This window comes from Streptomyces sp. NPDC033131, from assembly GCF_055578365.1.
In genome coordinates this window covers 55,906-112,489 of the sequence record NZ_JBVIPA010000013.1, presented here as the reverse complement: position 1 = coordinate 112,489, position 56,584 = coordinate 55,906, and the positions used below count along the sequence as shown (strand labels likewise).

The window sequence follows — 56,584 nt, the reverse complement described above, 5'->3', positions numbered from 1 at the left end:
CACCACCAATCTGCGGACCATCGCCGAACTGACCGCCGGCCGCACGCCGGGCGCGCAGGTCACCACCGCGAAGCTGTACGCGTCGACCCGGCACCAGCAACTCGGTGCGCTGGCAACGGAGTTGGCGGGACCCGCCGGGCAGATCGTCGGCGAGGACTACGGCCTGGACACCCGGCAGCGCTCCTTCCTGCTGTCCCTCGCGGAGACGATCTACGGCGGGTCGAGCGAGATCCAGCGCAACATCATCGGGGAGCAGGTCCTCGGCCTGCCGAAGGAGCCGCGCCCGTGACGTCGATCGAGGACCGTGTCGACCGCATCGAGTCGCAGCTCGCCATCCAGCAGCTGCCCATCCGCTACGCGCTCGCCGTGGACGGCCGCGACCTGGACGCCTGGGTCGGCTGCTTCCGGCCCGACGTGGACATGGGGCGCCACGGCCGCGGGAGGGCTGTCCTGCGGCAGCACATCGACCCCCAGGTGCGCGGCTTTCACCGGTCGGTCCACCAGATCTGCGGCCACCGCGTCGAGTTCACCGGCCGCGACACGGCGACCGGGGCTGTGTACTGCCGGGCCGAGCACGAGGTGGGGGACCGGTGGATCGTGATGGCGATCTGCTACGCGGACGACTACGCCCGCGTGGACGGCGAGTGGTACTTCTCCCGGCGCCGTGAGCGGCACTGGTACGCGGCCGACGTGACCGAGCGCCCCCAGGCGGTGGGCTTCAGCGGCTGGGAGGGCGCCGGAGAGCCGGCGCTGCCCGAGGCCTTCCCCTCCTGGGCGACTTTCTGGAAGGAGACGTGATGGCACGGTTGTCAGGGAAGACAGCGCTGGTCACCGGTGGAGGACAGGGCGTGGGCCGCGGCATCGCGCTCGCACTGGCCGCCGAGGGAGCGGCCGTGGTGATCACCGGTCGCACCGAGAGCAAGCTGAAGGACACGGCCGGGGAGATCGCCGAGCGTGGGGGGCGAGCCTGCACCGTCGTCGGGGACGTGGGGGAGCGGGACGACGTCGACCGCATGGTGGCGGAGACGGTACGTGAGTTCGGTGGCCTCGACGTGCTCGTCAACAACGCGCAGTCCTCGGTGCAGCGCCGGCTGGCGGAGACGTCGTACGACGATGTCGAACTCACCTACCGCAGCGGACCGTTGGCCGCCTTCCACGCGATGCAGGCCGCCCTGCCCCATCTCAAGAAGAGCCGTGGCAGCGTGGTGAACCTCGGTTCCTCGGCCGCGGTGCAGGGCGAGGCGACCTTCGCGGCGTACGCGATGGCCAAGGAGGCGATTCGCGGCCTGAGCCGGGTCGCCGCGCGGGAGTGGGGCGCGTACGGGATCCGTGTGAACGTCATCTGTCCGGCAGCGTTGAGCCCGGCGGCGGAGGACTACCTCGCCGCGCACCCGCAGAAGGCGGACGAGCTCGCCCGGCAGATCCCGTTGGGCCGGCTGGGGGACCCGGAGGCCGACATCGGCCGGGCGGTGGCCGCGCTCGTCAGCGACGACATGGCCTATCTGACCGGTGCGACGCTGATGCTGGAGGGCGGCCGGACCCTCATCGGGTGACGCCGCTACACCACTCCTCGGGCCCGCAGGCCCGCCAGCTCCTCCTCCGTCAGCCCCGCAAGGCCGGTGAGTACTTCGGCGGTGTGCTCACCCAGCGCCGGCGGCGGGGCGTACCCCTCGACCGGCGTCGCCGTGAACCGGATGGGGTTGGCGAGCATCGGCAGGTGCCCGGAGGCCGGGTCCGCGACCTCGATCAGCATCCCCCGGTGCTGTACCTGCGGGTCGGCGAAGACCTCGGGCAGCTCGTTGTACGGGCCTGCGGGCACGTCGTGTTCGTCGAGTACGGTCAGCCACTCGTCCCGGGTGCGGGTGCGCAGGACCGCCTCCAGCACGGGCAGGATCTCCTCGCGGTGGGCGATCCGGGCGGAGGTCGTGGCGAACCGTTCGTCCTGGAGGAGGTCGGTGCGGTCGGCGGCGGCGCAGAACGCGGCGAACTGCTTGTCGTTGCCCGCGACCAGGAAGATCGGCTTGTCCTTGCAGGGGAAGGCCTGCGAGGGGATTCCGCCGTACCCGCCGTTGCCGCGACGCTGCGGAACCTCGCCGGAGACCAGGTAGTTCATCGCGAAGTGGGACAGCGAGGCCAGGCCGCAGTCCAGCAGGGACAGGTCGATGAACTGGCCCTCGCCGGTGGCGTCCCGGTGGCGCAGGGCCGCGAGGACGGCAGTGGAGGCGTAGAGCCCCGTGAGGATGTCGATCATGCTGACACCGACCTTCATCGGCTCCTCGGGGTGCCCGGAGACGCTCATCATCCCGGACATGGCCTGGAAGATGCCGTCGTAGCCGGGCCGGTCGGCGTACGGGCCGGTCTGGCCGAAGCCGGTGACCGAGAGGTAGACGAGGCGCGGGTTGAGCTCGCGCAGGCTCTCGTGGTCGAGGCCGTACTTCGCCAGCGTGCCCGTCCGGAAATTCTCGACCAGGACGTCCGACCGGGCGGCGAGGGCGCGGATCAGCTCCTGCCCCTCGGCGGTGGCGTGGTTGACGGTGACCGACCGCTTGTTGCGGTTGCAGGAGAGGTAGAAGGCGGCGGTGTCGGTCCGGTCGCCTTCGGGCCCGGTCGCGAAGGGAGGGCCGTACGTCCGCGAGTCGTCCCCCGATCCGGGCCGCTCCACCTTGATCACCTCGGCGCCCAGGTCCGCCAGCATCTGGGTGGCCAGGGGCGCGGCGAGGATGCGCGACAGATCGAGCACGCGGATCCCGGCCAGGGCGGTCGACGGCATCTGGGTCTCCCTCTGTTCACAGACAGCGAATCAGTTATATAAATAATACATCTGGACCCACGAAGAGCTCCGCTTGATTGCTTCAACTATCCAATTCATGTAACTATATGGATGCCGACAGGCCAGACCGGAGGGCGTGCTGATGACCGTCGCGGCGAGGACCCTCACCGAACAGGAACAGCGCGAACGCCGGGCGTGGTTCCGGACCCGCTGGGAGCGCGGGGTCGCCTTCAACCGCCGCTGCCGCATCCGGGTGACGCGCTGGGACCCGGACGGGGTCGAGATCGTGCTCCCCTACGCCGAGTCCCTCTCCGCCCACGAAGACGTCTTCCACGGCGGAGTCATCTCCGCGCTCATCGACACCGCCGGCGCCGGAGCCGTGATCGCCGGGCACGACTTCACCAAGGGAAGCCGGCTCAGCACGGTGTCCATGTCGGTGCAGTACCTCGCCCCCGCCCGTGGCCGTGAGGCGGTCGCGTACGCGCGCTGTGTGCGGCGGGGCGGCCGAGTGCACTTCGCCGACGTCGACGTGATGGCCGACGGACGCATCTGCGCCCGCGGGCAGGTGGTGGTGACCATCTCCGGGGAGCGGCCCGGCGTCGGCGACCCGATCGAACCGCTCGACGAGGAGTGACGTGATGCCCGAGGAACCCGTGGTGTCCGGCGAGGACATGGATCTGGTGCTGTACGAGGTGGACGAGGACGGCGTCGCCACCGTCACCCTCAACCGGCCCGAGCGCAAGAACGCGTGGAGCATCCCCATGGAGCGCCGCTTCTTCGCGCTTCTCGACGAGGCCGCGACCGACCCCGCCGTCAGGGTGGTGCTCATCACCGGAGCGGGCAGGGCCTTCTGTCCCGGGATGGACATGCAGCGCCTGGAGCAGAACTCGCAGCCGGGCGAGTCCCTCAACCTCCAGGCCCGCGTTCCCATGTACAGCAGGCGGACCATGCCGAAGCCGATGATCGCCGCCGTCAACGGGGCCTGCGCGGGCATCGGTCTGGTCCAGGCGCTCATCTGCGACGTCCGCTTCGCCTCCCGCGGGGCACGCTTCACCACGGCGTTCACCCGTCGCGGCCTGGCCGGCGAGTACAACCTGCCGTATGTGCTGCCGCGCGTCATAGGCCTGGAGAACGCGCTCGACCTGCTGCTGTCCGGCCGCGTCTTCGACGCCGACGAGGCGAAGGACCTCGGCCTGGTCAGCCGCGTCGTGGAACCCGAAGACCTGCTCGACGCGGCCCGCGCCTACGCCCGGGACATCGCCCGCAACTGCTCGCCGCGAGCCATGGCCGTCGTCCGCCACCAGGTGTACGGCGACCTTGACCGCACCTTCACCGACGCCCTCGCCCGCTCCTACTCCGCCATGGAGTTCTTCGCGGGCTCACCGGACTTCCGCGAGGGCGTGACCAGCTTCGTGGAGAAACGGGAGCCCAAGTTCGAGGGACTGCCGCCGGACTTCGACCCGGACGAGGCCACGCGCGACGCGTTTCTGCCGTACTGATGTGCCGTACGGATGTGCCGTACCGATGTGAGGAGCACACGCAGATGACAGGGCAACCGTTTCCCGTCGAGGCCGGGCACATCATGATGTTCGCCCGTGCCATCGGCGACGAGAACCCGGCGTACCGGGGCGAGTCAGCACTCGCACCGCCCACCTTCACCATGGCGAGCGCCCACCACGACCCCGACTCCCACCTGCGTCCCAAGCCGGACGAGGAGTGGTTCGGGTCGGGGCGTGACGCCGGGGTCATGGCCGAGGGCGGTGGCGGGCTCCACGCCGAGCAGCACTTCGAGTACCACCGCCCGGTGCGCGCCGGCGAGACCCTCTACGCGCACAACAGCACCGGACGCAGCTGGGAGAAGCAGGGCCGCACCGGCCGCCTGCTCTTCAGCGAGCGCCTCACCGAGTACCGGGACGCCGACGGCGAGCCGGTCGTCAGCGCCGTGACCGTGGCCGTCGTTCCCGAGGGCCCGGCAACCCCGAAGGACGCCCGATGAGCCTGAGCCCCAACGACATCAAGGCCGGCGAGACCCGCGAGAGCGTCCTCGTCGACGACCTCAAGCGCACCCGCATCGTGCAGTACGCGGGCGCCTCCGGAGACTTCAACCCGCTGCACACCGACGAGCGGTTCGCCGTCGAGGCCGCGGGCTATCCCGGCGTGTTCGCCCACGGCATGCTGACGATGGGCATGACCGGCCGGGTACTGACCGACTGGGTCGGCACCGAGGCACTGCTGCGCTACGGCGTGCGCTTCAAGGCGCAGGTCTGGCCCGGCGACACCCTGACGGCCACGGTCACCGTCGAGTCGATCGAGGACACACCGACCGGCCCGGTCGCCCACTTCGTCCTGCGGACCGTCAACCAGGACGGCGCCGAGGTGGTCACCGGCACCGCGGCGGCCCGCCTGGAGCGCTGACCCGGTGGGCGCCGCTCAGGAGGCCGGGACGACAGCCACCTGGACCGCCATGGTGAGCCGCGCCCACGACCATGCCCGCCCCGCCGTCCGTTTCCATGACCTGACCTGGACCGGACGCGAACTCCTCGACCGAGCGGCCGGCGCGGCCGACTGGCTGGACACCCTTGGCCTGCAGCCCGGCGAACCGGTGCCCGCACTCGTCGCCACCTCGGCCGACGCCCTCGCGCTGGTGATCGGCGGCGCCGGATCCGGCCACCCGCTCGCACCGCTCGGCGTGCGTATGACGGCGTACGAGCTCGCCGCCGTGGTCAAGGGAACCCGGGCCCAAGTCCTGCTGGCGCAGCCCGAGTTCGCCGACCTCGGCAGGCAGGTCGCCGAACTGTCCGGCCGACGGATCGCCGTCGTGCCCGAACTGCCCACCAGCGCGAGGGCGTTGACCGCCGAACCCGACGACCTCGCTGCCGTCCTGCACACCTCCGGGACGACGGGTCTGCCCAAAGCCGTCCCCATGAGCCAGCGGCGGCTGGCCGCCCGAGCCCGCGTGAACGGGCGGCTGTGCGGTCTCGACCCCGACAGCTTCTACGGCGGCAGCGCTCCCTTCCATCACATCGCGGGCCTGGGCAACATCGCCGTCGCGCTCGCCGCGGGCGCGCTCATCACCGGACTGCCCCGCTTCACGGTCGAGGGCTGGGCCCTGCTGCGGGACCTCGGCACCACACACACCAGCATGGTCCCCGCGATGCTGGAGACCCTGCTGGCGGCCGGAGAGGCCCGCCACGAGACGCTGCGGACCCTCCAGTACGGCGGCGCCCCCGTCCGCCCCGGCACCCTGCGCCGGACGTACGAGGCGATGCCCGGCGTCCGCATGCTCAACATGTTCGGCCAGACCGAGGGCTCGCCGATCAGCGTGCTCACCCCGGAGGACCACCGGGAGGCGGTCGCGGGACGCACCGAGCTGCTGCGGTCGGTGGGGCGGCCCGCCCCCGGCGTCGAGGTCAGGGTCCACGGCGCCGGCCCGGACGGCGTCGGAGAGATCCACGCCCGCGCCGACCACCTCTTCCGGATCGACGCCGAAGGCTGGCTGCACAGCGGCGACCTGGGCCGCGTGGCCGAGGACGGCTATCTCTACCTGCTCGGCCGACGCACCGACATGATCATCCGAGGTGGCGAGAACGTCCACCCGCTGGAGGTGGAGACGGTCCTGTCCGCGCATCCCGGCGTGGCGGACGTCGCGGTCACCGGCGTCCCCGACGAGCGGCTCGGTCAGACCGTCGTCGCCTTCGTCGTACCGGCCGATCCCGACGCCCCGCCGCAGCCGGCGGCACTCAGAAGCCACACCCGCGCCCGGCTGTCCGGGTTCAAGGTCCCCGTCCGCTGGTGGTTCGTGGACGACCTGCCGCGCAACGCGAACGGCAAGGTCGTACGCCGCCGCCTGCGTGAGCCGTGCCAGGGAGGAACACATGACGCTTGACCACGCTGTCGTCGGCCCGGAGACCGCGGGTGTCGACCCGCACCGGCTGGACGTGCTCCTGCGCCGGATCCGTCTGGAGGTCGAACACGGACCGCTGCCCTCCGCGCAGGTCGCCGTGGCCCGAGGCGGGCGGCTGGTGGCCTTCGAGACGTGGGGAGACGCCGAACCGGACACCCGGTACGTCCTGCAGTCCGTCGGGCGGTCCGTCGTCGCCGGTGTCGTGTGGAAGCTGATCGGCGAGGGACTCCTGGACGTGGGCGAGCCCGTCGCCGCGATCATCCCCGAGTTCGCGCCCAACGGGAAGGAGACGGTGACGGTCGGGCAGGTGCTCACCCACACCGCCGGCTTCCCCTTCGCACCGCTCGGGTACCCGAAGATGCTCGACCGCGACCAGCGCCTCGCCGCCTTCGGCCGCTGGCGGCTGGACTGTCCGCCGGGCAGCCGCTTCCAGTTCCATCTCACCTCGGCCGCCTGGCTGATCGCCGAGATCGTCGAACGGCGTACCGGCCTGGCCTTCGCCGACTACCTGCGCGAGAAGATCGTCCAGCCGCTCGGCCTGCTCTCGATGGAACTCGGCGTGCCGGTCGACCGGCAGCCCGGCACCGTCGCCCCCATGACCGCCACCGACCGCACGAGCGACGACCAGGAGCCCGACCCCTGGGGACCCTGGTACCTGTCCGACCCGCGAGTGCTCGCCGCCGGGGAGCCCAGTCACGCACTGGTCGCCACGGCCGCCGACGTCGCCCTGTACTTCCAGGCGCTGGAACACTCCGGCCTGTGGAAGCCGGAGGCCGTGGCGGAGGGCACCCGGATCCGGCTGACGGACCACCCGTACGGGGAGCAGATCTACGGAGGTGGCTCGGACCGCCGTACCAGCATGGGCCTGTTCGTCACGGTGGCCGGACCGGACGCGGGCAGCAACCTGCCGTCCACCGGTTCGCCCGCCCTCTTCGGCAGCGCCGGAGCCGCCTACCAACTCGGCTTCATGGACCCGGAGACCGGCCTGTCCTTCGTCTGCCTGAGCAACGGCTACCCCCTCGCCGGCTACGACCACTCCCGCCGCGGCACGGCACTGCTCACCAACATCGCGAACCTCGCGGCGGATCTCACGGAATAGAACGGCCCGGACAGCCCTGAGCCCGGTACCGAATGCCGGTACCGGGCTCCGCACTTGTCCCCCGCGACACTCAGCGGCTGATCAGCTGCTGAGCGTTGTTGTACATGATGTCGTCCTGCGCGGACTCGTCCAGCCCCGCGAGGAGCTTGCGGAAGTCGGCAGGGTTGGCCAGGCCCTCCGCATGAGGGAAGTCGGAGCCCATGACGATGGACTCGTGGTAGCCGAGGCGCTTGACGAGGCTCACGGTGTCGTCCTCGGGGTAGGGCACCACACGGACGTGCTTGCGGAAGACCTGGCTGGGACGCTCGGCCAACTGCCCGCCGACCCAAGGGCCGTTGCGGCCCATGCCCCGGCTCTTGTCCATGTGCCGCACGAAGTGCGGCACCCACTCGGCGCCGAACTCGGACACCAGGACGTTGATGTCGGGGAAGCGGCCGAAGAGGTTGTCGAAGATCAGCGCGGACAGCGTCTCCTCGATGGGGCGCTGGCCGTAGGTGTTCTGCCACTGCCAGGCCGACATCCGGAAGTGGATGGGGTGGGGGTCGTAGCCCCAGGAGGGCGCCACCTGCGAGTTGTAGTAGAACTCACTGATGTGGTAGCAGACGCTCGCCTTGGCCTCGTTGACCAGCTTCCAGAACGGGTCGAAGTACGGGTCGCCGGGCGAGCGGCCGTACACGGGCCCGGTGGGCAGCAGGATGAAGCGGGCGCCCTGGTTCAGGACGAACTCCAGCTCCTTGACGGCGCTGGGCAGGTCCCGCAGCGACAGCAGCGCGGGGGCGTAGATGCGGCCCTGGTGGTTGAAGCCCCAGACCTCGTTCATGTACCGGTTGAAGGAGTGGTAGTTGGCGTAGAGCGGCTCCACGCCCTTCACGTACTCCTCGGCGACCAGTGCCCAGCCGCCCGGATAGATGATCGTCTGGTCCAGACCCTGCTCGTCCATGACGCGCAGCCGGGCCTCGCGGTTCTGGTACGACTCGTGCATCGGCTCGAACTGGTACGTCTCCTCGGGATTGCCCGAGGCCATCGCCTTGAGCATCTCCTTCAGCGAACCGGGACGGTAGACCTGCCCGAACTCCGGTTCCAGGCATACGACGATCCGGTCTCCGGCGAGGATCACCTCTCGGCCGTCCGGCAGGGTCACCGGCGCGACCGCCGCACCGAGGAACTCCTTCGGAAGGTAGCGGGTGAAAGAGTCCCGCTCCTCGTACATGTGCTGGTCGCAGTCGAAGATGCGCTTGCGCTGTCCGGCCATGGCGTCGCCTCCGGGCCCCAGGAACTATTCAGTACGCCTTCTATAATTATCTAACTGATTAAAGAGCGCAAGGGGGAATGGGGACACGGGGCCGCCGGGCGGCGGGGCCGGTCAGTCGAGGAGCTCGAGCACCGTCTTGGGTCCCGCGGCGTTCACGACGTCGTCCGCGCTGGAGATGTGCCGCTGCCACAGCTTCTCGGCCTCGTCCGCCTTGCCGGACTCGATCAGGCCGACCATCCGCACATGGGCCCTGTGTCCCTTGAGGGCCTGCGCCTTCTGTGCCTCGGCGTCAACCGCGCCCGCGGTGTACGAGGCGTTGGCCCGGTCGATGATGTTGCGGAGCATGCCGCACAGCAGGATCAGAGTCTGGTTGCCGGTGAGTTCGACCAGCAGGGCGTGGAAGGAGTCCTGCGCCTCGACCAGGGCGAGCGGGTCGTCCATGACGGCCTTCTCGGCCGCGACCGCGTCGCGCAGGCGCTGGATGTCGTCCGCCGTGTGCTTGGTCGCGAGCTGGCGGGCGCAGGGCGGCTCGATGAGGGCCGCGGCACGGTAGATGTCCCCCAGGGTGGCACCGCGGTACTCGAGGATCAGGCCGGCGAAGCGGGCGGCGACATCCGAGTCCGGCGCGCTCACCCGGGCGCCGCCGTGGGCGCCGCGGCGCACGGTGATCAAGGACTCCGACTCCAGCACGCGGAACGCCTCGCGCAAGGTGGGCCGGGAGATGCCGAACTGCTCCATCAGCCCCGACTCCGGCGGCAGCGCGTCGTCGGGCTTCAGCTCGCCCCGTACGATCTGGCGACGCAGATGCGCGGCGACCAGCTCGGCGGTCTTCGGCACCCGCACCTGGCGTCCGACGCGGGTGCGAGCGGGGACCGGCACGGTCGCCGATTCTGCGGTGCGGGCTGCCTCGGCCACGGTGGGCTCCTCGTATAGCTAAATGAATCGTCTTAGTGCATCGAGGGTACCAGGTCAAGGCATGGGTGATCCTCTCTTTGCGTGACCGGGCCTGGTGCCCGAGGCGGCTGGTGGTATATAGATGATTCATCTATCTATTAAGCCGAGCCCAGCCGACGGACCCCGTGGGAGTGACCTCGATGACCGAGAACCCGGCCCCGGTGATCCTCACCGAACTCACCGACGACGGGGTCATGCTGCTCACCCTGAACCGGCCCGAACGGCACAACGCCTGGACGCTGGAGATGGAACTGCTCTACAACGAGCTGTTCGACCGGGCGGAGCACGATCCCGCCGTGCGGGCCGTGGTGCTCACCGGTGCGGGGCGAAGCTTCTGCCCGGGCATGGACATGAGCGTGCTCGATGCGGCCTCGTCGGGAGCCCGCCCGTGGCCCACGGACCAGCTGCCCCCGCGCTCCCGCCCGATGTCCTGCCCGAAGCCCGTGGTGGCGGCCGTCAACGGCGCCTGCGCGGGCATCGGGTTCAACCAGGCGCTGATGTGCGATGTCCGGTTCGCCGTACCGCACGCCAAGTTCGCCGCCGCCTTCAGCGCGCGCGGGCTGGTGGCCGAGGACGGCGTGTCCTGGATCCTGCCCCGGCTGATCGGCTACGGCAACGCCGCGGATCTGCTGCTGTCCTCGCGCCGGGTCACCGGGACGGAGGCCGTGGCGATGGGTCTGGTCAACCGCCTGGTCGAACCGCAGGACCTGCTCCCGGCGGCACTCGCGTACGCGACCGAGCTGGCCCGGTCGGCCAGCCCGTACGCGATGTCCCTCATCAAGCGGCAGCTCGCAGACGACCAGGCGGGAACCTTCACCGAGAGCCGTGACCGTGCGGCCGCCCTCCTGGCCACGGCGAAACGCGCCCCGGACTACCGCGAAGGCGTGCGCAGCTTCATCGAGCGCAGACAACCGGAGTTCCCGGGGCTGGGGGAGGCCCCGGCCCCCGTCCCGGCGCTCCCGCGGGAGGCCTCCTCGTGACGCGCTCCGAAGTTCCGCTGCACCGCCGCACGATCACCGTCACCGCGTACACGGAGGAGGACGGCGACGAGATATCGGTCGAGGCGGAACTGAGCGACGTGCGCCCCTGGGCGGAGCCGTCGGCCGGCATCGTCCACCGGATGGCGCTGGCAGTCCGCGTACGCCTCTCCGACATGGTCGTCGTCCACGCCGACGCGGACATGCGGACCTTCCCGCACGCCGAGTGTCCGTTGATCAGTCCGGTGTTCGACGGCCTGGTCGGGCTCAGCGTCGCCGCCGGATACAACCGGGCGATCCAGGAGCGGTTCCGCGGGGTGTCCGGCTGCTCGCACCTGCATGAGCTGACCCGCGCCCTGGGCCCCGCGGTCGTGCAGGCGGCCATCTCGGCGAACGCGGGGCTGCGTTACGCCGGTGAGCAGTCCCACGACCCGCGCTCCACGGCGGGCGTCCTGAACAGCTGCCACATCTGGGCGCCGGACGGCGTGGGCCTGCGCAAGCTCGACGCGGGCTGGGTCCCGGGCACCGGGCCGCGCCCGGTGCCGGAACTCGGAACCTTCACAAGCCCTGGTGAGTCCTAGATCCGTGGCTCACGCGGCAGCCCCAGCACCTTCTCCGCGAGGATGTTGCGCTGCACCTGGGACGTGCCCGCGTAGATCGTGCCCGAGCGGGCGATGAGGTAGGTCGTCGACCAGGACCCCGACGAGTTCGCCGCGCCGGGATCGTCGGTGCGGTAGGTGCGCAGGGGCGGACGGCCGACCGGCACCTGGCCGTGCAGGCCCATGATGTCCATCGCCAGGTCGGTGACCACGGTGTGGTACTCGCTCCAGTACAGCTTGGCGATCGACGTCTCGGGGCCGGGATCGGCGCCTTTGAGCCAGCCGGTGAGGATGCGGTAGCCGAGATAGCGCATGATCTCGACCTTGGACCAGCACCAGGCGATCCGCTGCCGGATGACCGGGTCCTGGTCCTTGCCGTGCAGACGGGCCAGTTCGACGAGACGTTCGACCTCCGCCTTGAAGAGGATGGGGTTGGTCGCCGCCTCCTCCCCGCGCTCCACGCCCAGCAGGCTCTGAGCGACCGTCCAGCCGTTGTCGACGCCGCCGACGACGAGATCGTCGCGGGTGCGGGCGCCGTTGAAGAAGACCTCGTTGAAGTGGAGCTGTCCGCTCATCATGCGGAAGGGCCGCACCTCGACGCCGGGCTGGTCGAGCGGGACGAGCAGGAACGAGATGCCCCGGTGCTTGGAGACGTCAGGGTTCGTGCGGGCCAGGACGAAGATCCAGTCGCAGTGATGAGCACCGGAGGTCCACACCTTCTGGCCGTCGATCACCCATTCCTCGCCGTCACGCACCGCGCGGGTCCTCAGGGAGGCGAGGTCCGAGCCCGCGTCCGGCTCCGAGTACCCCTGGCACCAGGTGTCCTCCCCGCTGAGGATGCGGGGCAGGAAGTGGCTCTTCTGCTCCTCCGTACCCCAGCGCAACAGCGTGTTCGCCAGCATCTTCACCCCGAAGGTGTCCTGCGGCAGCCCGAACGGCACACCCGCCAGGGCCAGCTCCTCCATCAGGACGACCTGGTGGAGCTTCGACAGGCCCCGGCCGCCGTACCGCTCGGGCCAGGTGAGGGAGAGGTACCGGCGTTCGGCGAGCAGGCGGCGCCAGTCGCGGGCGAAGGCCCAGGCCGTGTCCTCGTCGAGGGCACCGATGCCCTTCCAGTCCGCCGGCAGTGCCTCGGCGAGGAACGCTCTGACCTCGGAGCGGAACGTCTCGGTCTCCGGGGGATAGCTGATGTCCACCTGGCTTCTCTCCTCGTTCCGGCCCGCTCGCCCAGCCGATCGCTGTATTGATTGTTTCAGCATAATAGGTTATCTATTTGAGAGGAATAGCGTCGAGCCAGGGTGGGGCTGACATGGGACTGCTGGACGGCCGGCACGCGGTGATCACCGGCGGCGCACAGGGCATCGGCTACGAGATCGCCGGTGTGCTCGGCGCCGAGGGCGCGTCCGTCGTCCTCGGCGACATCAACGAGGACGCCGCGGCGGAAGCCGCCGAACGCCTGGCCAAGAACGGCGTGGCAGCCACCTCACTGCGTTGCGACGTCACCGACGAGGACGAGGTCGCCGCCCTCGTCGCCCACTGCGCCGACACCTTCGGGCCGGTCGGCGTCATGGTCAACAACGCCGGGATCACCCGGGACGCGACTCTGCGCAAGATGGCCCTGGCCGACTTCCGCGCGGTCGTCGACGTGCACCTGACCGGTGCCTGGAACGGCACCCGGTACGCCGCCGAGGCGATGCGCGCGCACGGACAGGGCGGCAGCATCGTCAACATCTCCTCGATCGCCGGCAAGGTCGGCAACTTCGGGCAGACCAACTACAGCGCGGCCAAGGCCGGACTCGTCGGACTCACCAAGGCATCCGCCAAGGAACTCGCGAAGGCGGGCATCCGCGTCAACGCCGTACAGCCGGGCCTGATCCGCACCGCCATGACCGAGGCGATGCCCCAGGCGGCCTGGGAGTCGAAGCTCGCGGAGATCCCCATGGGGCGTGCCGGAGAGCCGGCCGAGGTCGCCCAGGTCGTCCTTTTCCTCGCCTCCGGCCTGGCGAGCTACGTCACCGGAGCCGTGGTCGAGGTGACCGGCGGCCGGTACATGTGAGCGCCGCCCCCACGCCCGTGCCACTCACCTCTCACGAAAGGCCCACCCGATGCCCGCCCTCCTGCGTGACGCGGTGATCTGCGAACCCCTGCGTACCCCCGTCGGCGGCTACGGCGGCGCCTTCCGCGACGTGACGGCGGCCGAACTCGCCGCCACGGTCGTACGCGCCGTACTGGAACGCACCGGCATACCGCCCGCAGCCGTGGACGACGTCCTGCTGGGCCAGTGCTATCCCAACGGCGAGGCTCCGGCCATCGGCCGCGTGGCCGCCCTGGACGCCGGTCTGCCGGTGGAGGTGCCGGGACTGCAGATCGACCGCCGCTGCGGCTCCGGACTGCAGGCGATCATCACCGCGGCGATGCAGGTGCAGACCGGCGCGAGCGACCTCGTGCTGGCGGGCGGCGTCGAGTCCATGAGCCAGGCCGAGTTCTACACCACCGACGTCCGCTGGGGAGTACGCGGCGCGGGCACCACCCTGCACGACCGCCTGGCCCGCGGCCGGGTCATGTCGGGCGGCGTCAACCACCCGGTGCCGGGCGGCATGCTCGAGACCGCCGAGAACCTGCGACGCGAGTACGCCATCCCCCGCGAGGAGCAGGACCAACTCGCCCTGCGCTCCCACGAGAAGGCCGTCGCGGCCCAGCGGGAAGGCCGGTTCGCGGACGAGATCGTGCCCGTCACCGTACACACCCGGAAGGGAGCGACGGTCGTCGACACCGACGAACACCCGCGTCCCGGCTCCTCGTTGGAGAAGCTCGCGTCGCTGCGCCCCGTGCTCGGCCGCCAGGACCCCGAGGCGACCGTCACGGCCGGCAACGCCAGCGGGCAGAACGACGGCGCCGCGCTCTGCGTCGTGACCCATCCCGAGCGCGCCGCCGAACTCGGCCTGCGTCCGCTGGGCCGCCTGGTCTCCTGGGCCGTCGTCGGCGTACCGCCCGAGACCATGGGCATCGGGCCGGTACCCGCCACCGCCCGGGCCCTGGAGCGAGCCGGACTGAAGCTCGCCGACATCGACCTGATCGAGCTCAACGAGGCCTTCGCCGCCCAGGTACTGGCCTGCACCCGCTCATGGGGCCTGACCGAGACCGACTTCGAACGGTTCAACGTCAACGGCTCCGGCATCTCGCTGGGTCACCCGGTCGGCGCCACCGGCGGCCGCATCCTCGCCACCCTGCTGCGCGAACTGGACCGCCGTCAGGCCCGCTACGGCCTGGAGACCATGTGCCTCGGCGGAGGCCAGGGCCTGGCCGCCGTCTTCGAACGGCCGACCGACGCAACCCACGCTCACGGAGGACGCTGACATGGCCGGACTGATCGCATACGGCGCCTATGTGCCGTACCACCGCCTCGCGCGGACGGATGTCGCAGCCGCCCTGGGCGGCAGGGCGGGCAAGGGAACCCGCGCGGTCGCGGGCTACGACGAGGACACCACGTCCATGGCCGTCGAGGCGGCCCGCGCCGCCCTCGCCCGCGACGGCCTGAGCGGCCGCGTCAGCCAGCTCTTCCTCGCCACCGCCGCACCCGCCTACCTCGACAAGACGAACGCCACCGCCGTGCACGCCGCGCTCGGCCTCGACCAGCACGTGCTCGCCGCCGACATGGCCGGCTCCGTGCGCTCCGGCCTCGGCGCCCTGGTCACGGCCGCCCGGTCCCCGGTGCCGACCCTGACGGTCCTGTCCGACCTGCGCACCGGCCTGCCCGGCGGCAGCGACGAGGTCGCGGGCGGCGATGGAGCGGCGGCGTTCGTCTTCGGCGGACACCGCAACGGGGCCCCGGTCATCGCGGAGCTGCTCGCTCACGACACGGTCAGCGACGAGATCCTCGACCGCTGGCGGCTGCCGGGCGCGCCCGCCTCCCGGGTCTGGGAGGAGCGCTTCGCCGAGGAGATCTACGTGTCCCTCGCGGAGAAGGCACTGAACGCCGCCCTCGACCAGGCGGGCCTCGACCCCGGGGCGATCGACCACCTCGTCGTCTCCGGCCTGCACGCGCGTGCCTGCGCGGCGGTCCGGCGTACAGCCGGTGTCCGTCCCGAGGCGGTGACGCCGGATCTCACCGGGGCGGTCGGCAACCCCGGCACCGCCCAGCCCGGCCTGCTCCTCGCCGACGTCCTGGACCGGGCCCGGCCGGGCGAGATCATCGCCCTCGTGGTGCTCGGCGACGGCGCCGGAGTCCTGCTGCTGCGCACCACCGACGCCCTCCCCGCCCACCGCGCGGCCCGCCCGGTCGCCGCCCAGATCGACGCGGGCAGCGCCCCCATGCCGTACGCCACGTACCTGTCCTGGCGCGGCCTCCTGGACCGCGAACCACCCCGCCGGCCGGACCCCGAGCCGCCCTACGCCCCGCCCGCGCACCGCCGCACGAGCTGGAAGTACGGCTTCGTCGCCTCCCGGTGCGAGAAGTGCGCCACCCGGCACCTGCCGCCGGACCGGGTGTGCGTGTCGTGCCGGAGCGTCGACGCCATGACCGACGAGCCGATGCAGCACGTGCGCGGCACCGTGGCCACCTTCACCGTCGACCGCCTGGCGGCCACGCCGAGTCCGCCGATGCTCGTCGTGGTCGTCGACTACGACGGCGGCGGCCGGTTCCGCTGCCAGCTGACCGACGCGACGGAGGCCGACGCGGCCATCGGCGCCCGCGTGGAGATGACGTTCCGGCGCACGGTCACGGCGTCCGGCGTCCACAACTACTTCTGGAAGGCCCGGCCGGTGCGCACGGGCGAGACCGAGGGGACACACTGATGGGCTCGCACGGAATACGGGACCGGGTCGCGATCGTCGGCATGGGCTGCACGCCCTTCGGCGAGCATTGGACCCGCTCGGCGGACGACCTGCTGATCGACGCCGTCGGCGAGGCGGTCACCTCGGCCGGCATCACCCTCGACGACATCGACGCGTACTGGTTCGGCACCCAGGCATCCGGCGTGTCCGGGCTGACCCTGAGCCGGGCGCTCCACCTGCCCAACAAGCCGGTCACCCGCGTCGAGAACATGTGCGCCACCGGCTCCGAGGCGCTGCGCAACGCCTGCTACGCCGTCGCCTCGGGCGCGTACGACGTCGCGATGGCCGTCGGCGTGGAGAAGCTCAAGGACTCCGGCATGTCCGGGCTGTCCGGCACCGCCATCCCGGGCGCGGGCGACGACAGCCGCGGCGAGATCACCGCCCCTGCCAACTTCTCCCTTCTCGCTCCCGCCTACGCCGCCAAGTACGGCCTGGTGGAAGAGGAGATGAAGGACGTCATCACTCGCATCGCCTGGAAGAACCACGTCAACGGGGCCCGCAACCCCCGCGCGCAGTTCCGCAAGGAGGTCCCGCTGGAGCGCATCCGATCGGCCCCGATCGTCGCGGGCATGCTCGGCGTCTTCGACTGCTCCGGGGTCTCCGACGGCTCGGCCGCCGCGATCGTCGTACGCGCCGAGGACGCCTACAGGTACACCGACAAGCCGATCTTCGTGAAGGCGCTGTCCTTCGTGGCCGGCCCGGCGGACGGGCTCCTCGACCCGGAGTACGACTTCACCACCTTCCCCGAGGTCGTCGCCTCCGCCCAGGAGGCGTACCGGCAGGCGGGCATCACCGACCCGCGCGCCGAGCTCGCCCTCGCCGAGGTCCACGACTGCTTCACGCCCACCGAGTTGGTGCTGATGGAGGACCTGGGCTTCTCCGAGCGCGGTCAGGGATGGAAGGACGTGAACAGCGGGGCGTTCGACCTGGACGGCTCGCTGCCGGTCAACCCGGACGGCGGCCTGAAGGCCTTCGGCCACCCCATCGGCGCCTCCGGCCTGCGCATGATGTTCGAGGCCTGGCTCCAACTGCGCGGCGAGGCACCGGCCGAGCGGACGGTGAAGTCCGTGGCCGAGGGACGCTCGCTCGCCCTGACCCACAACCTCGGTGGCGGCCCCGGCGAATGCGTCTCGTTCGTGTCGGTGGTCGGCAGTCAACTGTCCGCCTAGGAAAGGCAGTCCGGCCATGGCGCGACTCCAAGGAAAGATCACCATCGTCACCGGGGCCGCTTCCGGCATCGGCGCCGCCACCGCACGGCGCGTGGCGGCCGAGGGCGCGCACACGGTCGTCGCCGATCTGAACATCGAGGGAGCCAAGGCGGTCACGGAGGAGATACGTGCCGCCGGCGGTTCCGCGACAGCGGTCCCGGCCGACCTCGGTGACATCGACAGCGTACGGGCCATGGTGGCCGCGGCGGTCGAGACGTACGGCGGCCTGGACGTCCTGCACAACAACGCGGCGGCCACCCACCTGGCCGCCCGCCAGGACCTCGCCGTCGTCGACGCCGACCCGGCGGTCTGGGACGACACGATGCGCATCAACCTGCGCGGGACCATGGTCGCCATCCAGGCCGCGGTCCCGCACATGGTCGCCCGCGGCGGCGGCTCCATCATCAACACCTCGTCCGGGTCCGGCCTCGCCGGCGACCTGCGCAATCCGGCGTACGGCGCCTCGAAGGCCGCCCTCATCAACCTCACGCAGTACGTCGCCACCCAGTACGGCAAGCAGAGCGTGCGGTGCAACGCCATCGCGCCGGGGTTCATCGTCACCCCGGCCAGCTCCGGTTCGGCGCACGGGGCGATCCGTGAGGCGATGCTGCGCCATCACCTCACTCCGCGCCTGGGGCGCCCGGAGGACGTCGCGTCGGCGGTCGTCTTCCTCGCCAGTGACGAGTCGGCCTTCATCACCGGGCACACCCTGCGCGTGGACGGCGGGCTGCTGTCCCATCAGCCGTATGTCGCGGATCTGCGCGACGCCTGACACGATTCCTGTCGCTGCCGCCGGAGGCGCTGAGATGAGCGCCTCCGGTTCTCGGCGTCGCCCGGGAGGCTCAGGGGTCCTTTCACTGTGCCCGTCCGGGTCGCGCGGCCTGGCACCGCACCTCGCCGCGTTGCCGAAACGCCCACGTGGTTCCTCCCCCACGCTCGAACAACCTCGCGCGGGGGGACCCCCATCGCAGCCGCTCCGGCGCTTTGCGATGCACGGCACCGGACCACGCGACCTGATCGGACGCGCATAGTGAAAGGACCCCTCAGACCAGCGTCTCCGGCTCCAGGTCGCCCAGGTAGGCCGCCCGCACCGCCGGATCGCGCCGGACCTCCTCCGGCGTACCGGCGCAGATCAGGCGTCCGAAGTCCAGGACGACGACCTGGTCGCAGACGCTCATGACCATGTCGACGTCGTGCTCGACGAGCAGCACGCCCATGCCCCAGTCCTCGGCGAGCCGCCGTACCAGGTGGGCCAACTCCCGTGTCTCGTCGTCCGACAGACCCGCGGCCGGTTCGTCGAGGAGCAGCACGGACGGCGAGGCCGCCACCGCGCGGGCGATGGCCAGCAGCCGCCGTTCTCCGTACGACAGGTCTCCCACCGGCCGGTCCAGACTGTCCTGGAGACGGAACTCCCGTACGGCGACCAGCACATGGGCGGGGAGCGGGCGGCTGCCGGGACGGATCAGGTCCGTGAAGCAGGCCCACCGGCCGGGCCGGTCGCAGGCCGCGTACAGGTTGTCCAGGACGGTCATGTCCTCGAACAGCTCCAGCGACTGGAAGGAGCGGCTCAGCCCGGCGGCGGCCCGCCGGTGGACCGGCAGCCGGGTCGCGTCCCGGTCGCCGAGCCGGACACTGCCCGACGCGGCCCGGGTGAAGCCGGTGACCGCGTCGATGGCGGAGGTCTTGCCGGCGCCGTTGGGGCCGATGAGGCCCACCACCCGGCCCGGCTCGACGTCCAGCGAGAGCCCGTCGACGGCGACGACACCGCCGTAGCGGACGGTCAGATCGCGCACGTGGAGGGGGAGCGGTGCGGCGCGGGTCACGCTCGGGGCGGCTGCCGGCTCGTCCTTCCGGACGGTCGGCACCCGCTTCGGCGACAGCCTGCGCCGGATGCCCGCGGGCTGCTTGCCGAGCCCCTTGCCGATGCCGTCCTGGTTGCCCACCAGCGTCAGCACCAGGATGATCCCGCCGATCAGCGGCATCCACTCGCTCAGCCCGGGCAGCACCAGGTCCCCGAACCGGGCACCCACCGTGCCCGCGGCGAAGGTCGCGGCGAACAGCGGGCCGACGAGGAAGCCGACACCGCCGATGACCGCGAGGCCGAGCGCGGTGATGGAGTCGAAGCTGGCGAAGTCGGACAGCACGACCGAGGTCGAGCGGAACCCGGTGAGCACTCCGGCGAGCGCGGCGATGGCCGCGGACAGGCCGAAGGCGTAGAGCTTGGCCGCGCGGACGTCGATGCCGAGGGCGGCGGCGGCCCGCTCGTTCGCCCGTACGGCGATCAGCCGGCGGCCAGTCCGGCTGCGCCGCACGTTGGCGACCACGAGCGCGGCGGCGACGAACATCACGAGCACGACGGAGGCGTACCGCTGTGGATGGTCGACCCCGGAGACGCTGATCCCGAAGAGGGTCTGCTTGCCCACCGCGATGCCGTCGCTGCCGGGGGTGGTCGACAGATCGGTGTTCTGGAAGACCATCGCCTCCAGGGTGGTACCGAGGCCGAGCGTGATGATCGCGAGATTGACCCCTCGGGTGCGGACCGCCGGGAGCGCGAAGAGCAACCCGATCGGCACCGTGCCCAACACCCCCGCGAGCAGGGCGAGTTCGAACGGCCATCCCCAGTCGGCAGCCGCGTGTCCGGCGATGAAGGCGCCGGTTCCGGCCAGCGCGTAGGCCGCGAGGGAGACCTGTCCCGCGTAGCCGGTGACGACGACGATCGACAGGATGATCAGCGACAGAACCAGGGTGGTGGTGATGGCGTCGGCCCACAGCGGCGTCGACAGACTCACCAGCGACAGGGCGACCACGACGGTGACGGCAAGCGGTACGAGGCGCACCTTCCCGGTGCCCAGGGCGGGCAGCCGGTCAAGGAGCGTGCCGCGCAACGGCAGCGCCCGGCCGCGTGCGACCAGCACCAGGGCGATGAACAGGAAGGGGACCGACGCGGCGAGTCCGGTGACCTCGGAGCCGAAACGGGTCAGTTCGGACTGCACGATCCCGATGACCAGACCGCCCGCCAGGGTGACGGGGAACGACGAGAACCTGCCGACCAGGGCGGCGGCCAGCGCGCTCAGCAGGAGTGTGGTCAGCCCGGTCACCGACAGGCCGATGACCGGCACGATCAGGATGCCCGTCAGCCCCGCGAGCGCCGAACCCAGCGCCCAGTTGCCGGTGGCGATCAGGTCCGGGGACCAGCCGAGCGAGGCGGCGGCGCCCTCGTTCTCCGCTACCGCGGTGGTGCCCAGGCCGAACAGGGTGCGCCTGTAGAGGAGATGGAGGAGCACGGTCACGAGGACCGCGATGCCGAGCAGCCAGACGCGGTCCTCGGTGACCGTCGCCCCGGCGATCGTCAGCAGCTCGGTGGGCAGCTTGCCCGGCACCAGCTGCAGGCTGTCGCCGTAGCGTTTGACGGCGATCGCGGTGAGCACGATGAAGACCGCAAGGGTGCCGACCAGACGGGCCAGCGAGGACGCCCTGCGCAGCGGGCGGAGCACCAGCAGGTGCGTGAGCACGCCCAGCAGCGCGGAGAAGAGCACGCCGCACGCGGTGGCGGGCCAGTACGCCACGCCGTGCTGGGTGGCGAGCTCCCACTGGACGTAGGCGCCGGCCATGCCGATCGCGCCGTGCGCGAAGTTCAGGACGCCGGAGCCGCGGTAGACCAGCACGATGCCGTGCGCGGTGAGCGCGTAGAGCGCTCCCAGCCCCAGGCCGAGCAGCGCGAACCGCAGGATGTCGTCCATCGCGGAACCTCCCAGAGTTAGAGGCTAGACAGCACATTCATTTAAATAATTATGCCGAGAGTACTTCACTAACTCGAAATCGCACCCCATGCTGTTCGCCATCTCGACGACGAGCCCAGCGGAGGAACCATGAACGACTCACGCCGACGCAGAACCGCCACAGCGAGCTGTCTCGCGGTGACCGGAGTCCTGCTCGCCGCAGGGTGCGGGGGAGAGACGGCCGGCAGCTCCAAGACCGAGTCCACCTCCCTGAAGGGCACGCCGGTCAAGGTGATGGTCTGGGCACCGGAGGACACCCAGGGCAGCGCCCAGCCCGGAGTCCGGCTCACCGCCCAGGCGTACGAGAAGTGGATCAACGCCCACGGCGGGATCAAGGGCGGCCCGCTGAAGGTGCTGACCTGCAACGAGAAGAACGAGCCCGACGAGGCCGAGAAGTGCGCCCAGCAGGCGGTCGCCGAGAAGGTGATCGCGGTGGTGGGGTCCTACAGCCTCGCCGGTGACCGCTACATGCCCATCCTGCAGAAGGCCGGCATCCCGTACATCGGCGGGACCGGCGTCTCGGCCGCGGAGTTCTCCAACCCGCTGTCGTTCCCGGTCAACGGCGGCACCCCGGTGGTGTTCGCCGCACACGGCCGGCAACTGGTCGAGGAAGGCTGCAAGAAGATCTCCGGCGTACGGTACGACGTCGCCGCCGCCGCGATCGTCTCGCAGTTCCTCACCGTCGGTGTGACCTCCGCCGGTGGGGCACCGCCCAAGGACCTCAAGGTGCCGGTCACCGCCACCGACCTCGCCCCGCAGGTCGCCGCCGCGACCAAGGGCAGCGACTGTGTGGACGTCATCCTGGGCACGCACTCCGACCTCTTCGTGACGTCGTACGTGCAGTCCGGCGCCAAGACGAAGCTCGGCAGCGTCGTCGGCAACCTCACCCCGCAGCTCGCCGAAAGCACAGGCGGGAGCGCCAGCCCCCTCGAGGGCTCCGCGATCACCGGCTACTACCCGCCCAGCTCCGACCCCGCCTGGAAGGACTTCCTCGAAGCCACCAAGGGCAACAAGGAGATCGACACCTCCAACGGTGCCAACGGGACGACCTGGGTGGCGTTCAAGGTCTTCACCGAGGCGGTCAAGAATCTCCCGGCGATCTCGTCCAAGGCGCTCGTGCAGGAACTCGACACCACGGCGGGCATCGACACCGGCGGCCTGACCCCGCCGCTGACCTGGAAGCCGTCGACGGCCCTGCCGATCAAGGGTCTCAACCGCATCCACAACACCACCGCCACCGAAATGACCATGCGCGACGGGAAGATCGAGTGGGCCAAGCCCGGATCGACCTTCGTCGACGTCCGCAAGATGCTGACGGCCATGTCGTCCGGCTGAGAAGAGGGCCCGTGCACGACACCGAAGTGCCCCTGATCGCGACCCACGCCCTGTCCGCCGGGTACGGCAGTCAACCCGTCGTACGCGACCTCGACATCGAGGTCCGCCCCGGCGAGGTCGTCGCCCTGCTCGGACCCAACGGCGCGGGCAAGACGACGACCCTCCGGGCGCTCTCGGGCAGCCTGGCACCGATGCACGGGGAGGTGCGCTGGCTGGGCGAGCCCGGCCGCGCACCGCTGCACCGCCGCGCCCGCCAGGGTCTGGCGTACGTCGGCGAGCGGGCGGTCTTCACCCGGCTCGACACCGCGGACAACCTGCGGGTCGGCCGGGTGAAGACCCAGCACGCACTGGAACTCTTCCCCGAGCTCGAAAAACGCCTCAGGACCGGCGCCGGCATGCTGTCGGGCGGCGAGCAGCAGATGCTGTCCCTGGCCCGCGCACTGTGCCGTGCCCCCAAGCTGCTCCTCGCGGACGAACTCTCCCTCGGTCTGGCCCCGCTCGTGGTCGACCGGCTCCTCGGCGCGGTACGCGAGGCGGCGGACCGCGGCCTGGGCGCGCTGCTGGTCGAACAGCACGTGCGCAAGGTGCTGGACATCGCGGACCGGGTCTACGTCCTGCACCGCGGCCGCGTCACCATGACCGGCACCCCGAAGGAACTGCGCGGAAACCTGGACGCGATCGAGTCGTCGTACCTCGCGGAAGGGACCACGCAACGCACCGCGGAACAGACAACGTACGCAACTGATTGAGGTGAAACGCTGTGCCAGGCGCACGCGAGCAGATCCGGTCCCTCGTCCGATCCGGCGACACCTTCGACCAACCTGCCGCAGCCGTACGCGAACTGCAGCTCGACGCCGCACGGGAGGCCTTCGCCGTTCACCGCGAACGCATCCCGCTGCTGCGGACCCGGGCCGAGGAGACCGGCGTACACGAGATCACCGGTCTCGACGACCTCGTGCCGCTGCTGTTCTCGCACACCAGCTACAAGTCGTACCCCGTCTCCCTCATCACCGCCGGCCGGTGGGACCGGCTCCTGCGCTGGTACACCACCGTGTCGGCGGTCGAAGCCGGCGACGTCGACATGGACGGCGTACGCGACATCGACGAGTGGACCGAACGCATCACCGCAGCCGGCCACCGCCCCTACATCACCAGCGGCACCTCCGGAAAGGTGTCCTTCCTCAACTGCGACGCGAGCGACCTGGGTTTCCTGCACGACATCCTGGAACACCTCACCTGCTGGCCCGATCCGCTCCCGCCGAAACCCACCCGCCGCGGTTACCTGCTCGCCCCGGCGAGCGGCCCCATGCGCTCCGTCGACGGCTTCCGGTGGCACGCGGAGGTCTTCGCGCGACCCGGACAGACCCACCTGCTCACCGAGGACCCGATGCGGGTGTCCGAGCTGATGAGCAGCGCGCTGCTGCGCCGCCGGATGGCGGAGGGCACCGCGACCCCGCAGGAGATCAGCTCCTTCGAGGCCGGGTCCACGGCCCGCGAGGAGGAGCTGGGCGCGGCGGTCGAGAGGATCGTCGAGGACATCGCCGCGCACCGCGACGAGCCGTTGCTGATCGCCGGGATGAACAACCAGCAGTTCGCGTTGGTCCAGGCCCTGCGCGCCCGCGGAGTACCCGACGGGAGCCTCCACCCGGACACCCTGGTGCTCAGCGGCGGCGGCAACAAGGGCCGCGCGCTGCCCGACGACTACCAGGCGCAGTTCGCCGCCTTCTACGACGGCGTACGACGGGTCCGCAGCTACGGCATGACGGAGCTGCAGGGCTCCTGCCTCTCCTGCGAGAAGGGCAACTACCACGTGCCGCCCTGGGCGATCCCCCTGGTGCTCGACGAGGCCGGCGAGAAGCTGCTCAACCCCTCGGAGGGCGTCGTGGAGGGGCGGTTCGCGTTCCTGGACGTCTCCCTGGAAGGCCGCTGGGGAGGGCTGATCAGCGGCGACCGGGTCTTCGTGGACTTCTCCCCGTGCGACTGCGGCAGAGCGGGACCTGCCGTCCTGCCCGACATCCGGCGCTACGGGGACCTCGGCGGCGACGACAAGATCACCTGCGCCGCGACACTCGACTCCTATGTGCGGGGGATGATCCACGGATGAGCGGCACGATCATCGACGACACCCCAGCAGGCTCCGTGGCCGTCACCCACGTGATCCGCGGCGAGGTCGACCACGGCTCGCACACCACCCACGGCCGGCCGGGCGCGGCCTTCACCGCACCGGCACTCGACCTGGACCGCCTCGTATGGCCGCGCACCGGACCCGGTCCCGCCTTCCACGTGCCCGTGGCGGAGATCGTCGACCTGCTGGTCGAGACCGGCGAAGCCCTCAGGGCGGACCGCGAGGGCCTGCTCGCCGAAGCCCTGGAGCGGATGGTCCGGGTCAGCCCACTGCCCGCCGAGGTGCTCGAACGTGCCTACGCCGTACTGTGGCGCAGCTTCCAGCGCCCCGGCCTGTACGCCCAGATCGACCACGAACTCGGTGGCGCGGACGTCCTCGACGGCTGGCGCGACGTGCGGCTGCCCGGAGACCGGCTCGCGGCCATCCGCGCGTTCCCGCCGCGCCTGGTGCACATCATCGCCGGCAACGCACCCGGCGTCGCGGCGATGTCCGTCGTGCGCGGCGCGCTCACCAAGGGCGTCAACCTTCTGAAGCTGCCCTCGAACGACCTGTTCACCGCGACCGCGATCCTGCGCACCATGGCCGCGGTGGCCCCCGGCCACCCGGTGGTCCGCTCGTTCTCCGCGGTGTACTGGCGCGGCGGCGACGAGACGGTGGAAAGCGTGCTGTTCCGCCCGCAGTTCTTCGACAAGCTGGTCGCCTGGGGCGGCGAGGCCACGATCCGCGGTGCGCTGAGGTATGTCGGCCCGGGATTCGAGCTCGTGTCCTTCGACCCCAAGACGTCCATCTCCCTGATCGGCCGGGAGGCCTTCGAATCTCCGCACGCGCTGGCCCTGGCGGCCGACGCGGGCGCCGCCGACGCCACGTTCTTCAACCAGCAGGCGTGCGTGGCCAGCCGCTTCCAGTTCGTCGAGGGGTCCTGGGACGACGCGGACCGCTACGCCGCCCTGCTGTGCGAACGCCTCGGGGTGGCACGGGAGTTCAGCTCGGCCGGCGGCCCGCGGGTCCCGGCGGAACTGCGCGAGGAGATCGACGTCCTGCGCTCCATGGCGCCCGAGTACCGGGTGTGGGGCGGATACGACGGCCGGGGCCTGGTCATCCGCTCTCCCGAACCAGTGGACTTCCACCCCGACGGAAAGATCGTCGACGTCGTTCCCGTCGGCGCGCTGTCCGAGGCGGTCGCCCACGCCGGGGTCGCCACACAGACGGTCGGCGTCTACCCCGACACCCGCAAGGCGGAACTGCGCGACGCCCTCGCCTGTGCGGGCGTTCAGCGCGTGGTCTCGCTCGGCAGAGCGGGCGGCATGCCGCCGGGCCTCTCCCACGACGGCTTCTACCCGATGCAACGACTCATGCGGTGGGTGAACGACGAGTAGCGGCTCGCGCCGCGCCGGACCCGGGCCGCGAGGTCCGTGCCGGACGGGACAGGAGGCGTACCGGCAGGAGGCGCACAGAGCCGATGCGCTCGGGCGCGTACAGACGCGTGCTCAGCCCACCTCCGTGGGGCGGGCTCGCAGCGTCCGGTCGGTGTCCGGGGCTGGTCAGCCGGTCACCGGGTCAGGCTCGCCCTGTCCTTGCACCACGCCCGGTCACTGTTCCGCCTCGTGACTGGCACCGCGCGACGGCGAGCCCTGCGGAATGCCGGGGACCGGGGTTGTGTCGTCGCGCTGGGTGGGCAGCCATGCCCGGGGCACTGCGCAGTCGTCAGGCGTCGTATTCGTCGGGGATGCGCAGGGCGGGGCCGCCGAGGTGCAGGCCGAGGGGGACCGCTCGGTCCTTCGGCTCCTCCCATGCCTCTTGGCGGCCGAGCGCGGTGAGGTCGAGGTGGGGGTAGCCGCTGTGGAACTCCTCGATGCCTCGGCCGAACGTGGAGTAGGTGTGGAACACCTCGTCCCCGACGCGCAGGAACGTGCTGATGCCCGGCCAGTCGCCACGCATGCCCTCCGACCACGGCATCCCGGCCTCGGCCATCTCTGCCTCGGTGCGGTGATAGATCTGTACCGGTGCTCTCCGTTCGTCGACGGTCGCGTGGAAGTCGTAGTTGAAGTCGCTTCCGTACGAGGAGTACCAGGGGAAGGCCCAGCCCATCCGCTCGCGGAGCGCGGCGAGCTTCTACCGGTGTCGACCTCGGGGTTGCGTTGTCCGTCGCGCTGCACGTACGGGCAGCCCCAGGGGTTGTCGGAGGTCGGCGGCTGGGAGGGCCACCAGTACGGGGCCTGGCTGAGGTAGTCGTGGACGTCGCCACTGGGTGCCGGCCTGGGTTTGTCGACGACCGTCCAGGGGCCCTGGTTCAGCCACTTGTCAGCCCGCGCGGTCAACGCCCGTGCCGTTCGGCGCAGTTGGGGGTCTCCGCCGTCCAGACGGATCTTCGCCTGCTGGAGGTGGGTGCCGTCGAGGACGCCGGTGTGCGGTGCCTTGGGCACCGGGTGCGTCACCTTCGCCGTGGCAGTGGGGACGGCTCCGGCGGTGAACGCTGCCAAGGCTGCCAGGAGGACGCCCAGGCGGGGGCGAGCGCTCATCGGTCAATTCCGATCATGTATGTGAATTGGGGAGTCGGATCGGGGGTGCGCAGAAGCGACATGGCGCACCTTGCTGTCGTCGCCGGGAGAGGCATCGGCGTCCGTGGGCGGAGGACGGCCGGCGGGAGGCGCGCTCAACACCGCGGCGGTGGAGGCTAGATGCCTCGTCCGTCGTCTTCCGGCGCGGCCTTCAGCCTGCGCTGGGCCTCGTACAGGTTCTGCGGCCGTACCGCGCCGGGGTTGCCGTACAGCTCCAGACGCGTGTGCAGGTCGCCGGTGAAGTCGGGGACGTCGATCTGGTCGAACTCCCTGACCTCGTTGATGCCGACGGTGGCGGAGTACGGGGCCAGCGCGTCGATCTTCATCAGGCCCGCCCGGTCGTTCGTGACGCGAATGTTCCAGTGCGTGAAGCGGGCACCGAAGAGGGGACCCGCGGTCGCGTCACCACCGTGACGGCCGTTGTTGTTCACGGTGATGTCGGTGCGGACGTTGGCGAAGGGCATGCCGCGGTGACTGTCGAACGTGCCCATCCGCATGTCACCCCGCGACCACACGTTGTACGAGGACAGCCCCTCGACGTTGATGCCGTGCAGCTGGGTGCCGGGCTGCCCGGAAGCGGTGGCCTCTTCGATGGTGAAGTCCTCGAAGAGGTTGTCGTGCGATCCCTCGCGGCAGAAGTACGGATGGTGGGAGCCGCGGCCCGTGACCCGTGTCCGGCGCAGCGTGCAGGCGGACGCGGACACCAGGCCGAAGCCGTTGTCGGCATGACGGACCGTCACGTCGTCCACCCAGCAGTCATAGGCGCACTGCAGGACGACGCCGTTGTACCCCTGGTCGAGAAGGTGCGGCTGCTGAGGTGTCTCCACCGCCTCCAGGTTCAGGCCCTCGACGCCCGCGCCGGTCAGCGCCGGAACGTGGGTGGTGAGCCGGGGATCCCATTCCGGTCGTACGTCGAGCGGGAGGGGCCGTTCCAGCGTGACTCTCCGGCCGTGGACACGGACGATGCGGACCGGCCACTCGTAGGGGACGTAGGAGGTCAGCTTCGTCTTGTCGTCCCAGTGGTACGCCTCGGGGCCGGGCCCGCCGCCCGCCATGTGTTCCAGCAGGGTGTGACCGGGGTCGTCGGCGAGCCGGAGGAGGACGAGCATCCCGGGGCGCAGCCGGGCGGGGTCGGTGACCGTCACCGTCCAGGAGCCTTGCCTGGCCGGGGCGACGGCGGTGAGGGGCCGCCATTCGTCGCGCCGGTTGCCGGTCCAGCCCTCGAACGGCCACGCCCTGGCCCGGATCGCGGCGACGAGGGAGTTCCAACGGGCCTCGGGCGCGAGCCAGATGAGGCCGCCCGCCCAGGACCAGGACGACTTGTCGCCGCCGTAGCGGGAGCCGTAGACGCCGATCAGCTCGGTGAGGCTGCGCGTCGCGTACAGCGTCGTGCGGCCGCTTCCGGCGCCGCGCAGGACGACGTTCGAGTGACCGACGCGGATGACGTCGTCGATCCGGAGGGTCCCGGACGGGAGGGAGACGGTGCCGCCGCCTGCCTTGCCGGCGGCGGCGATGGCACGGTTGATCGCGGGCGCGGAGTCGACGGTGCCGTCCGCCCTGGCCCCGAAGGCGCGTACGTCGAACGTGAGGGGACAGCGGGGTAATCGCACCGTGCCGCTGCGGTAGCCCGCCCGGCCGACGTAGGGGATCTGCGGGTGGGTGCAGGGCGCTTGGGTGAACTCGCGCCATAAATGGGGGACTTCGCCGTGAGCGGCGGGTGCGGCCTGCGCCGTGCCGCCCCCGGCCACGGCGTAGGCCGCTGCGACCGCGGCACCGCCCAGTAGGTCTCGTCTCGTGATGCCGGTGTGCCGGTCTTCGCTCTCGGTGCCATGCAATGCGCTCATGTCCGCTCGCTCCTCCACAAGAATTCATGTAGATGAACAACGTTCATGGCTGTGCAGTGGCGTGAGCATGCCATGTTGGCTTCGGTGCGGGAAGAGGCGTGCATGGGCAAACTCGAACGAGACCGAATGGGGGCGCACTTCGAGATCGCCTGCACGGCCGGAGGCGCCTGCGAGGGTCGGCGAAAGGCGCATGCCTCAGCGCCCGGTCACTGATGACGAGCAGTGCGGGCGCGCAGGTCTGTGCGGTGTTGTGTTTCCGCCCCGGCGGGATGACTGGTGATCAGCCGCCGGGAAGCCTCACAGCGGCGCTGACGGGGGTCGGTGCAGCGGTGCCCGGGCGGTGTCCGGCGGGTCATGTGGCCTTGAAGGCGCCACGATAGTTTTCGCGGGCCGGACCGTGCCCGGTTGCGAGGCGCTTCTGTCCCTCGGGCATGGGCAGGACCGTCAGTGCGGTGTCTGCGATGTTCCGCAGCGTCTCCGGGTCCAGACCGGCCTTGCCTACCGCCTCTATACCGCGGACCACCGTAAGCAGCAGTGCCGCCAACCGCTCCGGATCCGCAGCGCTGTCGATGTCGCCGTGGCGCTGGGCGGCGCTGATCTCCGTCCGCAGCAGGTTGAGCAGTGCCGTCATGGTCTCGGCCGACACGGCCGGGGCGGACGCCCACCGCGGGGCGGGCAGTTCGCCCCGCGGTGGGCGGAGCGCTCAGCGGTAGCAGGTGGTGAGGCCGGGGCGCCAGGGGCAGGCGATCCCGGCGAAGCCTCCGCTGTCGACGACGTCGACGCTGAGCGTGTCACCGCCGCGCAGCACCTGACGGTCCTTCACGAGCCCGTCGGCGCCGTCCCGGACCGTCTCGACCAGCCACCGACCGGGGCCGAAGGCCAGCGGCACTCCGGCCGTGCGGGCGGCGCCGGCGTACACCCCGCCCAGGAACCAGCGGTCGCCGCTGCGGCGGGCGAGGACGGCCTCCTGGCCGGGCAGGCCGGCGAGCAGCCGGGTGTCGTCCCAGGCGGCGGGGACCTGGTCGAAGAAGTCACGGGCGAGCGGCCGGGCGTCGTACGACTCGGGGGTGCCGGCGAACATCTGCTGACCCGACTCGTAGGCGACACTGAGCCCGACCTCGGCCGCGTCCGAGTTGGGGCGCAGGCCCACTCGCTGGAAGGCGCCGGGGGTGAAGTCCATGGAGCCGATGACGTTGCGGGTGAAGGGCAGGGTGGTGAGGTGGGCGGCGGTGTTGGTGCGCTTCTCCTCGCCGCTGACGCCCTCCAGGGTCATGACCTGCGGCCAGGTGCGCTGGATGCCCTTGGGGATGGTGGAGCCGTGGAAGTTGACCATGAGGTGGTGGGCGGCCGTCTCCCGGAGGATGACGTCGTACCACTGGAGCGTGGACTGTGCTTCCGAGTCCATGAAGTCGATCTTGACGCCCTTGACGCCCCACCGCTCCAGAGTGGGCAGCCACTGGGCACGTTCCTCGGGCGTGTCGAGGTCGCGCTGGTGGATCCAGACGATGATCCCGACGCCCTTGGATCGGGCGTGGTCGACGAGTTCGGGCATCCAGCTGTTGGTCTGCCAGTTCGGGTCGGTGGTGTCCCACTCGTCGGCCTTGAAGTACCAGCCGGCGTCGACGGCCTCGTAGGGCCAGTTCCGCTCGGCGGCGTAGTCGACGTACGCCTTCTGCGCCGCGAGGCTCTGACCGGCCTCGCGGCCGCCGGCGAGCCAGGTCCACAGCACCGTGCCGGGCCGGACCCACGAGGAGTCGGCGACCTGGGAGGCGGGGGCGAGATCGTCGGTGAAGGTGGACCGGGTGACGGTGGCGAGGTCGCCGGTCACCATGGCCCGCCAGGGAGTGGCGAGCGGACCGTCGGTCCGGACCCGGTCGTCGGCGAGCTTGATCCGGTAGGTGCCGGTGCCCTGGTCGTGAGCGAGCCGGGCGCCGGAGTACGCGCCGGTGAGGTCGGACTCGGCGAGCAGGGTGTATCCGCCGTCCGTCGCGAACAGCGCCTGGTGCGAGTACGCGCCGGTGGGGGCGGTCGCGGCGGTGTACTGGGCGAACCGGCCCTCGTTGTCGGCCCGGTAGGTGCCGAGCCACGCGCTCGCGTCGGGCGTCAGGTTGAACGCGGAGGTCTCGCCGAGCACGTCGCCGTACCCGGCGGGCAGGACGTACCGGTAGGCGACGCCATCGGCGGAGGCGCGGACGACGAGGTCGAGGCGGGCGCCGGAGGAGGTGGCGAACGAGAGGCGGGTTTCGTTCATGAGGGCCCGGCGTTCCAGCCGTTTGCCGGACTTGGTCCGGTACCGCTCGTCGACGAGCCGGTCCTTGCGGTGCAGGAAGCGCAGGCCCTTGGACAGGTCGGCCCGTTCGGTGACGATGCCGACGGGTGACGGCTCGATGACCGTCCGGCCGCCGCGGGACACCGACAGGCTCAGCGTGCCGGCGGTCGCGTCCAGGGACACCTGCGCGCGGGGTTCACGCGCCGCCGCGCGCTCGGGGCCGGACACCGCCCAGACGCGCCCGGCGGTACCGGCGTCCTGGTCGGCCCGCGCGGGCACGGTCGTGAAGAGTGTGGCCATCAGTCCGGCGCAGAGCGCGGCGACCGCGGTTCTGATCGGAACCGCCATGGGGCCCTCCCGGGGGATGAGGTGGGGTGTCGGTCGAGGTCGTGCCCGGCTCACCGGGGTGCGGGATGCAACGGCGGCCGGACGGGTCCCTGGATGGGTGCATGCGCTACGGCAGGCCCCAGGCCGGGCCGGGTTCGCTGACGGCGACGGGCGCGATGGTGAGGTCGGGCCGTCTGCCGGAGTGGACGAGCACCTCGCGGCCCCGGGGCAGGTCGATGGCGAGAGTGCCGTCGCCCAGGTCCTGGGTGCGGGCCGGGGTGCCGTCGTCCAGCAGCACGGTGAGGGGCCCGCTGAGGCCGTGGCGGAGTCTGAGCGGCTCGCCCGCCAGGCTCCTGACGCGGATGAACCGGGTCGCCCCCGCCTTACGGACGGCGCTGACCAGGAAAGCGCCCTGGGTACGGAAGTCGTGCAGGGTGACGTCCGCCCAGGCGGACGGGACGGCCGGGAACACGCGGATGACGCCGCCCCAGCTCTGGCAGAACATGTCGTGCAGGGACTGCGAGGCGGACAGCGGCGTCTCGATGACCGGACCGGCCTCGGTGTAGTGCGTGTTGGCCTGGCACGGGTAGCGGGTGGTGGGGTCGAAGAACTTCCGCAGGTAGGTGATCGCGGTGTCGCCGTCGCCGGTCATGGCGTACATGGAGGCGGCCCCGGTGTAGCTGTAGCCCCGGTGGGCGCCGGCCAGCGCCTGCCAGCGGACCACCGACTTCGTGATCAGGTCGCGGTTCTCGGGCTGCTCCCAGTTGACGAGGTACAGCGGGTACACCATCAGCAGGTGCGAGTAGTGGCGGTGCGACTGGGCGTACGGGGTGCCGGCGCCGATCATGAAGCCGTTGTCGTCGACCGGGTACGGCGTGAGCTTGGCCAGCACCTCCCGCCAGCGCGGGACCAACTCGTCGTCGACGCCGAGCACTTCCGCCGACTCGATGAGGGTCTGGCAGCCCCAGCGGATCAGAGCGAGGTCGTAGTTGGTGTCCTGCGGTGGCACCACCGGGTACTCGGGGGAGAGCGTGCTCGGCAGGTGGAGCTTGCCGTCGCTGCCCGGGGTGAGGAAGTGCAGGTAGTAGTTGATCGCCCGGCGGAGCACCGGGAAGACCGTGTCGCGCAGCAGCGACTCGTCCATGGAGTGCCGGTAGGACAGCCACACGTTGTGCAGTGCCCAGGTGAGATTGCCGGCTTCGTTCCCGGCGCCCGGCACCGCGACAGCGCGGGTGGCGAACATGTCCGAGCTGCGGCCGACACCGGAGCTGTCCGAACGGTAGGCGGCCGGCACGTTGGCGATGAGCTGTTCCTGGTTCTGCCGCAGCGTGGTGGCGAGCGAGTCGAGCTCCAGGTGGTTGGCGCCGTGGATGAGCCAGTACTCCAGCTGGACGTTGAGGTTCCACCAGACGGCGGGCCAGGGTGTGGGCTCCAGCCACGGCCCGGAGGTGGCCATGACGGGGCCGCCCGCGCGACTGGCGGAGGCCACCTTGTAGAGCTGGATCCAGTAGAAGCTCTGCAGGCGCTCATCGGGGAGGGAGGCGAAGCTCTTCTGGTAGAAGGCGTGCCACCAGGGGGTGTGCCGTCGCCTGAGGGCCCTGTACGACGTGGCGCGCCGGAGGTTACGCAGTGAGGCGGCCTCGGCGGCGGTGTCGGAGGGGAAGCTGTGTCCGACACTGAGCAGCAGATCGTCGCCGGCGCGGCGGTACGCGGTGGCGGTCTGGCCGCCGCCGACGAGGGGTTGGAGCACCTGCTCGGTACCGTCGGGGGCGGTGCGGGTGGTCCAGGGCGGGTTGACGGTGTAGTCGGCGGGCGGGGCCTCGCTGATGCGCCGGGGGCTCATCGCCTCCTCGGGGTGGAACGTCCACGTGACCTGTTCGCCGCCGTCGGCCGTCACACGGGCGGCGAAAACCTCGTCGTGGATGAGAGCGGCGAGGGTGAGGGTGCCCGCGGTGGTGGTGACGGTACCGGTGAGCTCGGCGTTCCACAGGCTCAGCCGCCAGTCGACGGAGGTGATGGTGCCGACCGGATCGAGGGTGAGGTGTCCGACCGGCAGGCGGCAGGTGCCCCAGCTGCTGCCCAGCTCGGGCCGGTGGTCCTGGACACGTCCGTGCTGGACGGTGAAGCGGATCCGGTTGGCGCCCGGCTCCTGGTAGACCATGCTGCCGAGCAGTCCGTCGCCGAGGAACGGGCCTTCGTACCAGCGGGTGGGCAGCCTGGTCCACAGCAGGTCCTGGCCGCGCAGGAACGTGTCCCAGGCGCGGTCGGTGGTCATGGTGTCGCGGAGTCTCCAGGGGCGTCTGCCGCCCGCGGCCACTGGCATGGCGTCTGCCGACTGCTCGGCTGACAAGGGCTGTTCGGCGTGTGCCGTTCCGGGCAGGGCCGCCGCTGCCGCTCCGCCCAGCGCGGTGCCGAGTACGGCTCTGCGGGGCACCGGCGCATGCTTCCCCGGCTGCGAGGTCATCATCGTCCTCCAGACCTGACGGATCATCGATACATCGGGTGTATCGGGAACCTAAGCATGTGCCATGCATCTGTCAATGACCTTAACAGTCCCGTATTTTCGGCCAGACCCTGCGCGTCGATGGGCGGATTCGGACTTCACGCCCACATCGTCCTCCTTGGTCGAAGGCCTTGACTCCTCCGATGTATTGGGGTTGCCTGCGTTCGCATTCCGCAGCCTTCTCCCTCACCGGAAGGACACACGATGAACAGGAGATCCGTCTTACGCACAGGAGCCGGCCTACTGGCCGGAGGCGCCACGCTCGCCCTGTCGCCGGCCCCGCTCGCCGGTGCCGCGCCGGCCGCCGACCCGACCGACGGCTGGACGCAGACCTCGTTCACCTACAGCTGGCAGAAGCCCTGGAACCTCGACCTCGGCGACCGGCACAGCCACAGCGGCGGCGTCCACCGCATGTGGGTGTACGCCACCGACGAGCCGTTCGAGCAGGGCAGTTCGACCGACCCACGCACCGAGATGCGCTGGAGGGCCGACTACACCACCGGCAACCACATGTGGGACGCCGACGTCTACATCCCGTCCGGCACCGACGGAGCCTCCTTCGTGCAGACCCTGCGGAGCGTCCGCCCCTCGGGCACCCCCGCCACCGACATCATGCTCAACGCCTACAACACCAACGGCGGGACCGTGCGGCGCTACAACGGCACGGTGCTCAAGACGAATGCCTACGACACCTGGTTCAACGTGAAGATCGCCCACCAGGCGAGCAGCGGGACCGGGACCATCAAGGTCTACTTCGACGACTCCCTCGTCCTGACGGTCGACGACCGGGGCCCCGCCACCCGCTACTTCAAGAACGGCGTGTACCACCACGGCTCCGGCCGTGCCGAGGCCCGCTTCCGCAACATCCGCTACTGGAAGAGGTGACCTCGGCGCAGGCAGATCCGAGCGCGGTCCCCGAGTCCCGCAGGAGACTCAGCCGGCCTTCGCGGGCGTGGAACCGGGGGACGGCCGCCACAGGGGCCGTCGTCGTGAGCGCAGCCGCTAGGAGTCGGCAGACGTGGTGTTGCGTCGGGTCTCCACGAGGTGGATGTCGATGTACCGGGCGAGGGTCAGTGCGTCCCGGGGCTCGTCGGCCTGGAAGGTGACCCGGCGCAGCAGGCTGACGCCGTCGAGCGCGACGCCTGCGCGGGCGAGGACGAAGACGAGGGCGAGGAAGGCGGATCGGGCGTTGCCGTCGTCGAAGGGGTGGAAGAAGCAGACGTCGAGGTAGGCGCGTGCGGCCCGGGCGGTGAGGGCAAGGGGCCGCTCGGCGTCCTGCGCGCTCTCGGCCAGGCAGGCGTCGAGGCGGGCTCGGGTGTCCGGACCGATGCCGTAGCGTTCCCGGCCTGACTTGGCGAAGGCCGGCAGGTCGCGGAACGGCGGCGCCTGCGGTGTGCCCAGGACGTGTTGCTGGCAGCGCCTGAGCAGTTCGAAGTTCAGCAAGGCGCCGTGCGCCGCGTCCGCCCGCAGCAACTCCAGGGCGGCGAGCAGGCCCTCTGCACGGGCGGAGTCCAGGGCGCCGTCGAAGGCTCGGATGTCCTCCGCCGCGCCGTCGCGTGACGGGGTCGCCGGTTCGTCTCCGCCACCGTCCGGGGCTTGGTGCCACGGCACGGTCTCGCGCACCGCGAGCCAGCGGCGCAGATGATCCGGTGCGGGCCCGGTGGGTCGTGCGCCGTCGTCCGGCCGCAGCGACAGCGCGAGATGCTCTGCGACGTCCTCGACCAGCGCCGGGTCGGGGCCGGTCCAGCTCGCGAACCGCCCGCCGACGGCCTGATCGACCAGCTCCTGCGCGAGGTCGGGTGCGACGCCCCAGCGGCTGAGGAACCAGGTGAGCACCTGACGGCAGTGCCCGTGCCGGCCGCTGCCGCATCCGGTGCGGTCGGTCACCTGCAGGATGAGGTTCCGGGCGGCGCGCTCCCACAGGATCCGCTGCTCCCCGACGTCGGCCAGGTCCAGCGGGTACGCCTCGAACCACCTGGCAAGGCTCTCCAGCCACTCACGCCATTCGCACAGTGCCGTGACGGCACGGTCGAGCGTCTCCTCGGGGGCGGTGATGGAGTCCCGCGGGCAGCACCAGTTCCCGACCGGTCCTCCGTCGAAGTCCCCTTCGTCGTGCGACCAGCGCCAGCCCACGGTCCAGCGGCCGTAGTGCTCGGCGAGGGCGTATGACATGGCGTCGGCCCAGGGCTCGCCCTCGTTCCAGCTCCAGTCGTGCATGGCCGGGTCGCCGAGGGGGATTTCGGGGCGGCTGGGCACCCTCCGGGCCGGCCCGAGCGACCGCACCACCTTCGCCGCCGCCGCGCTGTCGAAGGGATGACGGGCAGGATCTACATCGTCCCAAGTCAGAAAACGGGGGGCCAGTTCGACAATCACCGCGCAAGCCTGCATGTCCGCCCGACGGCAGTTCAAGCGGATTACCACAGGACCGGAGTGCTGGAAACGTGCGGGGCGAGCTCCCCGTGACCGCTGCGGCGCTCGAAGTGCCACTGCCGCCCCCGCCAGCCACTGCTCCCGCAACTCCTGCCGACCGTCGTGTCGTTGGTCGGAGGTGCCGTCGCGGTGGAGAAGATCTTCAACATTCCGGGGCTCGGCCGCCTCGCCCTGGACGCCGCCATCGCCCAGGACTTCCGCCCCTGCAGACCGCCGCCCTCGTCCTGATCCTGCTCGGCACCACCGCCGGCCTGCTCATCCAGGCCGTGCGTCGCGCTCTGCTCGGCCCGGCTCTGCGGGACGGGGCCCTGCCCGCCCTGCACCCGCCGGCCCTCCCGCGAAGCCGTCGCGGTCACTGGATCGCCGGAGCCTGCGCCGCCACGCTGCTCACCATGGTCATCGCCGGACTGCTCCGAGATCCTCTGCACGTGGACACGGCGGCACGGCTGCTGTCGCCCTCGCCCGCACACCCGTTGGGCACGGATGCGCTCGGCCGTGATCTCCTGGCCAGGCTGGGCCACGGGGCGCTGCGTACCGTGGGCGTGGCCTTCGCGGTGACGGCGGTGTGCACCGCCACCGGGCTGTTGCTCGGCATGGCGGCTCAGGTGGGGGCGGGCCTGACGGAGACGGTGTCGACCCTGCCGGCAGTCCTTGCCGGCATGCTGGCGACCGCGGTGACCGGCCCGTCCGTGTGGGGTGCCGCGGGTGCGGTCTGCCTGGTCGGCTGGACGCCCTACGCCGCACAGGCCGCGGCCCTGCTCGAACAGGAACGAGCCAGTGGCCACATGCTCGCGTCCCTCTCCTTCGGCGCCGGCCCGGGATATCTGCTCCGCCATCACCTGCTGCCCGCAGCCCTGCCCGCCGTACTGCGCAACGCCCTCCTGCGCCTGCCCACCACGGTCCTCGTACTGGCCTCCCTCGGCTTCCTCGGACTGGGTGAGCAGCCGCCCACCGCGGAATGGGGCCGCCTTCTGTCGGAGAACCAGCCGTACGTGGAACTGGCGCCCTGGACCGTGCTCGGTCCAGCGGGCGCGCTCGTCCTGCTTTCCGTTCTGGCCGTATCCGGTACCGCCGCGGGCCGGAGCAGCGCCCGACGAACAGCCAACCGGTGAGAGCAACACGGCCGGCCCGATGGGCGGCCGCCGCCCCATCGCACACGCGCAGAACTGACAGGTCCTCTCCCCTCACCATGGGACAAGCTCGTTAGGCTTGGATGATGGGGAGCTTCACCACACATCACCTGCGGACGCACGACCGTACGCGTTCACCGGTGCAGCGCTTCGGGGCACTGCGCACGTGCATCACGGAGTTCGCCCCCTACGGGTTCCGCGCGACCTATCACCACCTGTGCCGCAGCGCCGGGATTCCGGCCCAGCCCGAGATGGACTCGGAGGCGGTGGTGCGGGCAGTCGAGGAACTGCACGCCGCGCGGGAAGTCTGGCTGGGGCAGTTTCGTGAGTGGCATGCCCGCCGCCGTGCGCAGAAGGCCGCGGGTATGCGCACTGCCAACCCACCCGAGCCACGACGCCGGCTCTGGTACCCCGATCCGGAGTTCCACCCGGCCGAACCGCTCACGGCAGTCATGCCCCGCATCCTGCGCGCCCCCTCGGGGGATCTGACCGAATGCCCGGTCTGCCGAGCGGACCACGGTACGAAGTCCTGGCATGACGGGTTCACGGCACACGTGCTCTGCGCGGGATGTGGGGCAAGTCTCGCCGGACGGCCCACCCAGCCCGCCCCCGGGGTCGAGGCCGCCCGCGCGGAACGCTGGAACCTGGTCTGGAAACGCCAGGTGTGAGAACGGGCCGCCGCCGCCCCTCCGAACGCGTGCCGTGATTGGCGCTCCGGGCGGGAGTCGTCCACCGCGAGCGCCTTCGCGCAGCGGACGGCACCTGGCTGGACTGGTATGCCCGGGGCCTGCGCGACCAGCCGTTCATGGGGTAGGTCCGCTGCGCGGAGGCGGGAGGGTCAAAACCCGACCTGTGCCCTCCTCCACTCCACTTCCTCGGCAGTCACCGGGGCGTGAACGCTGTACACGTCGCCGACCCGCAGATTGTCCGGGGTGCTGTACTCGCCGTAGGTGCCTATGACGGAGACGGCCACGTGGGAATCGGGCTGCCAGAAGGTACGGAAATACGGGGCGTTCGCCGGGATTTCCGGGATCTCCCACAGGGGGACACCGCGGCGCACCAGCAGACGTTGCAGCTTTTCGAACCGAAGTCTGGGAGTGAACCGCCCGTACCGGGCGCGAAGCGTGTTGTTGACGAGGGTGCGGTCCCGGTACGCGAGCCGGTGCACCTGCAGAGTGAAGTGGTGGCCCGACCAGGGGTGGTGGGCGGAAGCGCGGTCCCAGTAGAACTCGGCGAGGCCGTAGTCACGGCACATGCTGTGGTCGCCGAACGTGTCCTCGGCGAAGTCCGACCCAAGGACCTCGGTGACGTGGTCGGGAGAATCCGTGAAGCCCACGCCGAGCAGGGTGCCGGTGGTGACGACGTCCACGTAGAACGCCAGGGAATGCGGGGTCACGGCTGGTCCTCGCTCGATGTGGTGTGGTCCAAGGTGATGTGGGAGACGTCCCGGCTCAATCGGACGGAGTGATCGAGGATTACACGCCGAACCACTGCTCGGCGCCGTGCGACGGTTCCGAGCTCAGTCATGCCGGTCAGCCAATCAGCCGGCTCGGCACCGCGGCAACCCCGGTTCCCGAGGCGGTCGTTCCATCGGCTTCGACGGCGAGCACCGCAACAAGCGGCCGCCCCGCGGCCCTCACGGTCTGGCCTCGCACATGATCTGGGAAACAGTGCCTAGTCGTCCTGATCGTCCTCAGTGAGGTCGGTCTGCCACCGCACCCGTACCACTCCGTCGCTGTCCGGCATGACAGCGGTGCAGAGAGGCAGATCCTCGCCCGCATACCCGGACTTGAGCGAGGCCGCGGTCGCAGCGGATATCAGGGACGACAGCTCGGGGAAGGCGGTCTCGTCGCAAAAGACGCTGCGGATACGGCCGTCCCTGTCCTGCCAGACGCCTTCGACGAGGCCCTCCGCGGGGAAGGAGGCAAGGACTGAGTCGATGTCGGAGGACAGGGGCGGCCACGCGGCCAATCGAGCACGGGGTGCCAGGCCTGCGCGCACCGTGTCGATGGTGTCGCAGGTGAGACGGTGCCAGCGCGCGGCACCTACAACGTAGGTCTCCTCCAGGACCCCGACGCGGCCGGTGGCTACCGCCCGGCGCACCCCGTCCCAGAAGGCGTCGTCAGCCGCCCGCGGACGGTCTGTCCCCTCAACCTCCCAGCTGATGTCGTAAGGGGAGGACGCCAGGCGCTCAGGGAACAGCCCCAGCGCACTGGTCTGCGCCAGAGCCGCCTCGCAGGGCCGGCTGCTGCCGATGTAGAGGTACTGGTCCCAGCCCACGTGAACCGTGAATACGTCCTCGACTTCCAGTCGGCACCATGCCCCGTTGTCGCGGAGCATCCCCCTGACCAGTTCGAGGCCCGTGTTCAGCGGCACCTGTGCCCCGTCGTGGAAGCCGGGCGGGACATCTGGCTCGGACGAGCCATGCCGAGCGGACGGGAAGAGGCCCTTCAGTCCAAAGCCGTCCACCACCGGTTCAAGCCCGAAGTGCACAAAAGACGAGACTTGCGGCTCCCGTATGACCAAGTGGCCGACGCCGGTTTCCGCGGCGAATGCCGCGACCGCCTGGAGGTAGGACGCCTCGACCTCGCCGTGGTCACTGCGGGTGTCCTCGGCGCCCGTGTAGTGCCCGTGTTCGTCACGGTCAGCAGGATCGTACTTCGTGACGCGGTAGACGTAGGCCGGCATGACCCCACCCTTTCTCGGATACCCAACCCCAGCCGGTGTCGCGGGGGTGGGGTGGGGGACGGCTGTAGTTGAGCGTGCCCGGCCTGCGCTCCGGGTGGCTGGGTGATTGTTCCGCTTCCTCGCACGTTGCGTGCGGTGCCGGGTTATGCGGTCGGCGCCGGGTGCTTGAGTACCTCCGTCAGGGCGGAGATGCTGTGGTCGCCGTAGCCCGCCTCGACGGCTCGCTCAAGCAAGTCATGGAAGGGCTTGTGCCACTCCATGTCGAGGTTCGCTTCCTTGCCGAGTTCCTCGTCATGCGCGGCTCCAGCCAGAAACAGACTTACCGAGGACGCAGGCTTGCTGTAGTCGCCGCGGTCGATCTCCTCTGCGAAGACCGGCAGCACCGAGTTGATCATATCGAACCACTTGATGGTGAACCGCACCATTGAGGCCACCTCAAGTCCACGCGCCTGCACCGCTGCCGCACCCTGGAAGAAGCCGACGAGCGCAGGCAGCAGGGTGCCACCCACCGCCATCTCGTACCAGGCGGCGAGATCGGCGTCGGTACCGAGATAGACGGTGTCACCGCCCAACACCCGCAGCGTCGACGCGAACTCCTCGAAGACGGTGCTGTCGCCGCCGTAGTACAGGAGGGTGTCCTCGGCTCCGACGGCAGACGGCACGTTCTTGATCGCCCCGCCGAGGTATCGCGCCCCGTGGCCGAGCGCCCATTCGGCCATCCGACGGGCACCGGCCGGCGAACCGCTGTTCAGGCTCACCAGAGCCCGCCCCTCGAGCGTGGCAGCGGCCGGTTCCAGGGCCTCGACGGTGCTCTCGTATGTGGTCAGACAGACGATGACCAGCGGACTCGCCGCGACTGCCTCGTCCATCGTCTGCGCGTGAACAGCACCCTTGGACACGAGCGGCACGGCCTTCGACGGTGTCCTGTTCCAGACGGTGGTCCGGTGTCCGGCGGCAATGAATGCCTCAGCCAATGCGCTGCCCATCGAGCCCAGCCCGGCGACGGTCACGGGAGTGCGGTGGTGCCCGGTCATAGGTTTACTCCTGCCTGATGCCGCTGCATCTGAAGCGCACTATGGGTCGAATTTCCGTGGCATCACACGGAGTTGCTGCCCTCCTTGTGCGACGCCTGATCCATGCTGCGGCGCCACCAACATTTCTACAAGTACCTACAATTCTGTCTGGTACCCACAGTTTTGTTAGGGGGAGTGCTGGTGCGGAAGCGGAGTTATACCTGCGGCCTGGACGCTGCCATCGACGTCATGGGAGGAAAATGGAAGGGATTGATCCTGTTCTGGCTCGGGGAGGGGCCGCTGCGCTTCGGCACGTTACGCCGGACGGTGGTCGGCATCAGTGAGCGGATGCTGATCCTGCAGCTGCGGGAGCTGGAGGCCAGTGGCCTGGTGCACCGCGAGGTCCATCACCAGGTGCCACCGAAGGTGGAGTACTCATTGACCGAGTTCGGCCACTCGCTCCTTACCGCTCTCACCCCACTTGGCCAGTGGGGCGAGGACCACATAGAGCGTCTCGAAGCCCTCCGTGAGCCGGGCGCACGGGAAGGCGGTCAAGATCACCGCGGCGACGCCTCGGCCCTTTGACCTACTGCCCGGCTCGCAAAAGGCTCCCCCTACGTTCCGCCCGTACCCCTGGGCGTTGTCCTCCACCGAATTGGCCCGCAACTCCTCCTCCCACACCATCAGCCGAGGCACCGGTCCTCGCCCGGCATCGGCTGTGCCGGCGCCGGCCGTGCCGCAGCGGCCCGTCAGCCGAGTACGGCACGTCCCTCGGCGATGATGGCGGCGAGTTCCTCGACCTCCGGGTCGGTGAGGGGCGTCAGCGGCGGACGGACCGGACCGGCCTTGACCCCGGAGAGCGTCACGCCCGCCTTCACCAGCGACACGGCGTATCCCGGCACCCGTCGGCGCAGTCGGACCAGGGGATGGAAGAAGGTCCGCTGCAGCGCGTCGACCCGTGCCTGGTCGCCCTCCTCGATGGCGCGGTGGAAGGCGAGGGAGATGTCCGGCGCGAAGGCGAAGGCGGCCGAGGAGTACAGCTCGACGCCCAGTGCCCGGTACGCCAGTTGGCTCGCCTCAGCCGTGGGCATGCCGTTGAAGAACTGGAAGCTCTTGCCGGACGCGCTCAGCGCGTCACGTACGGCGGGGACGATCCGCGCGACGAGGTCGAGGTCGCCGGTGCCGTCCTTCAGGCCGGTCACGGTCGGCAGCTGGGCCACCTCCGCCGCCGACGCCTCGTCGAAGCGGGCGTTCGCCCGGCTGTAGACGATCATCGGCAGGTCCGTCTCCTGGCCGACCGCACGGGCGTAGGCGACGAGCCCCGCGGCGGGTGACTCGACCAGGTAGGGCGGCATGAGCAGGAGGCCGTCCGCGCCGGCCTCGGCCGCGGCACGGGCGAACTGCCGGGCCAGGCCCAGAGCGCCCCCGGCTCCCGCGTACACCGGGACCCGTCCCGCCGCCGCGTCGACGGCGGTGCGCACGACCGCGGCGTACTCCTCGCGGTCCAGAGCGTGGAACTCGCCGGTGCCGCAGGCCACGAACACGCCGCCCGGTCCGGCGTCGACCCCTGCCGTGACGTGCCGGTGCAGAGCATCGAGGTCGACGTCACCGGTGGTGGTGAAGGGAGTGACGGGGAAGAAGAGAACACCTTCGAGCACGAGTCGATTCCTAACGGGTCGGGGAGGTGGGAGAGGTGGCAGGGGTCGCTGTCGAACGGCCGTCTTCCACGGCCTGGTGATCACCGGCGTGCACCACGTTGACGAGCGGTTCTCCGCGTCGCAGGCGCCCGATGTTGTCGGCGATCTCCGCCGCACGCGCGGCGAAGGTGTCGGTGGTGTGACCCGAGTGGTGCGGAGTCATCAGCACGTTGGGCAGCTCGTGGAAGGGCAGTCGGCTCGGTGCCTGGGGCGGGCCGCACCACCACACGTCGAGCGCGGCGCCGCCGATGACACCGGAGCGCAGTGCCTCGTACAGCGCCTCCTCCTGCACGACCGGCCCCCGCGCCACGTTGACCAGCAGGGACCCGGGCCCCATGGCGGCCAGTTCGGCCGGTCCGATCAGTCCGCGGGTGGTGGGGTCCAGGGGGACCGTGACGACCACGACGTCGGACTCGGTGAGGAGTTCGGGCAGCCGGTCGTTCCCGCCGACCCAGTCGGGCCGCAGGTCCGACGGGAACGGGGCGGAGGGGTCGCGCCGCACGGCGCGCACCCGCAGGCCGACCGCCTGACACAGCCGGGCGACCTCGGTGCCGGTCTCGCCGAACCCGATGATCCCCACACGGCGGTCCCGCAGCGTCGTCCCGAAGGGGAGCCCGGGGTCCACGGCCATGTTGCGCCATCGCCCCTGGCGCAGGGCGCGGTCGGCGCCCAGCACGTCGCGGGAGAGCATGAGGACGGACATGAGGACGTACTCGGCGATGGAGCGGCCGTGGTGGTGGGTGGTGGTCACCGTGACTCCGGGGCCGAGCGCGGCCAGCGGGATGCCGTCGTAGCCGGCGCCGACGACATGGATGAGCCGTAATCGCGCGGCCCGCCGGGCGTCCTCGGCCCGCAGTCGCGAGCCGACGTAGACCTCGACGTCCGGGAGGGCCTCGGAGATGCGCGCCGCGTCCCAGTCGCAGGCGTCCAGCCAGTCGTGACTGCCTTCCGTACGCGCCTTGAGCGGCTCGTGGAACCGGCTCAGGATGCGGTGATTGAGCATGATGCGCACGAGGGGGTCACCACCGGGGGGTCTTGGGTGAGAAGGACGGGTCGAAGCGGCGCATGTATCCCGTGTCGTCGCGGTCGCGCAGTCCGCAGTCGAGGTACTGCCGGTGGAGGCGGGCGAGTGCGTCCCGGTCCAGCTCCACGCCCAGGCCGGGTGCGGTCGGCACGGCGACGGCGCCTTCGCGGAACCGCAGCGGGGCCGGGTCCACCACGTCCTCGTCGGCGCGCTTCCAGGGCCAGTGCGTGTCACAGGCGTAGGTCAGCCGGGGAGTGGCCGCCGCCAGGTGGGTCATCGCGGCGAGGCTGATGCCCAGGTGCGAGTTGGAGTGCATGGACAAGCCCAGTCCGAACGTCCCGCAGATCGCCGAGAGTTGCCCGCAGCGCCGCAGGCCGCCCCAGAAGTGGTGGTCGGACAGCACGATGCCCACCGCTCCCTCGGACACGGCCGGGGCGAGGTCGTCGAAGGAGACCACGCACATGTTGGTCGCCAGCGGGGTCGGGGTCTGTCCGGCCACGGCTGCCATGCCCTCGATGCCCTGGGTCGGGTCCTCCAGGTACTGCAGAACGCCGTCCAGTTCGCGGGCGACACGCAGTGACGTCTCCGTGCTCCAGACGGCGTTGGGGTCGAGGCGCAGGGGGTGGTCCGGGAAGGCCGTCCGCAGCGCTCTGACCGCCGCGATCTCCTCGTCCGGCGGGAAGACGCCGCCCTTGAGCTTGATGGAGGAGAAGCCGTACTGGCCGATCATGCGCCGGGCCTGGGCGACCAGCCCCGCCGGGTCGAGGGCCGCGCCCCAGTCGTCGTCCTCCTGGCCGGGGTGCCCGGCCCACTTGTAGAAGAGGTACGCGCTGTAGGGGACGGAGGGGCGCACCGCGCCTCCCAGCAGGTCGCAGACCGGCCGGCCCACGAGCTTGCCCTGGATGTCGAGACAGGCCACGTCGAACGGCGCCATGACCCGGTCCACGGTGCTGCTGCCGGTGACCATGCCGGCCATCCCGTCGCCGCCTGTGGTGTCGGCGCCCAGTGCCCGCGTGGTGCGGTTCATCAGGTCATTGAGGCTCCAGACGTCCATGCCGACCAGCTCGGCGGCCGTACGGCGCAGCCGCTCCAGGTGCAGAGTGCCGCCGTAGGTCTCACCGACGCCGCTGATCCCGTTCCCCGTGGTGATCTCCACGATGGTGCGCAGCGCGTAGGGCTCGTGCACGCCCACCGAGTTGAGCAGAGGCAGGTCGCGGAACGCCACGGGCGTCACGACTACGTCGACGATGCGCTCGGGGTTGCCCGCCATACCACCGTCCTCATACGTAATTGATGTTCGCATATGTAGACATCAGTTGTACGCACGGGCGCGCGGTGGTGTCAATGGGCAGGACCGCTCGACGACGGGGGGCGACGGGGCCGGCCGGACGCCGCCACCGACGCGCACCTCCCCGGTACAGGAGGCGACGGCCTCCGGTACGGCGGTGGGCAGGACGCCCTCGGTCATGAAGCTCGGCAGGTTGCGCAGCGTCAGGTCCCCATCGCCGCACGCGTTGTGGCGCCGGCGATGCGCGGGAGCAGAACCACCCGGTTCGACTCCAGCAGCGTCCGAGGCGCGTTCGGTTCGTCGGCGAAGACGTCGAGCGCCGCCGTTCCCGCGATCAGGCCCGCCTGCCCCGCCGCGAGCGGGGCCGGTTCGTCGACGATGCTGCCCAGGGCGACGTGGACCAGGTAACCGCGCGGGCCGAGCGAGTCCTGTACGCGCCGCGCCCGAGACCGGGGCCCCGGGTGTCCGGCCCTCGGGCGACGGTGACGGCCGGGGCGTCACCCGACTACGCCAAGGCCTCGGCGCTGGGCAGGTGGTGACATCCGACGCCGGACACCGGCGTCCGCGTCCGTGTGCGGTACGCGACGTCCATGCCGAAGCCGTCGAACCGTGGCGCGACGCCCGTCCGATCCGGTTCAGGCCCAGGCCCAGGCCCAGGTCCAGGGCCAGGTCCAGGGTCAGGCCCAGGCCCAGGCCCAGGCCCAGGCCCAGGCCCAGGCCCAGGCCCAGGCCCAGGCCCAGGGCCAGGGCCAGGGCCAGGGGCAGGCCCAGGGCGCCGGGACGTGCTGCGCTCTGCCGCTGAGGGCTGCTGGCGGACGCCGAGGGCTGCTGTCCCGCCCCGGTCCGCCGAGGCTCTGGGCCGGATCTCGCGGAGGTCCGTCGTGGGCCGGCCGGTGCGCCGGCCGCCGGTCGGGGCCCGGCCGCACCGGAGGGCTCGCGTCCGAATGTCCGATCCTCCGCATGTCTTGACGCTGCCACGGCGCCGGTTTAGCTTCGGCGTTCACAGATGCAGACCGAGTGCGCAAATGTAGACAACTGGTGGTGCCCGGTCCCAGACCCCGAGTTCGGAACGACACATCAGCACTTCCCCGGAGACACGCGACGATGAAGTCCTCCGTTTCATCCACCCAGCGCGCCGCACCGCCGCGGCCCCGCACGACGAGCGCGATGCTGCTGGCGGGCGTCCTGCTCACGTCCAGCGGGTGCGCCGTGGCCAACAGCGCGGGCGGCGACACCGGCCGCGCCGACGGCCGCACCTTACGGGTGGTGCTCACCCAGGAACCGCCGACCCTGGAGCCCTGCGAGGCCTCACTCACCGGCACGGGCGTCGTCGTCCGGTCCAACATCACCGAACCCCTGGTCGAACGAGATCCCACGTCCGGTGAACTGAACCCCCTGCTGGCGACCCGCTGGAAGCAGACCGCGCCCCGCACCTGGACCTTCGACATCCGCTCCGGGGTGACCTTCCAGAACGGAGCCCCGTTCACCGCCGAGGACGCCGCCTTCTCCATCGACCGTGCCGTCAACTCCTCCCTCGCCTGCAACGTGGAGGGCTACGTCTTCGGCGACGAGGACCTCGAGGTGAAGGCGGTGAACGACGACCGTCTTACGGTGACCACCAAGGAACCGGACCCCATCCTGCCGCTGCGTCTGAGCTTCGTGGAGGTCGTGCCCCGCACGACCGGCACCAAGGCCAAGGTCCGTGTCCCGATCGGCACCGGCCCCTTCGCCGTCCGCTCCTGGCAGCCCGGAGCTGCGATCTCCCTCGACCGCTTCGACGACTACTGGGGCAAGGCTCCCGACTTCGCCCGGGCCCGCTATGTATGGCGCAGCGACGCCAGTGTCCGCGCCGCCATGATCGACAAGGGTGAGGCGGAGATCGCCGTCTCGCTGGATCCGATGGAGGCGGAGAAGGACACGACGGTCGCCTACCCCAACAACGAGACGACCGCCCTGCGACTGGACGGCCGCGAGGCCCCGCTCGACGACATCCGGGTGCGCCGGGCCGTCGACCTGGCCGTGGACCGCGACGGCATCATCGACGCCCTCCTCGGCGGTCTCGCCGAACCGGCCGGCCAGCTGGTGCCGCCCGGAGTGGTGGGGCACAGCGACGCGATCGAACCGCCCCGGCAGAACGTCGCCGAGGCCCGCGCCCTGGTGCGGGAGGCGACCGCGGACGGAGTGCCGACCGACCGGCAGATCACCCTGGTGGCCCGCAACGGCATGTTCTCCGGGGTGTCGGAGACGGCGGAGGCCCTCCAGTACCAGATGCAGGAGATCGGACTGAACGTACGGGTCCGGATGGCCGACACCGCCACCCAACTCCAGTACCAGCTCCGCCCGCTGCCCGAGAACGTCGGCCCCATCGCCCTGCTGATCATGCACGGCAACCAGGCCGGTGACGCGGCCTTCACCACCAGCCAGTACCTGCTGAGCGACGGCCCTCAGTCCACCTTCGGCACCGAGGTTCTCGACCGGCGCATCGCCGCGGCGGGAGCGCTGTCCGGCGAGAAACGTCAGGAGGCCTTCGCCGGCCTGCTCACCGAGCAGAACGGGTCCGTCGTCCAGTACGCCCACATCGCCCACATGAACGGACTGCTCGGCCTGTCACGGTCGATCCGGTACGAACCGGACTCCGCCACCGGAGACGAACTGCGGCTGTCCGAGGTCCGCTCGGCCAAGGGGGCGAAGCACTGACATGATTCCTTTCCTGCGCAAGCGCGTACTCTCCAGTGCCGTACCCCTGGTCTGCGTCGTCCTGGGCGTGTTCTTCCTGGCCCGGATGACCGGCAACCCCGTCGACCTCTATCTCCCCCTGAGCGCCACCCCCGAGCAGCGAGCGGAGTTCTCCGCCGCGCAGGGCTTCGACCTGTCGATTCCGGCGCAGCTGTGGAACTACCTCGTCGACGCCGCACAGCTGGACTTCGGCACCTCGCTGCGCACCGGGCAGTCGGCGGGCTCGATGGTGATCGACGCGTTCCCCGTCACCCTGCAACTCGCCGGTGTGACCATGCTGCTGGCGATCACCGGAGCCGTGCTGGTCGGCAGCCTCGCCGCCTACCGGCCCAACTCCCTGATCGACAGGATCGCCAGCCTGCTGTCGATGACGGCCGCCAGCATCCCCGACTTCTGGTTCGCCATCATGGGCGTACTCGTCTTCGGCGTGAGCCTCGGGTGGTTGCCGACCTCGGGCACGCTCGGCGGCCCCGAGATCTGGGTCCTGCCCATCGCGACCCTGCTGATCCGCCCCTTCGGCGTACTGGTCCAGGTGGTGCGCGGCAGCATGGTCGGCGCGTTGTCAGCCCCCTACGTCAAGATCGCCCGGAGCAAGGGCGCAACGCCCCGGCGCGTGGTCTTCGGGCACGCCCTGCGCAACGCCGCCACACCGGTCCTGACGGTCGCGGGCGACCTGACGGTGGGTCTGGTCAACGGCGCGGTGATCGTCGAGACGATCTTCGGCTGGCCCGGCATCGGCAAACTCATGATCGACTCCATCCTCCAGCGCGACTTCGCGGTCCTGCAGGCAGCCGTGCTCCTGACCGCCGTCACGATCTTCGCGCTGAACATCCTCGTCGACGTCTGCCACGCGCTGACCGACCCCCGAGTGCGACAGGCGGTGCCGGCGTGAGCGAAGCAACCAGCACGACCCGAGAAGAGACCGACGTCCCGGAGGAAGCCCCGCCCGCCCACCACCGGTGGCCGAGCCTGTGGCGGATGCTGGGCCGGGACCGGGCCGCGGCCGTCGGGGCCGTCGTCCTCACCGTGGTCGCCCTGGTGGCCCTCTTCGGCCGGCTGTTCATCGGCGACCGCGCCCAACGCCAGGACCTGGACGCCTCCCTGAGGCCACCGTCCCTGAGCGACGGGGTGTACGGGCTGCTCGGCACCGACGTCCTGGGGCGCAGCATGGTGGCCCGGCTGATCGAGGCGGCGGCGACGACACTGTCCGTGGCCGTCCCGGCGGTGCTGTGCTCCCTGGCCATCGGCTCGGCCCTCGGACTGTGGGCCGGCTACCACGGAGGACGCCGCGAGAGCGTGGCGATGCGGCTCGCCGACGTGATCCTCAGCTTCCCCTCGCTGCTGATCGCGGTGGTCGTGCTGTACGTGTTCTCGCCCAGCGCGCTGAACCTCGTACTGATCCTGGCCGTGACCCGAATACCGGTGTATCTGCGCACCGCGCGGGCCGAGGCGGCGGAACTGCGCAGCCGGCTGTTCGTCGACGCGGCCCGGACCTTCGGCACCCCCGGCCGGGTGATCATCTACCGGCACCTCCTGCCGATCGCCCTGCCGACCCTCCTCACCGTCGCCACCCTCGACTTCTGCTTCGTGATGCTCACCGAGTCGTCGCTGAGCTTCCTGGGCATCGGAATCCAGCCCCCGGACGTCAGTTGGGGCCTGATGGTCGCCCAGGGACGGCAGTACCTCCAGACCGCGTGGTGGATCACCGTGCTGCCCGGACTCGCCATCGTGCTCACCACCGTGTCCGCGACGGTGCTCGCCGCCTGGGCCCGCATCGCCACCGACCCCGCCCAGCGCTGGCGCCTGAGGCTGCCCAAGAAGCGCCGGGCCGTCTCGGCCGCCGTTCCTCCGGAGATGATCCCGTGACGAGCAACACCGCTTCCGCCCCGACCACCACGGACACCCTCGCCCTGGAAGTCGAGGGCCTGTGCGTGGACTTGAGCACGCCGTCCGGGACGGTACGCGCCGTCGACGGCGTCAGCTTCAGCGTCCGCCGCGGCCGCACCCTGGCCCTGCTGGGCGAGTCCGGCTGCGGCAAGTCGATGACCGCGCTGTCCGTTGTCGGTCTGCTGGACCCCGCGGCGGCGGTCACCGGCGGTGCCGTCAGGGTCCGGGGTGACGACACCCTGCGCATGAGCCCCGCGGAACGCCGCAAGCTGGCCGGCCCGGTCCTGTCCATCGTCTTCCAGGACGCCCTGACAGCGCTCAACCCCGTGCAGCCGGTGGGCAGGCAGATCGGCGAACCCTTCCGCATCCACCACGGACTCTCCCGGCGCCAGGCCCAGGAGAAGGCGATCGAGCTGATGACGCGGGTGGGCATCCCCGAGCCGAGGCAACGGGCCCGGTCCTATCCCCACCAGTTCTCCGGCGGCATGCGACAGCGGCTGCTCATCGCGATGGCCGTCGCCCTCGCACCCGACGTGCTCATCGCCGACGAACCCACCACCGCCCTCGACGTGACCGTGCAGGCGCAGATCATGCGGCTGCTGCGGGACCTCCAGGACGAGCGGGACATGGCCGTCGTCCTGATCACCCACGATCTGGCCGTGGTCGCACAGCGCGCCGACGACGTGGTCGTGATGTACGCCGGCACGGTCGTGGAGAACGGACCGGTACACGACGTCTTCTCCGCACCCCGCCACCCCTACACCCGGGGGCTGCTCGACTCGGTGCCCGAGGGCAGCGTGCGTGGACGCCCGTTGCCCGCCGTTCCCGGCAGCCCGCCCGAGCTGAGCGCGGTGCCGCCCGGCTGCGTCTTCCAGGCCCGTTGCCCGCTGGTGCGCGAGCGCTGTGTCCAGGAGCGGCCGTCCCTGCGCCCGTCGGGCGACGGTCGCTTCGCCGCCTGTCACTTCTCCGAGGAGCTCGACCGTGTCTGAGTCCCGCGCCACCACCGCCGCCCCCGGGCCCCGCGCGGACGGCACCCAGGAGAGCCCGCCACTGCTGGAGGTACGAGGGCTCACGAAGACCTTCGGCAGCGGCCGGCGCCGGCTGACCGCCCTGGACGGGGTGGACGTACAAATCGGCCGGGGCCAGACCCTTGGACTCGTCGGCGAATCGGGCTGCGGCAAGTCCACCCTGGCACGGGTGCTGCTCGGGCTGGAGCGTCCGGACTCCGGCACCGTGCGGTTCGACGGAACCGACCCCTTCGCCCTGCGCGGCAAGGAGTTGCTGGCCTGGCGCCGACGGGTGCAGATGGTCTTCCAGGATCCTTTCGCCTCGCTCAACGCGCGCATGTCCGCCGCCGACCTGATCGGCGAACCCTGGCGCACCCACAAAGACGTCGTACCGGGCGCGAAGGCCCGCGAGAAGCGGATCCGCGAACTGCTCGCCCTGGTCGGACTGCGGGAGAGCGACGCCCACCGCTACCCCAACGAGTTCTCCGGCGGCCAGCGCCAGCGCATCGGCATCGCCCGCGCGCTCGCCCTGGACCCCGACCTCATCGTCTGCGACGAACCCGTCTCCGCCCTCGACCTGTCGGTCCAGGCGCAGGTCCTGAACGTACTCTCCGACCTGCGCACACGCCTCGGCGTCACCTACCTGTTCATCTCCCACGACCTGTCCGTGGTCCGCTACATCTCCGACCAGGTCACCGTGATGTATCTGGGCAAGGTCATCGAACACGGAGACACGGAGGAGGTCTTCGAACAGCCCCAACACCCCTATACGGCCGCACTGATGTCGGCCGCCCCCGTCCTCGGCACCGGTCGCGACACCCACCGTCAGGAGATCCAGCTCCAGGGAGAGATCCCCTCTCCCTTCGACATCCCCTCCGGATGCCGCTTCCGCACCCGGTGCTGGCGTGCCGAGGACCGATGCGCGACCCAGGCACCGCCGGTCGTCCTGCGGGAGAGGGCGGACGGGGCCGAACCCCACACAGCCCTGTGTCACTTCCCGCTGGAGGAGACGTCCGTGGGGACGTGACCGGCCCACTGTCGGACCTGGCCTCTCGCATCCACGGTGGTCCTGCGGCTGCTCGCCGGCGATAGGACCCCGTCGGTCCGGGGGACGAGCGCGGGCGGGCGGACCTGCGCGCCTCGGCTCGGCCCTCGCCCGCCGGGTGAGGGGAGTGCTGGCGGGGGCACTGCTCGTGGCGGCCCCCGCCCGCCACCTCCCGCGCCCATCGCCGGAGTGGCCCTCGTCGGCGCCACGGCGACCGTCGCCTGCCACGTCCCGCGACAACGGCGCTCCGCAGTGGTCGCCGGCCACCGGACATCCGGCAGTATGACCTTGTGACCCTCATCCGTGGCCCAGGTGACCCTGGCGTCAGCACCGCCGCCGATCCAGTACGGACCCGTCTGGCGGCGGCCGGGGCCGCGGTGGTGACGGCCGGTGCGGGCCTGGGGCTCAGGGCAGCGGCGGCAGGGGACGTGGCCAAGTACGGCGGAGACGCGCTGTACACCGTCCTGATCCATACGCTTGTCGTTCTGGCAGTGCCACGCGTGAGGCCTGTGACGGCCGCCGGAAGCGCGTTGGCGTTCAGTTGGGCGGTCGAGTTCCTTCAGCTCACCAACGTGCCGGCCGAGCTCTCCGCCCGCAGCTCTGTGGCCCGCCTCGTGCTGGGTTCCACCTTCAATCCCCCCGACCTGTTCTGGTACGCAGTGGGCGCGGCGGCGGGCTGGCTCGTCCACACTGCAGCGGGCTCTTTCCTGTCATGCCGGCCGGCGGGACACGACTGAAGCCAGCTCCATGGCGGCGAAGCCGCAGGCCTGTCCGATTCCGGGGTGAGATCCCTCTGCGTCTCAGCTGACGAAGTCGGCGAGGAGAGCGGCGAATTCGTCGGGGGTGGCAAGGCGGACGCCGAGGGTTTCTGCCTTGGCACGCTTGGATCCGGCACCTTCTCCGGCGACGACGAGGCTGGTCTTCCTGGAGACGCTGGAGGAGGAGCGGCCGCCGGCGCGTTCGACGAGTTCGTTCATCTGGTTGCGGCTGAGCTTCTCCAGCGGGCCACTCATTTTTCCCGTCACCACGACCGTCATCCCGTCCAGCGGCAGACTCGCCCCGTCCGCCGTTGCTTGCTGGCTGTCGTCGGCGGCGCCGGTCGCGGGGGAGGGCGGTGTGGCGCCTGGCTCGGTCATGTTCACCCCGGCCGCGGCGAGTCTGTCGATGACCGGGGCGAGGTCGGCTAGTTCGACGACGATGGACGGGGCCTTCTCGGTGCCGATGCCGTCGACCCGCTGCATCGTTTCGGCGTCGGCGGCGCGGATGTTGTCCATGGTGGCGAAGTAGCGGGCGATGCGGCGGGACATGGACCGGCCGGTGCCCCGGACGCCGAGCGCGCACAACACCCGCGACAGTGGCTGGTCCTTGGCTGCGCTGATGGCGGTGAGGAGGTTGTCGGTGCTGGTCTCGCCCATCCGGTCCAGGCTCAGCAGCTGGTCGCGGGTGAGGGTGAACAGGTCGGCGAGGTCGGAGACCAGGCCAGCCTCGACCAGCTGGACGACGCGGGTCGCGCCGAGTCCCTCGATGTCGAGCTGGTCGCGTCCGGCAGCGTAGGACAGGGCGGCGACCACATGGCAGTTGCGGCCGTTCTCGCAGCGCCAGCGCTGCTCGCTGGTGTCGATGCCCGACCCGCACCGCGGACACGCCTCGGGGAAGACGATCGGCTGCTCCTCACCGGTGCGCAGGTGGGCGACCGGTGCTTCGATGCGAGGGATGACGTCACCGGCGCGGTGGACCATGACGTGGTCACCCAGCCGCAGGTCGCGGCGGGTGATGTCGCCGGGGTTGTGGAGGGTGGCGTAGGTGATGGTGGCGCCGTCGATGGTGACCGGTTCCAGGACCGCACGCGGGGCGAGTGATGCCGGTGCGGCCCACGCCCTGTTGGACGACAGGGAGGCGGCGCTGGCCGATCTAGAGCAGCTGGCGCAGCGCTCGGACGCCGTCTCGGCCGCTACGGCCCGGGCGGCCCGCGCCTCGATGGAGGAGTTGTTCGCTCTCTTGGCCGGCGACACCCTGACCACGCGTTCCGGCGGTCAGATCGACGCGGAACTCGTGCTAGACGCCGAATTGCTGAAGGTGTGCGGTGGCGCTCGGCGGGTGACGTTGTGTGACACCATCCGGCCGCCCGCATGTCTGGGCGGCCGGCCACCTCGCACGGTCACCTTCCGGCGAGGCGAGAATCCAACACGTCTCGTCGTGGAGAGGGCGGCCGGCGAGGCCAGTGAGGTTCTGGTGGCCGGTGGTTGGCCAAGAGCGAGTTCGGCGGCTCGGCGTTGTACTAACACCGTTCGCCGGAGAGCCGTTCCTCGACTGGGACGCAAGGGCTTACTACTTCCTGGGTAGGCTCCAGTGGTTCGAGCCCGACATCCCGCATAATCAGCACCGGATCACGTGGATCCTTCCGGGGACGCCTCATCGCCATCCAGCCTCCTCCTGCAGCGCCCGATATCCGGAGTGAGCATGGCATGCGGCACTGACAACGGCCTTGTTCACGCCGGGAACTTGGGGCGGGCTTACTTTGCGCCGACCTTCCTGCCCTGCCATTCCTGCTGCCTTCTGTCGGCGGTTCGGGCGCTGCCTACGGGCATTCGACGGTTCGCTGCGCTCATGAGCGGGTGGCTCGCGGGGTGACGTTCGCCAGCACAAATTGGTCCGCTTGAGGCACCGAGCTCTTGATTGTTGATCATGGTCTTGCGGTGGGTGCGGCGAGGTGCGACTCCTGCTCGCCGAGCGGGGGAGTTCACCATCAGTCCCGACGTGCGGCTGCAAAGCCCGGCCGAGGTCGTCGACCATCTCGGCGCGACTGGGAAGACCCGCATCATCGACGGCGCCGAGATCCGTGTCCGCCGCCCGGCCGCCGTAGGGGCCGGGATAAGTTCATCTCTGGCGAGAACAATCAGAGCGCCGTCATACCCATAGTCGTCACGGACCAGAACGGCCGGGTGCTGTTCTGCAGCCCGACCCGTCCTGGAAGCTGCAGGGACATCACCCACGCCCGTCAGTTCAGGGCTGGTCAGGCTCCTGGCTGAGGTGCCCGCGGTCGAGATCCTCGCCGATGCCGGCTACCAGGGTCTGGGTGCCCAGATGCTCCGGGCTGGTACGAGGAGATGTACGAGCGTCGGCGGAAAGTGCACTCCTCGTGCCATATGCCGCCGAGAGCACACGAGCGAAACAGTGCAGGCGGTCGCCGGCCTGTTGTCCCACCAGCAGGTCAGCGATCTGACGTCAACGCGTCAGATGAGAATATCGAGCCCGAACTACCGGTAATCCTCTACGCCTCAGCGCAACCGTGCCCGAGCTCGTTACTGTAGGCAGTTTCATGACCGTGCCTGGGCTGGCCGACCCATAATCAAGGGTGGTCGCAACCCACCTGGGGGTGTGCGACCACCCTTGCGAGCAGCCGGCCGCAAAGGACCTGTACGCCCCGTCCAACCAGGACCCCACCCACTATCGTGAGTGAAGGAAGGCGCCTGATCCGGGTGCGGTCGCGCGAGCCGGTCGGAGGCGACGATGAGCGGCGAACGGGCCGGGCGTTCCGAGCAGCACCTGCCCAAACTGCGACTGGACGAGCTGCTGGACGAACTGCAGGCGCGGATCGACGCGGCACGAGGCGCCCAGGACCGCGTGCACAGCCTGTTGGAGGCGGTGCTCTCCGTAGGGAGGGAGCTGGATCTCCCGCAGGTTCTCCGGCGTATCGTCGAGGCCGCCGTGGTGCTCGTGGACGCCGAATACGGGGCCCTGGGCGTCATCGGTGACGACCGCATGCTCTCCGAGTTCCATACCGTCGGCATCAGCGACGAGCAGCGGGCCCGGATCGGGGACCTGCCGAGCGGGCACGGCATTCTGGGCGAGCTGATCCGGCACCCGGAGCCGCTGCGGCTGACGGAGCTCTCCGAGCACCCGTCCTCGTACGGCTTCCCGCCCCATCACCCGCCGATGCGCTCCTTTCTCGGCGTGCCCATCCGGGTGCGGGACCAGGTTTTCGGAAACCTCTATCTCACCGAGAAGCGGAGCGCGGCGGAGTTCGACGCCGCGGACGAGTCTGTGCTTTCCACACTGGCGGTGGCGGCGGGCGTGGCCATCGAGAACGCCCGCCTGTACGAGGAGACGCGGCTGCGCGAGCGCTGGCTGAGGGCGAGCTCCGAGGTCACGCGTGCCCTGCTGTCGGGGGCCCCGAGCACGGACGTCCTGGAACTGATCGTGGAGCAGGCGCGGCAGATCGCCCGCGCTGATGTCGGAATGATCGCCGAGCGCGTGTCCGAGGACGGAGCGTTGCGGCCGATGCTCGCCGTCGGGCTGGACG

48 protein-coding genes and 3 pseudogenes (2 of these 51 running past the window's edge) are annotated in these 56,584 nt (G+C 70.6%); 31 read left to right on the top strand and 20 right to left on the bottom strand.

The window, feature by feature from the left end; translation table 11 throughout:
- The 3 genes in view from ACZ5XS_RS18820 to ACZ5XS_RS18810 are tightly spaced (each overlapping or abutting the next) and all read left to right on the top strand, a layout consistent with a single transcriptional unit that may run on beyond the window.
- A protein-coding gene (locus ACZ5XS_RS18820; protein WP_468652606.1) for an acyl-CoA dehydrogenase family protein crosses the window boundary here: on the top strand, positions 1 to 289 show its final stretch. It extends 890 nt beyond the left edge of the window; only the last 289 of its 1,179 coding nucleotides appear in the window; its start codon lies beyond the left edge, outside the window; it ends in the stop codon at positions 287 to 289.
- A complete protein-coding gene (locus ACZ5XS_RS18815) occupies positions 286 to 798 on the top strand; it encodes a nuclear transport factor 2 family protein (RefSeq protein ID WP_468652604.1) in 513 nt (170 codons plus the stop codon). Before ACZ5XS_RS18820 ends, ACZ5XS_RS18815 begins: the two co-directional genes overlap by 4 nt.
- Positions 798 to 1,553, top strand: a complete 756-nt coding sequence (locus ACZ5XS_RS18810; RefSeq protein WP_468652602.1) for an SDR family NAD(P)-dependent oxidoreductase — start codon at positions 798 to 800, stop codon at positions 1,551 to 1,553. The genes ACZ5XS_RS18815 and ACZ5XS_RS18810 overlap by 1 nt, the downstream gene beginning before the upstream one ends.
- Positions 1,554 to 1,558: 5 nt before the next feature.
- Here ACZ5XS_RS18810 and ACZ5XS_RS18805 read toward each other — a convergent pair whose 3' ends face one another.
- Positions 1,559 to 2,770 carry a CaiB/BaiF CoA transferase family protein gene (locus tag ACZ5XS_RS18805; RefSeq protein ID WP_468652600.1) on the bottom strand — a complete coding sequence of 404 codons (1,212 nt, stop codon included), beginning with the start codon at positions 2,768 to 2,770 and terminating at the stop codon, positions 1,559 to 1,561.
- A 142-nt stretch (positions 2,771 to 2,912) separates the two neighbouring features.
- On the opposite strand from ACZ5XS_RS18805, the gene ACZ5XS_RS18800 reads away from it, so the two are divergent.
- Genes ACZ5XS_RS18800 through ACZ5XS_RS18775 form a run of 6 tightly spaced genes read left to right on the top strand, consistent with a single transcriptional unit; the run spans position 2,913 to position 7,773 of the window.
- The gene (locus tag ACZ5XS_RS18800) at positions 2,913 to 3,404 is read left to right on the top strand and encodes a PaaI family thioesterase (protein WP_468652598.1); all 492 of its coding nucleotides are present in this window, start codon (positions 2,913 to 2,915) and stop codon (positions 3,402 to 3,404) included.
- A gap of 4 nt (positions 3,405 to 3,408) precedes the next feature.
- Positions 3,409 to 4,269: an enoyl-CoA hydratase-related protein gene (locus ACZ5XS_RS18795; RefSeq protein WP_468652596.1), complete on the top strand. Its 861-nt coding sequence runs from the start codon at positions 3,409 to 3,411 to the stop codon at positions 4,267 to 4,269.
- 44 nt (positions 4,270 to 4,313) lie between these two features.
- On the top strand, positions 4,314 to 4,766 hold the full coding sequence (locus ACZ5XS_RS18790; protein ID WP_468652594.1) for an FAS1-like dehydratase domain-containing protein: 453 nt from the start codon (positions 4,314 to 4,316) through the stop codon (positions 4,764 to 4,766).
- A complete protein-coding gene (locus tag ACZ5XS_RS18785) occupies positions 4,763 to 5,185 on the top strand; it encodes a MaoC/PaaZ C-terminal domain-containing protein (RefSeq protein WP_468652592.1) in 423 nt (140 codons plus the stop codon). Before ACZ5XS_RS18790 ends, ACZ5XS_RS18785 begins: the two co-directional genes overlap by 4 nt.
- Positions 5,186 to 5,189: 4 nt before the next feature.
- Positions 5,190 to 6,656, top strand: coding sequence for a class I adenylate-forming enzyme family protein (locus ACZ5XS_RS18780; protein WP_468652590.1), 1,467 nt, complete (start codon positions 5,190 to 5,192; stop codon positions 6,654 to 6,656).
- On the top strand, positions 6,646 to 7,773 hold the full coding sequence (locus ACZ5XS_RS18775) for a serine hydrolase domain-containing protein (protein ID WP_468652588.1): 1,128 nt from the start codon (positions 6,646 to 6,648) through the stop codon (positions 7,771 to 7,773). Before ACZ5XS_RS18780 ends, ACZ5XS_RS18775 begins: the two co-directional genes overlap by 11 nt.
- Before the next feature lie 70 nt (positions 7,774 to 7,843).
- Here the strand turns inward: ACZ5XS_RS18775 and ACZ5XS_RS18770 are convergent, their stop codons facing one another.
- Together ACZ5XS_RS18770 and ACZ5XS_RS18765 are read right to left on the bottom strand one after the other, a co-directional pair.
- Entirely contained in the window at positions 7,844 to 9,025 is a 1,182-nt protein-coding gene (locus ACZ5XS_RS18770; RefSeq protein ID WP_468652586.1) for an amidohydrolase family protein, read from the bottom strand.
- A 111-nt stretch (positions 9,026 to 9,136) separates the two neighbouring features.
- Entirely contained in the window at positions 9,137 to 9,940 is an 804-nt protein-coding gene (locus ACZ5XS_RS18765) for a FadR/GntR family transcriptional regulator (RefSeq protein WP_468652584.1), read from the bottom strand.
- A gap of 179 nt (positions 9,941 to 10,119) precedes the next feature.
- Here ACZ5XS_RS18765 and ACZ5XS_RS18760 point away from each other — a divergent pair, with 179 nt between their 5' ends.
- Positions 10,120 to 10,959, top strand: a complete 840-nt coding sequence (locus ACZ5XS_RS18760; RefSeq protein ID WP_468652582.1) for an enoyl-CoA hydratase-related protein — start codon at positions 10,120 to 10,122, stop codon at positions 10,957 to 10,959.
- Positions 10,956 to 11,537 (top strand): DUF2889 domain-containing protein, encoded by a 582-nt coding sequence (locus tag ACZ5XS_RS18755; RefSeq protein ID WP_468652580.1) that lies wholly within the window; start codon positions 10,956 to 10,958, stop codon positions 11,535 to 11,537. The genes ACZ5XS_RS18760 and ACZ5XS_RS18755 overlap by 4 nt, the downstream gene beginning before the upstream one ends.
- Here ACZ5XS_RS18755 and ACZ5XS_RS18750 read toward each other — a convergent pair.
- Positions 11,534 to 12,751, bottom strand: a complete 1,218-nt coding sequence (locus ACZ5XS_RS18750) for an acyl-CoA dehydrogenase family protein (RefSeq protein ID WP_468652578.1) — start codon at positions 12,749 to 12,751, stop codon at positions 11,534 to 11,536. The two genes, ACZ5XS_RS18755 and ACZ5XS_RS18750, sit on opposite strands and share 4 nt — an antisense overlap.
- Before the next feature lie 113 nt (positions 12,752 to 12,864).
- Here ACZ5XS_RS18750 and fabG point away from each other — a divergent pair, with 113 nt between their 5' ends.
- From fabG to ACZ5XS_RS18725, 5 genes are read left to right on the top strand one after another with little or no spacing between them, the layout of a single operon-like run.
- On the top strand, positions 12,865 to 13,611 hold the full coding sequence (gene fabG / locus ACZ5XS_RS18745; protein ID WP_468652576.1) for a 3-oxoacyl-ACP reductase FabG: 747 nt from the start codon (positions 12,865 to 12,867) through the stop codon (positions 13,609 to 13,611).
- A gap of 49 nt (positions 13,612 to 13,660) precedes the next feature.
- On the top strand, positions 13,661 to 14,911 hold the full coding sequence (locus ACZ5XS_RS18740; protein ID WP_468652574.1) for an acetyl-CoA C-acetyltransferase: 1,251 nt from the start codon (positions 13,661 to 13,663) through the stop codon (positions 14,909 to 14,911).
- Position 14,912: 1 nt separating this feature from the next.
- A complete protein-coding gene (locus ACZ5XS_RS18735) occupies positions 14,913 to 16,349 on the top strand; it encodes an OB-fold domain-containing protein (protein ID WP_468652572.1) in 1,437 nt (478 codons plus the stop codon).
- Positions 16,349 to 17,557 carry an acetyl-CoA acetyltransferase gene (locus ACZ5XS_RS18730; RefSeq protein ID WP_468652570.1) on the top strand — a complete coding sequence of 403 codons (1,209 nt, stop codon included), beginning with the start codon at positions 16,349 to 16,351 and terminating at the stop codon, positions 17,555 to 17,557. Before ACZ5XS_RS18735 ends, ACZ5XS_RS18730 begins: the two co-directional genes overlap by 1 nt.
- A 16-nt stretch (positions 17,558 to 17,573) precedes the next feature.
- Complete coding sequence (locus ACZ5XS_RS18725) at positions 17,574 to 18,368, top strand: SDR family NAD(P)-dependent oxidoreductase (RefSeq protein WP_468652568.1); 795 nt, start codon at positions 17,574 to 17,576, stop codon at positions 18,366 to 18,368.
- A gap of 271 nt (positions 18,369 to 18,639) precedes the next feature.
- Here the strand turns inward: ACZ5XS_RS18725 and ACZ5XS_RS18720 are convergent, their stop codons facing one another.
- Positions 18,640 to 21,336 (bottom strand): ABC transporter permease subunit, encoded by a 2,697-nt coding sequence (locus tag ACZ5XS_RS18720; RefSeq protein ID WP_468652566.1) that lies wholly within the window; start codon positions 21,334 to 21,336, stop codon positions 18,640 to 18,642.
- A gap of 129 nt (positions 21,337 to 21,465) precedes the next feature.
- Between ACZ5XS_RS18720 and ACZ5XS_RS18715 the strand changes: the two genes are divergently transcribed.
- From ACZ5XS_RS18715 to ACZ5XS_RS18700, 4 genes are read left to right on the top strand one after another with little or no spacing between them, the layout of a single operon-like run.
- Positions 21,466 to 22,710, top strand: coding sequence for an ABC transporter substrate-binding protein (locus tag ACZ5XS_RS18715; protein WP_468652564.1), 1,245 nt, complete (start codon positions 21,466 to 21,468; stop codon positions 22,708 to 22,710).
- An 11-nt stretch (positions 22,711 to 22,721) separates the two neighbouring features.
- The gene (locus ACZ5XS_RS18710; RefSeq protein WP_468652562.1) at positions 22,722 to 23,459 is read left to right on the top strand and encodes an ABC transporter ATP-binding protein; all 738 of its coding nucleotides are present in this window, start codon (positions 22,722 to 22,724) and stop codon (positions 23,457 to 23,459) included.
- Between the two features lie 11 nt (positions 23,460 to 23,470).
- Entirely contained in the window at positions 23,471 to 24,814 is a 1,344-nt protein-coding gene (locus ACZ5XS_RS18705; RefSeq protein WP_468652559.1) for a hypothetical protein, read from the top strand.
- The gene (locus ACZ5XS_RS18700) at positions 24,811 to 26,211 is read left to right on the top strand and encodes an acyl-CoA reductase (RefSeq protein WP_468652557.1); all 1,401 of its coding nucleotides are present in this window, start codon (positions 24,811 to 24,813) and stop codon (positions 26,209 to 26,211) included. The genes ACZ5XS_RS18705 and ACZ5XS_RS18700 overlap by 4 nt, the downstream gene beginning before the upstream one ends.
- A gap of 328 nt (positions 26,212 to 26,539) precedes the next feature.
- Here the strand turns inward: ACZ5XS_RS18700 and ACZ5XS_RS18695 are convergent, their stop codons facing one another.
- The 6 genes and pseudogenes from ACZ5XS_RS18695 to ACZ5XS_RS18670 all read right to left on the bottom strand — a co-directional run bounded on the left by ACZ5XS_RS18695 (position 26,540) and on the right by ACZ5XS_RS18670 (position 34,297).
- Entirely contained in the window at positions 26,540 to 26,923 is a 384-nt protein-coding gene (locus tag ACZ5XS_RS18695) for a DUF899 family protein (RefSeq protein ID WP_468652555.1), read from the bottom strand.
- 26 nt (positions 26,924 to 26,949) lie between these two features.
- A pseudogene (locus ACZ5XS_RS18690) lies at positions 26,950 to 27,354 on the bottom strand (alginate lyase family protein); the annotation flags it as partial.
- A 155-nt stretch (positions 27,355 to 27,509) separates the two neighbouring features.
- Positions 27,510 to 29,237 (bottom strand): glycosyl hydrolase family 28-related protein, encoded by a 1,728-nt coding sequence (locus ACZ5XS_RS18685; protein ID WP_468652553.1) that lies wholly within the window; start codon positions 29,235 to 29,237, stop codon positions 27,510 to 27,512.
- 352 nt (positions 29,238 to 29,589) lie between these two features.
- Positions 29,590 to 29,883, bottom strand: a complete 294-nt coding sequence (locus ACZ5XS_RS18680) for a hypothetical protein (RefSeq protein WP_468652551.1) — start codon at positions 29,881 to 29,883, stop codon at positions 29,590 to 29,592.
- Between the two features lie 57 nt (positions 29,884 to 29,940).
- The gene (locus tag ACZ5XS_RS18675) at positions 29,941 to 31,854 is read right to left on the bottom strand and encodes a glycoside hydrolase family 97 protein (protein ID WP_468652549.1); all 1,914 of its coding nucleotides are present in this window, start codon (positions 31,852 to 31,854) and stop codon (positions 29,941 to 29,943) included.
- Positions 31,855 to 31,960: 106 nt separating this feature from the next.
- Positions 31,961 to 34,297, bottom strand: a complete 2,337-nt coding sequence (locus ACZ5XS_RS18670; protein ID WP_468652792.1) for a glycosyl hydrolase family 95 catalytic domain-containing protein — start codon at positions 34,295 to 34,297, stop codon at positions 31,961 to 31,963.
- Between the two features lie 243 nt (positions 34,298 to 34,540).
- Between ACZ5XS_RS18670 and ACZ5XS_RS18665 the strand changes: the two genes are divergently transcribed.
- A complete protein-coding gene (locus ACZ5XS_RS18665) occupies positions 34,541 to 35,221 on the top strand; it encodes a polysaccharide lyase family 7 protein (protein ID WP_468652547.1) in 681 nt (226 codons plus the stop codon).
- Positions 35,222 to 35,338: 117 nt separating this feature from the next.
- Here the strand turns inward: ACZ5XS_RS18665 and ACZ5XS_RS18660 are convergent, their stop codons facing one another.
- The gene (locus ACZ5XS_RS18660; RefSeq protein WP_468652790.1) at positions 35,339 to 36,724 is read right to left on the bottom strand and encodes a Fic family protein; all 1,386 of its coding nucleotides are present in this window, start codon (positions 36,722 to 36,724) and stop codon (positions 35,339 to 35,341) included.
- Positions 36,725 to 36,841: 117 nt separating this feature from the next.
- On the opposite strand from ACZ5XS_RS18660, the pseudogene ACZ5XS_RS18655 reads away from it, so the two are divergent.
- Positions 36,842 to 37,878: pseudogene (locus tag ACZ5XS_RS18655) on the top strand (ABC transporter permease); the annotation flags it as partial.
- 158 nt (positions 37,879 to 38,036) lie between these two features.
- On the top strand, positions 38,037 to 38,564 hold the full coding sequence (locus tag ACZ5XS_RS18650) for a hypothetical protein (protein WP_468652545.1): 528 nt from the start codon (positions 38,037 to 38,039) through the stop codon (positions 38,562 to 38,564).
- Between the two features lie 170 nt (positions 38,565 to 38,734).
- Here the strand turns inward: ACZ5XS_RS18650 and ACZ5XS_RS18645 are convergent, their stop codons facing one another.
- The 3 genes from ACZ5XS_RS18645 to ACZ5XS_RS18635 all read right to left on the bottom strand — a co-directional run bounded on the left by ACZ5XS_RS18645 (position 38,735) and on the right by ACZ5XS_RS18635 (position 41,618).
- Positions 38,735 to 39,292, bottom strand: coding sequence for a hypothetical protein (locus ACZ5XS_RS18645; RefSeq protein WP_468652543.1), 558 nt, complete (start codon positions 39,290 to 39,292; stop codon positions 38,735 to 38,737).
- Positions 39,293 to 39,570: 278 nt separating this feature from the next.
- A complete protein-coding gene (locus ACZ5XS_RS18640; RefSeq protein ID WP_468652541.1) occupies positions 39,571 to 40,584 on the bottom strand; it encodes an RNA-binding protein in 1,014 nt (337 codons plus the stop codon).
- A gap of 143 nt (positions 40,585 to 40,727) precedes the next feature.
- Positions 40,728 to 41,618, bottom strand: coding sequence for an NAD(P)-dependent oxidoreductase (locus tag ACZ5XS_RS18635; RefSeq protein ID WP_468652539.1), 891 nt, complete (start codon positions 41,616 to 41,618; stop codon positions 40,728 to 40,730).
- A 228-nt stretch (positions 41,619 to 41,846) separates the two neighbouring features.
- Here ACZ5XS_RS18635 and ACZ5XS_RS18630 point away from each other — a divergent pair, with 228 nt between their 5' ends.
- Positions 41,847 to 42,182 carry a winged helix-turn-helix transcriptional regulator gene (locus ACZ5XS_RS18630; protein WP_468652788.1) on the top strand — a complete coding sequence of 112 codons (336 nt, stop codon included), beginning with the start codon at positions 41,847 to 41,849 and terminating at the stop codon, positions 42,180 to 42,182.
- A gap of 164 nt (positions 42,183 to 42,346) precedes the next feature.
- Here the strand turns inward: ACZ5XS_RS18630 and ACZ5XS_RS18625 are convergent, their stop codons facing one another.
- The 4 genes from ACZ5XS_RS18625 to ACZ5XS_RS18610 all read right to left on the bottom strand — a co-directional run bounded on the left by ACZ5XS_RS18625 (position 42,347) and on the right by ACZ5XS_RS18610 (position 45,986).
- Positions 42,347 to 43,255, bottom strand: coding sequence for a 5-dehydro-4-deoxyglucarate dehydratase (locus ACZ5XS_RS18625; RefSeq protein ID WP_468652537.1), 909 nt, complete (start codon positions 43,253 to 43,255; stop codon positions 42,347 to 42,349).
- 10 nt (positions 43,256 to 43,265) lie between these two features.
- Entirely contained in the window at positions 43,266 to 44,297 is a 1,032-nt protein-coding gene (locus tag ACZ5XS_RS18620) for a 2-hydroxyacid dehydrogenase (protein ID WP_468652535.1), read from the bottom strand.
- Between the two features lie 16 nt (positions 44,298 to 44,313).
- Positions 44,314 to 45,588, bottom strand: a complete 1,275-nt coding sequence (locus ACZ5XS_RS18615; protein WP_468652533.1) for a glucarate dehydratase family protein — start codon at positions 45,586 to 45,588, stop codon at positions 44,314 to 44,316.
- 221 nt (positions 45,589 to 45,809) lie between these two features.
- Complete coding sequence (locus ACZ5XS_RS18610) at positions 45,810 to 45,986, bottom strand: hypothetical protein (protein WP_468652787.1); 177 nt, start codon at positions 45,984 to 45,986, stop codon at positions 45,810 to 45,812.
- Between the two features lie 724 nt (positions 45,987 to 46,710).
- On the opposite strand from ACZ5XS_RS18610, the gene ACZ5XS_RS18605 reads away from it, so the two are divergent.
- The 6 genes from ACZ5XS_RS18605 (at position 46,711) to ACZ5XS_RS18580 (ending at position 53,018) form a co-directional block, all read left to right on the top strand.
- Positions 46,711 to 48,303, top strand: a complete 1,593-nt coding sequence (locus tag ACZ5XS_RS18605; protein WP_468652531.1) for an ABC transporter substrate-binding protein — start codon at positions 46,711 to 46,713, stop codon at positions 48,301 to 48,303.
- Position 48,304: 1 nt separating this feature from the next.
- A complete protein-coding gene (locus tag ACZ5XS_RS18600; RefSeq protein WP_468652529.1) occupies positions 48,305 to 49,234 on the top strand; it encodes an ABC transporter permease in 930 nt (309 codons plus the stop codon).
- The gene (locus ACZ5XS_RS18595) at positions 49,231 to 50,208 is read left to right on the top strand and encodes an ABC transporter permease (RefSeq protein ID WP_468652527.1); all 978 of its coding nucleotides are present in this window, start codon (positions 49,231 to 49,233) and stop codon (positions 50,206 to 50,208) included. The genes ACZ5XS_RS18600 and ACZ5XS_RS18595 overlap by 4 nt, the downstream gene beginning before the upstream one ends.
- The gene (locus tag ACZ5XS_RS18590; RefSeq protein WP_468652525.1) at positions 50,205 to 51,218 is read left to right on the top strand and encodes an ABC transporter ATP-binding protein; all 1,014 of its coding nucleotides are present in this window, start codon (positions 50,205 to 50,207) and stop codon (positions 51,216 to 51,218) included. Before ACZ5XS_RS18595 ends, ACZ5XS_RS18590 begins: the two co-directional genes overlap by 4 nt.
- Positions 51,211 to 52,263, top strand: a complete 1,053-nt coding sequence (locus tag ACZ5XS_RS18585; protein WP_468652523.1) for an ABC transporter ATP-binding protein — start codon at positions 51,211 to 51,213, stop codon at positions 52,261 to 52,263. Before ACZ5XS_RS18590 ends, ACZ5XS_RS18585 begins: the two co-directional genes overlap by 8 nt.
- 374 nt (positions 52,264 to 52,637) lie before the next feature.
- Positions 52,638 to 53,018 (top strand): ribosomal maturation YjgA family protein, encoded by a 381-nt coding sequence (locus ACZ5XS_RS18580; protein ID WP_468652785.1) that lies wholly within the window; start codon positions 52,638 to 52,640, stop codon positions 53,016 to 53,018.
- 63 nt (positions 53,019 to 53,081) lie between these two features.
- Here ACZ5XS_RS18580 and ACZ5XS_RS18575 read toward each other — a convergent pair.
- Positions 53,082 to 54,162: pseudogene (locus ACZ5XS_RS18575) on the bottom strand (helix-hairpin-helix domain-containing protein); the annotation flags it as partial.
- A gap of 1,629 nt (positions 54,163 to 55,791) precedes the next feature.
- Here ACZ5XS_RS18575 and ACZ5XS_RS18570 point away from each other — a divergent pair.
- Positions 55,792 to 56,584, top strand: partial view of a GAF domain-containing sensor histidine kinase gene (locus ACZ5XS_RS18570; RefSeq protein ID WP_468652521.1) — the beginning only. The gene runs 941 nt beyond the window's last position; 793 of the gene's 1,734 nt are visible here — the first part of the coding sequence; the start codon lies at positions 55,792 to 55,794; its stop codon lies beyond the right edge, outside the window.

What these genes read in the sequence shown, in the direction of transcription:
- ACZ5XS_RS18630 (WP_468652788.1), top strand. Translation starts at nt 41,847, where the DNA reads ATGGGAGGAAAATGGAAGGGATTGATCCTGTTCTGGCTCGGGGAGGGG.
- ACZ5XS_RS18730 (WP_468652570.1), top strand. Translation starts at nt 16,349, where the DNA reads ATGGGCTCGCACGGAATACGGGACCGGGTCGCGATCGTCGGCATGGGC.
- ACZ5XS_RS18670 (WP_468652792.1), bottom strand. Translation starts at nt 34,297, where the DNA reads ATGACCTCGCAGCCGGGGAAGCATGCGCCGGTGCCCCGCAGAGCCGTA.
- ACZ5XS_RS18790 (WP_468652594.1), top strand. Translation starts at nt 4,314, where the DNA reads ATGACAGGGCAACCGTTTCCCGTCGAGGCCGGGCACATCATGATGTTC.
- ACZ5XS_RS18770 (WP_468652586.1), bottom strand. Translation starts at nt 9,025, where the DNA reads ATGGCCGGACAGCGCAAGCGCATCTTCGACTGCGACCAGCACATGTAC.
- ACZ5XS_RS18620 (WP_468652535.1), bottom strand. Translation starts at nt 44,297, where the DNA reads ATGCTCAATCACCGCATCCTGAGCCGGTTCCACGAGCCGCTCAAGGCG.
- ACZ5XS_RS18635 (WP_468652539.1), bottom strand. Translation starts at nt 41,618, where the DNA reads ATGACCGGGCACCACCGCACTCCCGTGACCGTCGCCGGGCTGGGCTCG.
- ACZ5XS_RS18605 (WP_468652531.1), top strand. Translation starts at nt 46,711, where the DNA reads ATGAAGTCCTCCGTTTCATCCACCCAGCGCGCCGCACCGCCGCGGCCC.
- ACZ5XS_RS18675 (WP_468652549.1), bottom strand. Translation starts at nt 31,854, where the DNA reads ATGGCGGTTCCGATCAGAACCGCGGTCGCCGCGCTCTGCGCCGGACTG.
- ACZ5XS_RS18795 (WP_468652596.1), top strand. Translation starts at nt 3,409, where the DNA reads ATGCCCGAGGAACCCGTGGTGTCCGGCGAGGACATGGATCTGGTGCTG.
- ACZ5XS_RS18715 (WP_468652564.1), top strand. Translation starts at nt 21,466, where the DNA reads ATGAACGACTCACGCCGACGCAGAACCGCCACAGCGAGCTGTCTCGCG.
- ACZ5XS_RS18725 (WP_468652568.1), top strand. Translation starts at nt 17,574, where the DNA reads ATGGCGCGACTCCAAGGAAAGATCACCATCGTCACCGGGGCCGCTTCC.
- ACZ5XS_RS18685 (WP_468652553.1), bottom strand. Translation starts at nt 29,237, where the DNA reads ATGAGCGCATTGCATGGCACCGAGAGCGAAGACCGGCACACCGGCATC.
- ACZ5XS_RS18735 (WP_468652572.1), top strand. Translation starts at nt 14,913, where the DNA reads ATGGCCGGACTGATCGCATACGGCGCCTATGTGCCGTACCACCGCCTC.
- fabG (WP_468652576.1), top strand. Translation starts at nt 12,865, where the DNA reads ATGGGACTGCTGGACGGCCGGCACGCGGTGATCACCGGCGGCGCACAG.
- ACZ5XS_RS18600 (WP_468652529.1), top strand. Translation starts at nt 48,305, where the DNA reads ATGATTCCTTTCCTGCGCAAGCGCGTACTCTCCAGTGCCGTACCCCTG.
- ACZ5XS_RS18720 (WP_468652566.1), bottom strand. Translation starts at nt 21,336, where the DNA reads ATGGACGACATCCTGCGGTTCGCGCTGCTCGGCCTGGGGCTGGGAGCG.
- ACZ5XS_RS18760 (WP_468652582.1), top strand. Translation starts at nt 10,120, where the DNA reads ATGACCGAGAACCCGGCCCCGGTGATCCTCACCGAACTCACCGACGAC.
- ACZ5XS_RS18785 (WP_468652592.1), top strand. Translation starts at nt 4,763, where the DNA reads ATGAGCCTGAGCCCCAACGACATCAAGGCCGGCGAGACCCGCGAGAGC.
- ACZ5XS_RS18775 (WP_468652588.1), top strand. Translation starts at nt 6,646, where the DNA reads ATGACGCTTGACCACGCTGTCGTCGGCCCGGAGACCGCGGGTGTCGAC.
- ACZ5XS_RS18695 (WP_468652555.1), bottom strand. Translation starts at nt 26,923, where the DNA reads ATGGGCTGGGCCTTCCCCTGGTACTCCTCGTACGGAAGCGACTTCAAC.
- ACZ5XS_RS18800 (WP_468652598.1), top strand. Translation starts at nt 2,913, where the DNA reads ATGACCGTCGCGGCGAGGACCCTCACCGAACAGGAACAGCGCGAACGC.
- ACZ5XS_RS18740 (WP_468652574.1), top strand. Translation starts at nt 13,661, where the DNA reads ATGCCCGCCCTCCTGCGTGACGCGGTGATCTGCGAACCCCTGCGTACC.
- ACZ5XS_RS18665 (WP_468652547.1), top strand. Translation starts at nt 34,541, where the DNA reads ATGAACAGGAGATCCGTCTTACGCACAGGAGCCGGCCTACTGGCCGGA.
- ACZ5XS_RS18700 (WP_468652557.1), top strand. Translation starts at nt 24,811, where the DNA reads ATGAGCGGCACGATCATCGACGACACCCCAGCAGGCTCCGTGGCCGTC.
- ACZ5XS_RS18805 (WP_468652600.1), bottom strand. Translation starts at nt 2,770, where the DNA reads ATGCCGTCGACCGCCCTGGCCGGGATCCGCGTGCTCGATCTGTCGCGC.
- ACZ5XS_RS18810 (WP_468652602.1), top strand. Translation starts at nt 798, where the DNA reads ATGGCACGGTTGTCAGGGAAGACAGCGCTGGTCACCGGTGGAGGACAG.
- ACZ5XS_RS18615 (WP_468652533.1), bottom strand. Translation starts at nt 45,588, where the DNA reads ATGGCGGGCAACCCCGAGCGCATCGTCGACGTAGTCGTGACGCCCGTG.
- ACZ5XS_RS18660 (WP_468652790.1), bottom strand. Translation starts at nt 36,724, where the DNA reads ATGCAGGCTTGCGCGGTGATTGTCGAACTGGCCCCCCGTTTTCTGACT.
- ACZ5XS_RS18640 (WP_468652541.1), bottom strand. Translation starts at nt 40,584, where the DNA reads ATGCCGGCCTACGTCTACCGCGTCACGAAGTACGATCCTGCTGACCGT.